We start from the raw sequence: 56811 nt of genomic DNA on the forward strand, positions 1-56811 counted from the left end.
TTTCTCTGTTCCAATAATATCTTTGGGGGCCGTTATATTTAATATCTCAAATGAGTGGAATGTTAAGTATAAATATTTTTCAGCTTTGAGTTTTAATAAGGCTTTTTATACTGTGACTAATGTAATTTTTAAACTTATCGTTGGATTGTTTTCAGCTATAAAATTTGGGGGGCTTATTCTTGGAGATCTTTTTGGAAAGCTTTTCATGATCTTTTATTGTTTTTTTATGCTAAGGAGCCTTGATGGAAATTCTTTTAAGTCAATTAATTTCAAAGATATAAGACAGTCACCTGAGTTAGTTTATGATTTTCCAAAATTTGTTATGCCGGATCAAATAATAAGCAACTTAGGCGGTTCTATACATATTTTTTTTATAAGTTCCTATTTTGGAAGCGCTCAAGTTGGATTAGTTTCTATTGTCTCTTCATTATTGTATGCACCCATAACAATTTTTAGTTCGGCTATTAAAGATGTATTTAGACAAAGAGCAATTGAGGAATTTGAAGTCTCTAAAAATTGCAGACCTTTATATTTTAAACTTTTAATTCCTATAGTTGCTATTGCTACTATAGGTTTCAGTTTTTTATACTTGATACTACCGAGTTTTTTTAGAATTTTTTTTGGACAGGAATGGGAAGATGCAGGAAAATATGGCCAAATTCTCATTCCTTTATTTTGTTTTAGTTTTATAAGCATGTCATTGAAAGATGTTTTTGTTGTGGTAAAAAAAATGCATATTGCTTTAATTTGGCAAGTTTTTTATATAGTCATATTGGTTTGCTCTTTGATTGTTGGAACTATGTATTTTTCAGATCTAAATGTAACTTTACATTTGATGACACTCGCAGGAAGTATTTCGCATATTCTTTATATGGTTCTTTCTTACTATTATGCGAAAGAGTAGATTCTAATGGCTTCTATTTTTAAAGATAAAAATTTGCCTTTCCTTTTTTCCTCAAAAAAAAAGGCAAATCTAAATCTTAAAATAAACATCGAAACTGCGTTACTAATTTTTGGAATAATCTTATTTAGATATCTATGCGATAAATCGTACTTAATAACAAAGATAGTTTTTAATTATGAAAATCCTTTTTTATTTGAACCCACTTTCTTTTCTAAAACTGTATCTTGGATTTTCTTAATTTCACTTTTACCACTTCTGACTAAGATATATTTCAATAAGAATCCTAGTAATAATATAATTTTTCTGCTGAGTTTAATATCTCTTGTTCCTTCGACTACATTAATTGCGGCATATGGAACTTATCCAATAAATTATATATTTTTGCTTTGGGTATATTGGTTTTTGCTTTTTCTTTTAATTATTCTTATCCCTTCTTTCAACTTAAATGTATTTAAAAAACTAAGGTCTAGATATTTCTACCTGGCTTTAATTTTTCTGATTTGTACAGCAGTTATTTACTTATCTTGGTTAAATACTGGATTTAGATTTGTTTTTAATATTTTTGATTCCGCAATGATTTATGGATTAAGAGTAGAAGCAAGAGACTATTCAAACTTCCCTCTGATAGGTTATTTACAACATGCTGGAGACAACCTTCTCCCCATATTAATGGTTTATATGTTTGCAAAAGGAAAGAAATTATTTTCTTTAATTCTAGCGTTCATAATTCTATTAAACTTTGGAATATCTGCTTCTAAACAAGTATTTCTACTCTTGTTTCTAGGAGTGTTTAGTTGTTTTTTTATAAGAAACATTTCTTTGCCTAGATTATTTTTAATCGGCACGATACTTGTAACTCTGATTACTTTAGCGGAGTTTTATCTGTTGAATACTGCGATCAGCTCAATGTTTTCGAGTTATCGAATATATTTCATACCTGCAAAATACCATCACATTTATTACGAATTTTTTTCTACTTATCAGCCAGATTATTTTAGACAATCTTTTTTAAGATATTTCTTCGAATCTCCTTATGAAAGAAGTTTGCATATGATTTTGGCTGATTATCATAATAGAGATTATTATGCCCGTGCAAACAATGGTTTGTTTTCCGATGCTGTAATGAATTTAGGATATCTTGGAATAATTATTTTTCCTCTTTTGCTAACTATAGTTTTGAAATTCTTGGATGGCGCCTCCCAGAATTTACCATCATCTGTAATCTTTATTGTCATCATAACTACAACCTTTATGTTGTTGAATTTAAATCTCTCAATTGCCTTAATGTCAGGAGGGTTACTTTTAATTATATTTACTCTTTATAGTCTTCCGAGAAAGGAGTAGAAACATTGAAAATTTGTCATGTAATAAGTGGTTACTTTAGAAACGATGCAAGGGTCTTTCACAGGCAATGTAAGTCGTTGCAGAAACAAAATAATGAAGTCGTTATCTTGTCAAATGATGGGGGAAGAAACGAAAAATTAGATGGAATAGAAATCTTTTCCTGTAATGTTTTTTTAAAAAAAAGAATTTTTGTACTTTTGTTTGCAACTTTTCAATTTTTTTTCAGTGCAAAAAAAATAAATGCTGATATTTATCAATTTCACTCACCTGAATTAATATTTTTAGGTTTATATTTTAAATTGATTGGGAAAAAGATTATTTACGACGCTCATGAAGATTTACCAAGGCATATATTAGAAAAAGAATGGCTACTTTGGATGCCTACTTTCTTAAGAAAATTTATATCATTAGCAACTGAACAATATCTTTTTTGGGCATTAAAAAAATATGATCGAGTAATTACGCCCCATCATCATGTATTGGAGTTATTTAAAAAAAATGGTATCGAATGTACATTAGTTGCAAATTTTCCAATTATTAAAAATAAAAAAAATTTTTTACTAGATGATTATCTAATCAGAAAAAAAGTAATTTGTTATACAGGAACTGTTTATTCTTATAGTAATCAAGAAGAAATATTAGAAGCAATCTCAGATTTAAAGGATGTAAGATACAAAATAGTAGGGTTTTTTGATGAAGCTCATTTAAATTCTCTTTCGTCTCATAAAGCCTTCAATCAGTTAGACTTTTCTGAAAGGATTCCTTGGGAGAGATTGAGTGAATTTTATGAAATGACTTCAGTTGGAATAGTAGTTTACGACTACAAACTTAATTTAGGAGGAAATTTGGGATCTTACGGCTCAAACAAATTGTTTGAATATATGGAAGCTGGACTTCCTCTTGTTTGTACTGACTATAAGCTTTGGAAGGAAATAATAGATGAATATAAATGCGGAATATATGTAAAACCTGGAAATGTGAGTGAAATAAAAAACGCAATTAGTTTTCTTTTAGAAAATAAAGAGTTAGCCTATAAATATGGACAAAATGGTAGAAGAGCTGTTGAAGAAAAATTTAACTGGTCATTACATCAAAAAGAATACTTAAAAATTTTTCAGAATATTTAAAAAATTACAATGGATCAAGAAAAAAAAATATCTTTCGTGGTGTCTTCTTGTGATAAATATTCTGATCTTTGGGATATTTTTTTTTCATGTTTTTTTAAATATTGGCCAGATTGTCCATATGAAATTTACCTAATTTCAAACTTTAAGACTTTTGAATCAAAAAGAGTAAAAACTATAAAATTAGGAGAAGATAGAGACTATGGTTCAAATTTAAAAAAGATATCACAAAACATTCCTACTGATTGGTTTGTTTTTTGGATTGATGATGCCATTTTGTCGGATAAGATCGACACCAATTTTATAAAAAAAATCTTAAATTTAGCTCAGAAAAAAGATGCTGGATCTTGTTTGCTGATTCCAACTTACCCAGTTGCATACAGTAAAGAAAAAGACGATCTCATTGGCCCGATACCAAAATTTGTCAAATATAGAGCTGCAATAGGGTGTTGTTTGTACCATAAAAAAACTTTTAATAAACTTATTTTAGAAGGCAAAGATATATGGGAGCATGATAAAAATAACGCTCCAAATAATTTCGAAGATAAATTTTATGCTTTAACAACTAATTTGAAAAAACCCCTTTTCCCTCATGCGCATGGAGTTGTCAAAGGTAAATGGTGTAGGCCATTCATTAAATTTTTAAAAAAGGAAGGATTTGAGAAATTAATACCTAAAAGAAAAAAGGAAACATTGACTTCTTATTTTTATGGAAAAATTTATTATCTGAGATTAAATCTATACAAGTTTTTTAAAATGCATTGGTATATCTAAAGTTTTGAGCAAAAATTATAAAATAGTAATAATTGATTATGGTATGGGAAATACTGGTTCAATTAAAAATATGCTTTCTTTTCTGGGATTCGACTCTCAAGTTTCTAATGAAGCAAAAATAATAAATGAAGCAGATTTTTTGATTCTTCCTGGAGTTGGAAAATTTGATAGAGCTATGCAGAATATAAATGATTTAAACCTAGCAGATACAATTAGTGAAGCCGTAGTTGAAAAAAGAATACCTACCCTAGGTATTTGCTTGGGCATGCAATTGATGTGTCTTTCAAGCGAGGAAGGAAATGAAAAAGGATTAGGGTTGGTAAATTATTATGTTAAACAATTTAAATTTAATAATAGATCGAATCTCAAAATTCCTCATATGGGTTGGAATTTTTTAAAAAAAACTAACAATGGCTTACTATTCAAATCTCAAGAAGAAAATCAAAGATTTTATTTTGTTCATTCATTTTATTTGGAAGATTCAGATTTACCTTATAAAACATCTATAACAAGATATGGGATAGATTTTATTTCTTCTTTTGAGAAAGATAATTTATTTGGTGTGCAGTTTCACCCAGAAAAAAGTCATAGCTACGGTAAAAATTTATTCAAAAATTTCTTGAATTATTATGACAGGGTTTTATAGGATCATTCCCACCTTGCTCTTAAAAGACAAAGGAGTAGTTAAGACAACAAAATTTAAAAACCCTAAGTATATTGGCGACCCTATAAATATTGTAAAAATTTTAAATGAAAAAGAAGCAGACGAGCTTTGTATTCTAAATATAGACAGATCAAGACATGATGACGAACCAGATTATCGTCATTTAGAAGAAATAGTCTCCGAGGCTTTTATGCCTGTTGCTTATGGTGGGGGAATTAAAAAAATAGGAGAAGTAGAGCAACTATTCAAAATAGGAATAGAAAAAGTAATCATAAACACACATCTATTTGGAAATTTTAAGTTTATAAAAGAACTTTCCGAAATTTTCGGTAGCCAATCTATTGTTGCATGTGTTGATACAAAAAAAAATTTATTTGGAAAATACTCGATTTATAGTAATTCAGGTACAAAAAAAACTAAGATAAACTTAGATCAGTACATAGATTCTATACAAAAAAATGGCGCTGGAGAACTTATTTTAAATAGTATTGATAATGATGGAATGATGAAAGGATATGATATTCAAATAGCAAATATGGTTAACTCTAAAATAAGTATCCCGTTTATATTGCTCGGAGGGGCAGGGAACAAAAAAGACTTAATCAGCGGAATAAATGCGGGAGCTTCTGGAGTTTCTGCAGGATCACTTTTTGTGTATCAAGGAAAACATAAAGCTGTTTTAGTAAGTTATATAAAAAACGAAGATTTATTTTTTTGATCTAATAGATTTTGACCATGAAAGTAACATTTAAAAATCCAAAAATTTGCTCAAAGTGTGTGATGGATTCTACCGCTTTAGAAATTAAGTTTGATAACAATGGAGTTTGTTCTTTTTGTAAAGAATACGATATTAGATCTTCCAAGGATTTGCATGAAAGCCCTGAAGATTCTAAAAAACTAGAAGATTTTTTAAAACAAATAAAACAGAAGAGAAAAAATTTTGAATATGATTGTATTATTGGAGTCAGTGGAGGGGTTGACAGTTCTTACGTTGCCTATCTTCTTAAAAAAGTACATGGACTAAACCCACTTGCCGTTCATTTAGATAATGGCTGGAATTCAGAGTTAGCCGTTTCAAATGTAGAAAATATTATGAAAATTTTAGAAATTGATTTAATTACACATGTTTTAGACTGGAATGAATTTAGAGACATACAAATTTCTTTTTTAAAGTCATCTATTTCAAATATTGAAATGCCTACTGACCATGCAATTTGGGCAATTCTTATAAAAACTGCGGCAAAAATGAAAATACCCTATATTATTGCTGGAAATAATGTTGTCACTGAATCTACAATGCCTTACTCTTGGTTGTATCAGTCAAAAGACTCAAGGATTATAAAATCAATCCACAAAAAATTTGGATCAAACATAAGAAAAACTTATCCGTCCTTATCAACTTTCGATTACATTTATTTTCTTCTAGTTAAAAGAATAAGATGGATTCCCATACTAAACTATATAAAGTACAACAAAATTGAAGCAAAGAATAAGTTGATTGAAGAGCTTGGATGGAAAGATTATGGAGGAAAACATTATGAGTCAATATTCACTAGATTTTTTCATTCAAATTATCTATTAAAAAAATTTGGATATGATTTAAGAAAGCCCTATCTATCTGCAGAAATATGCTCTGGGCAGCTATCTAGAAAGGACGCTTTAAAGGAGTTATCCTCTCCACCTTTGGATGAGAATCAAATGAGGCTAGACAAAGATTATATTTCAAAGAAATTAGCTTTAAGTGAAGTAGAATTTGAAATGATTATAAATAAACAAAATAAAAGTTTTAGAGATTATCCAAATTCCAATTTCTTATGGAGTAATTTCTCCTATTTTATCTCAAAGGCAAGAAATTTTATTACTAAAATTTGACCCACTTATATTAGAATTTAATTTTTTTCTAAAGAAATGAATATTCTTGTTTTAGTACAAATTTTTGACACTCCAATGGAAAGTGGTTCCGATAGAAATTATTTCTTTTATAAAAAATTCTGCGAATATGGTTTTGACGTAAACGTTATTACGTCAAATATTGATTACAAATCCGCTTCACCAAGATTTCCGAATAATAATTCAAATTTAAAGAAAAATATAAAAGGAATAAGTGTTGAATATTTGAATGTTTATACAAATATAAGGGGAAGTTTTTTTCGAAGAACTATCTTCTATCTTTCTTACTTTTTTAAAGCATTAAAATTAATAATCAAGAAAAAAGATGTTGATCTCATTTATGCAGTTTCTACTCCGTTAAGCACAGGTTTTCTAGGCGTCCTAGCTTCAAAAATTTTAAAAGCCCCATTAGTTTTTGAAGTAACTGATGTTTGGCCAGATGCGGCAATATATTCTGGAGTTTTAAAAAATAAATTTTTAATTTACTTTCTTAAGTTCTTTGAAAAAATTTGTTATAAAAATTCAAACAAAATAATAGCTCTAACTGAAGGGATAGCGAATAACATACAAGATAAAATTAGAGATAAAAAAAAAGTGTTGCTTATATCTAATGGTGTAGATGTCGAACTATTCGATCAAATTTCTGAAAACTCAAGAGAAAATATTCGGAAAAAATATGACATAAATTCAAAAATTGTTTGCACTTATTTAGGTGCTCATGGAAGATACAATTCTTTAAATACAGTTCTTAAAGCAGCAAATATTCTTAAATCAAATCATAAATTTAAATTTATTCTAATTGGAGACGGTGACGAGAAAATCAAGCTTAAAGAAAAATCAAAAAAATATAATTTAAAAAATATTATTTTTTTAGACCCAATTCCTCGATCCAAATCTTTAGAATTTTTAAACGGTTCTGACATTTTTCTTTTACCAAATTTAAAAGGTGATTTTTTCGACGGAAATCTTCCGAACAAGCTATTTGATTACATGGCTGCAGCTAGACCAATAATTGTCTCTGGTTCTAGAGAATCTTCAGAGTTAGTAAAAAAAGCTGACTGCGGTGTTTGTGTTGAAGCTGAAAATGAGGAAGCAATTGCACGTAACATTTTGAGCCTAGGGAAAATGTCATTTGAAGAAAGATTTGAAATAGGAAGAAAAGGTTCTGAGTATGTTAAGTTGCATTTTAATAGAGAAAAACATAGTAAATTATTAATTGACATAATCATGGGAATTAAAAAAAATTAACTTATAAGTTTTCTTTGATTTTCTAATTTTGAAAATTCTAACTTTCAAAGTATTAATTTTTTCTAACTTTTAAATTATAAAATATTTATGTAGTATCCATGAAACACATAAATAAGATGAATGTTGAACAAGCAAAAAAAATAGTTATTGAGGTAATAAACGAAAACTTAGAAAAAGGTGAGGCCAATGAAGATTCAAAATTACTTGAGGAAGACCTTTTAGATTCTATGACACTTGTTGAAGTTTGCCTTTCACTTGAAGATGTAGCTGATAACCATGGATTTGAATTTGATTGGACATCGGAAACAGCTTTGTCAAAGTCAAAAAGCATGTTTAGAAGTGTGACTTCTCTTGCAGAAGAATTTTCCTCACAATCAGAGAATTAACTTGATCGTTATTACTGGTGCAAATAGAGGGTTGGGAAAAGCCATCGCTCAACGTCTTGTTGACAAAGGAAACAATGTTTTGGCTTTAGTAAGATCTAAAGAAAACATTGAATTTGAGAGTATCGAATGTGATGTGAGAGATTACTCATCAGTTAAAAACGCAGCGAGACGTATTAAAAATATGAAAAAAAGTATTTCTTGTTTCATAAATGTAGCAGGAGTTGCTTCAATGAATATGGCTGTGACTACTGATGAGTCAACAGTTCAAAAACTTATTCAAACCAATCTCGTAGGTACAATATATTGCTGTCAATTATTTGGTCCTATTTTAATGAGACAGAAGCAAGGAAGCTTTATTAATTTTTCAACTATAGCTGTTCCATTAGCTCTTAAAGGAGAATCTATTTATGTTGCCTCAAAATCAGGGGTTGAGGCATTTTCAAGAACTTTTGCAAGAGAAATGTCAGATTTTAATATTAGAGTTAATTGTATTGCTCCTGGACCCATTAATACTGATTTATTGAAAGGAATATCAGAAGGACAGATAAAAAAAATAACAACGCAACAAGTTATTCAAAAACAATTTGAAAAATCTGACGTATGTGACTTAGTAGAGCTACTTATGGATGCAAAAGCTTCTTGTCTTAGTGGACAGATTTTAAATGTTGGGGGTGTTTAATAGATATTCTTTCTAAATTAAAAGAGAGATGGATTGATATTGAACATCCATTTCTCATTCATCCTGAGGGGAGCTTATATTTCAGTGAAATTACCAATCAGACTCCTCTTAATTTATCGTCTATTAAAGAGGGGGATGTTGTTGCTCTTATCGGCGATTTTGATCCAAAATCTATCTTAACTCTTTTAGAACTAATAGAAAAAAATGTTATTTTGGTTCCTTTGACTGTCGAAACTAGAGAACAACATGAGTATTTTTTTGATGCAGCTTTAGTAGATGTTGTAATTGATAAAAATAATGTCCAAAGAATTATTCATGAGAATAGACATGATTTAATAGATTTGTTGAGGCAAAAGAAACATTCTGGATTAATTTTATTCTCCACAGGAACTACAGGAAGGCCTAAAGCTATTTTGCATGATCTTACTTTATTCATGCGAAGATTTGAAACTCCTCGCCCAACCTTAAAAACTTTGAATTTTCTTCTCTTTGATCACATTGGTGGTTTAAATACTCTATTACACACCCTTTATAACAAGGGTACCGTTGTAGCCCCTCACTCCAGAAATGTAAAAGACATTTTAAAAATCTGCAGAGACTTTGATATTGAAGTTTTACCAACAACGCCAACTTTTCTGAGATTGATGTTGATGAGCGGTCTAATTCCAAAAAATGTTTCATCATCTTTAAAGGTAATAACTTACGGAACGGAAAGAATGGATCAATCAACTCTGAATAAACTCTGTGAGCTTTTACCTGATATTGACTTCAGACAGACTTTTGGAATGTCTGAGCTTGGAATTGTTAGAGCTAAAAGCAAAAGTAGAAAAAGTTTGTTTATGAAAATTGGCGGAGAAGGAGTTGAAACTAGAATTAACAATAACGTATTGGAGATAAAATCTGAAACCAGGATGCTAGGTTACCTGAATGCAGAAAGCCCTTTTGATAAGGATGGTTGGTATAACACAAATGACATTGTTGAAGAAAAAGACGGTTTTTATAAAGTTGTCGGGAGAACTAATGAAGTAATCAATGTAGGCGGTTTGAAGTTCATGGCTTCTGAAGTTGAAAGGGTTGCTTTGAAGTTTGATGGAATAGAATTAGTTAAAGTTGAAGGAAAAAAAAATCCTATAACTGGCGAGCATGTAGAGATCATCGTTAAGCCAGTTGAAGGAGAAAAAATACTTAAGAATGAGTTGAAGAATTTTTTGAATGAAAACCTACCTAAACATATGATGCCTAAAAGAATAAGCATTTCTGACGTTTCAATAGGACATAGATTTAAAAGATTATGAAAATTACAAAAAATATTTTATTACTTCCGAAGAATAAAATAGATATCTACGAAGAACTACATAATGCCGGAAAAGACAAGTTAGAGGTAAAGAAGACAATTAGAAATACTGGTATAAAATCAGTCCATAAAGTTGATTCTCAAACATTAAGTGATTTTGTGTTTGAAGGTTTATCAAACATTAAAAAAGACTATCATGATTTTTTTGAAAATGTAGATTCTGTTATTGTTGTATCTCAGAGTTTTGATCATCGGATTCCATCTTTGAGTACTAGAATCCAAGATAAATTTAACATTCCTGAAAAAGCTTTTTGCATAGATATTATGGATGGATGTTCCGGTTATATTAAATCTTTAGGTTTAACTAGAATGCTCCATCAAATTGGGTGCAAAAAATTTTTAGTAATTTCTGGAGATCTGAACTCTAAAATGACTACCAACTCAGAAATTGGGACAAAGATACTATTTGGAGATGGTATTTCAGTTTCCATAATTGAGCCCGATGAAACTGAATCTGAAATCAGATTGTTCAACAGAGGAGATAACGAAAATATCATTAATTGTTCAATGGACTCCAACAAAATGAATATGAATGGGTTTGAAGTATTTAGATTTACAAAAAACGAAATACCAAGGCTGATAAATAATTATTTATCAGAGTCCGGGAAATCTATAAACGATTTTGACCTCCTTGCTCTTCATCAAGCCAGTAAGCTAGTAGTGTCTACAATATGTAATTCAGTGGGTTTTAAAAATAACCTTTGCCAAGATTTTTCTTGTGATGAAATTGGTAATCTGGGTGCAGGCAGTATAGGCGCTTGGATTTCGCAAATTAATGATCTTACAAAAATGGATTCTTTAAAAATGCTTGCTGTTGGTTTTGGTTCTGGATTATCATGGGGATTGATATCTATTTCATTAGATGTGTGCGTGAATGAGGTAATCTATGTCTAATATAAGTTTTGAGCAATTTGCTACAGAATTTGCCAAGGACTTAGAAATTGAAGGTCAAGAATTCATTTCATTGCCCTTAAAAGAGATTCCCGAATACGATAGCATGGGTTTAATAACTGCAAGTCTTACTATAGAAAGGCTTTTCGACTTTGAAATATCTCTTGAAACCCTTGATGAAACTGATTCTCTAAATTCACTCTTTGAATATTGTGTAAATTATAAAAATTCAAACTAGGATTTTTGTGAGAGGAAAATAAATTCAATTTTTTTTAAAGTTTTTTCTTATTTGCCAAAATGAAAATTAGAGTTGCAGAAAAAAAAGACTATATATCCATTGCCAAAATACATTACTTTTCAAGAGAGCTTCTAGGAAGTGGATTTTTTTCTTTAACAAATAAATTTTTTTTAAGAAAATATTATAAGATTTTGTTACAAGACCAGGATTTCGTGGTGATGTGCGTTGAGGATAAAGAAAAAAGAATAATTGGTTTCGTAAGCGCCTCATTAGACGCTCAAAAACAGTTTAAAACTTTATCTAAACATAAATTCTCTCTCGGTCTGACTTTGATTCCTTCAATTTTATTAAGACCAACCTTTCTATTTGATATCCTGAGAAGGTATAGATCTAGCATTGGTAAAAATAAAGAAAGATTTGTGAATGTTAAAGGAGCCAGAGGCGAATTTTGGGTGTGGGATGTAAGATACAAAAATCCTCTTTGGGCTATAAAGCTTTATCAATCGCATTTAAGATTTCTTCAGAAACTAGGCTTAGAAAAAATGTTTTTCGAAGTTGATATTGAGAATAAAAAAATATTAAGTTTTCACCAAAAAAATGGTGCTAAAACGAATGAAAAATACCTTTTACCAGATGGAAGGGAAAGAATTCTAATGTATTATGATTTGAAAGATCTTCACTTATAATGAAAGTTATGAGTCATACAAATTATAAAATCCACGATTCCTCAGATGTTCAAACAACTAATATTGGAGATAATTCAGTGATTTGGCAATTTGTCGTAATTTTAAAAAACGCAATTATAGGTGAAAATGTTAATATCTGTTCTCATTGTTTCATTGAAAATGACGTAGAAATTGGGTCTAACGTAACTATTAAGTCAGGTGTCCAAATATGGGATGGAATAAAAATAGAAAACGGTGTTTTCATTGGTCCAAACGTATCGTTTACAAACGATACTTTCCCCAAAAGTAAAATTTATCCAGAAAAATTCTTAAAAACCTTGGTTTGTGAAGGAGCTTCTATTGGAGCAGGGTCTGTAATTTGTCCAGGCATTACAATTGGAAAAAATTCTATGATTGGAGCAGGAACTGTTGTTACAAAAGATGTGCCAGAGAACAGCTTGATTTTAGGAAATCCAGGAAAATATATAAGAAATCTTGATGGGAAGCTTTAAAAAACTCAAAACAAAAAATTGTAAGCTTATAAAGCTAAATAAAATTGTCGATCCCAGGGGTAACATTACTTTTCTTGAAGAAAAAAACCACGTGCCATTTGATATTTCAAGAGTTTACTACCTCTATGACACTCCAAGTGGAGCAGAAAGAGGAGGGCATGCTCATTATGATTTAGAACAACTTATCATTGCAGTTTCAGGAAGTTTCGATGTGATAATTGATGATGGTTTTAATTCTGAGAGAGTAACTTTATTAAGACCAGATGAAGGACTTTTGATTTCTTCAATGATCTGGAGGGAATTAAAAAATTTTTCTGGAGGAGCTGTTTGTCTAGTCTTAGCTTCAAACCTATATAGCGAATCAGACTATATAAGGAGTTACGATGAATTTTGTAATACGGTAAAGAAAAATTAAAGATGAAAGTAAGTTTTTTAGAATTGGTTTTCGATGAGAAGCTCCAATCTAGCATCAATGAATCAATTTTAAGAATTTCTAATTCCTCAAATTACATTGGAGGAAAAGAAATAGAATTTTTTGAAAAAGAATATGCAAAGTTTTTAAATTTAAAAGAAGCCATAGCTGTCGGAAATGGTTACGATGCTTTGGTTTTATCATTAAAAGTTCTTGGCATTTCTTCTGGCGATGAAGTTTTAGTTCCTTCAAATACTTTCATAGCAACTTGGCTTGCAATTGTGAGTATTGGCGCAAAGCCTATTCCTGTTGAGCCAATAGAAAGAACTTATAATATTGACTATACAAAAATTGAAAAACTAATATCAAAAAAGACCAAAGCAATTATTCCTGTTCATTTATATGGACAACCTTGCAATTTAGACCCAATTATTTCAATCGCGAAAAAACATAATATTAAAGTTATAGAAGATGCCGCTCAAGCACATGGCGCTAAATATAAAGGAGAGCATATCGGCGCTCATGGTGATTTAGTAGCATGGAGTTTTTATCCTGGAAAAAATTTGGGAGCTTATGGAGATGCTGGCGCCATAACCACAAACAATCTAAGAATTGCAAAAAAGCTAAGATTAATGCGAAATTATGGATCAGAGATTAAGTATAAAAATGACGTTATAGGAGTAAATTCAAGAATGGATTCACTTCAGGCGACTGTTTTGAGAAAAAAATTAAAAAAATTGAGATCTTGGAATAAGAAAAGAAATTTGATTGCTAATTTTTATAAAGATCATCTCAGTGGTTTAGATTTAATTCTTCCTTTCACAGAAAAATGGGCTGAACCAGTTTGGCACTTATTTTGTGTAAGACATCCGAAAAGAAATTTTCTGATAGAGAAACTTAAAAAAAGGGGGATTGAGACTTTAATTCATTACCCAATTGCACCGCATGAACAGAAAGCTTTTAAATATTTAAATTTGAGCAAAAAATATCCTCTTACAGAAAAGATTTCTAAAGAGTTATTGAGTTTGCCGATTGGTCCACATTTAAATGAAAAAAAATGTGAGTATGTCTGTAATAATTTAAAGAAAATTCTCAAAACTATTTAAAAGCTTTTCAAAGAAGTAAGAAACTACAATTTTTAATTAAATAGATTAAAAAAAGATTTTAAAGAGATTAAGCTTTAAAAAAAGCTATTTAAATATAAAATCAGAAGCATATATAGCTGAATATCGATTAAGACCCTACAAATATGACCTGGAAAGTACAATTATGTGAATTGAATTATACTCTTGAGGAATCAAGGGCTGTTGAAAGAGTTATTTCCTCTAAATGGCTGACAATGGGAGAAAACGTAAAGAAATTTGAAAATAAATTTTCACAATTTTTAGGCGAAAAATCGTTGTGCTCGGCAGTTTCTAGTTGTACCGCGGCATTACATATTTCAATTCTTGGCTTAAATCTCAAAGCAAAGGACGAAATTATTATGCCGGCCTTGACTTTTGTAGCTAATGCCAACGTCATAAAGCTTTCTGGCTGTAAGCCAGTTCTTGCTGACATAGAATCCTTACAAAATCCAAACCTTAGTCTTGAAACGATAAAAAAGGTTGCAACAAAAAAAACAAAAGCTATTTACATAGTTCATTTTGCTGGTTTTCCATGTGACGTTGAGCCTATAGCTGAATTTTGTAAAAGAAATAATATTTATCTAATCGAAGATGTGGCCCATGCTCCTGGTGCGTCGATAAATGGAAGAAATTGCGGAACCTTTGGAGATGTCTCTTGCTTCTCTTTTTATAGTAATAAAAACCTCTCTACCGGAGAGGGAGGCATGATTGTTACAAGAGATAAAAAGCTTCACGAGCGTTTTCAAAAAATAAGATCTCATGGAATGACTGCAGCTACCCTTGATAGACATGAAGGTAGAGCATTTACATATGATGTAATTTCTCCTGGGTTAAATTATAGATTCGATGAAATAAAAGGCGCTTTAGGGTTAGTTCAACTTTCAAAATTAAAAAGGGCGAATAATAAGAGAAAAAAACTATCAGAAAGATACTTAAAGAATCTTAAAAATTCTCCATTAATGTTGCCTTTTTCTCAAAAAAGAGAAAAGTTTGAATCCTCACATCATATAATGCCTGTGCTTCTTCCAAAAAATATCAATAAAGAGGAGGTAATTAATTTTTTAAAAAATTTAGGCATTCAAACTAGCATGCATTATCCTTCTTTTCACAACTTTTCTTTTTACAAGAAATTTTTCAGTAAGAATAAATCTCCGGTTTCTTCTGAGTTCATTAAAAGGGAACTCACTTTGCCTCTTTATCCTGATTTGAAATTTAAAGAAGTGGACTATGTATGCGACTCAATAAAGAAATATTTTGATGATAAGAATTTTTGATTTTTTATTAAGTTTGATTGCTTTATTTTTGCTAAGCCCAATCTTTTTAATAGTTATTTTAGTTTTGAGATTAACAGGTGAAGGTAAAGTATTTTATTTCCAAAAAAGGATTGGAAAAGGAAAAAAAATAATTACTTTGTATAAATTTACAACCATGGTGAGTGGCAGCGAAAAAACAGGAACAATTACAGTTAAAAATGATCCAAGAATACTTCCAGTTGGAGTTTTTTTGCGTGAAACCAAGATAAATGAATTAGTACAATTAGTAAATATCATAAAAGGAGATATGTCCTTGATTGGCCCCAGGCCTCAAACAAAAGAATCATTTGAGTTATTTGATCGAGATGCTCAAAATATAATTGGTTCTTTAAAACCTGGATTGTCAGGTTTAGGGTCAATTGTATTCAGCAATGAAGAGGCTATGTTGGAAAATGAGATAAATCCCAAAGATTTCTATAGAAAATTCATAGCCCCTTATAAAGGAAAATTAGAAATCTGGTATTCAAATAATATAAACACTAAAATATATTTTGCGCTCATTTTTTTAACTATCATCGCAGTTTTCTTTAAAAAAAATGGAATACCCTATCGATTTTTTAAATCTTTACCTGAAGTCCCTGAGAACTTGAGAAAATTTATAACTATTTAAATTTTTTTAATTAACTAATATTTTTAACAAAAGAATTATAATTATTTAAATTATGACAAAAAAAGAGGTTTTAATTGATTATGGGAAGAATATTGATGCTAGCTTGGATAATTTATTGGAAGTGGGCTATGCAAAATTACCAAATTTGATTGCAGCCTTGGGTTGCGTTCAAACAGAGCGACTAAAAGAATTTTTGAAAATAAAAGAGAATTTAACTAATGAGTGGGATCCTTTTTTTCAGGACAGAGATATTGGTTTTGTAAAAGCAATTAATGGGAACAATGCCAATCACTGGCTAAACGCAAAAATTTTAAATTTCAGAAAAGATCGTGATGAATTTCTAAAAGTTACGCATGATAATAACGTTATGACTCGTCCTATTTGGAATCTAATGTCTAAACTTCCAATGTTTCAAGATTGCCAAACCGATGGTCTTGAAAACTCTTTTTGGTTAGAGGATCGAGTGGTAAATATACCTTCCAGTGTCCCAGACGCAGCCTTAACAAAACTGAAAAAATAATTCTTATTATGGAAATGTTAAAACTGATTGGTCGAACGGAATCATTATTTGATGACGATATTACCAGCTGCAAAAAGGATTTGGAATCTTTGGTTTCAAATAACCGTTTTTTGGTGATCGGTGGCGCAGGCTCTATTGGCCAGGCAGTTACACGTGAAATTTTTAAGAGAAATCCTTATACACTTCATGTTGTCGACATCAGTGAAAATAATTTGGTCGAACTTGTAAGGGATATTAGGAGCACCCTTGGATACATCGATGGTGATTTTCGCACCTTTGCTCTTGATTGCGGCAGTAATGAATACCGTGCGCTTATGAATACTAGTGAAGGATATGACTATGTCCTAAATCTTTCAGCGCTTAAGCATGTTCGAAGTGAAAAAGATCCTTTTACACTAATGCGTCTTATTGAGGTAAATATCCTTAATACTATTAAGACAGTTCAAATGGCCAGAGCTGATGGGGCTAAGAAGTATTTTTGCGTTTCGACTGATAAAGCAGCGAATCCAGTAAGCATGATGGGTGCCAGTAAGCGCATTATGGAATTGTTTTTGATGCGCGAAAGCGAATCTATGGAAATTTCAACTGCACGGTTTGCTAATGTGGCTTTCTCTGATGGTTCTCTCCTACATGGGTTCAACCAACGTTTCGCTAAACGACAGCCTATTTCGGCACCTGATGACGTCAAACGTTATTTTGTTACTCCTCAGGAGTCTGGTGAGCTTTGCCTGATGTCGTGCTTACTTGGTGAAAACAGAGATATCTTTTTTCCAAAATTAAGTGAGCAACTTCATTTAACCACTTTCTCAGAGATTGCTAATCGATACTTAAAAAATCTCGGGTATGAGCCATATCATTGCTCAACGGAACAAGAAGCAAGAGACCGATCTGATGAATTGATAGCTTCTAAACGCTATCCATGTTATTACTTCAAAACAGATACTACGGGCGAAAAGGATTTTGAAGAATTTTTTACAGATAACGAAATTCTTGAAATGAATAAATTTAAGAATCTAGGAGTGATTAAAAATGAACTTAACTTCAGTTCGCCTATGCTGGATAATTTTTTAAAGGTGATTAATGAGCTCCGTTCTCAAAAAGTTTGGGAGAAGGAACCCATAGTTGATCTATTTAACAAAATGATTCCTGATTTTGATCACAAAGAGACGGATAAATATTTAGATGAGAGAATGTAAATATGCAGCGGTTTTTTGATATTGTTTTTTCGGGTATTGCGCTAGTTTTTCTTACACCTCTTATACTGCCTCTTAAGTTAATTTTACTAGTCACAGGTGAGGGAGAGATTTTCTTCCAACAGAATCGTGTCGGGCGAGAAGGTATGCATTTTAAGCTCTATAAATTTACTACCATGCTTAAAGAAAGTCCCTGCATGGGCACAGGCACTATTACTGTCAAAAATGACTCACGTGTTCTTCTTATAGGTAGATTTCTTCCTAAAACAAAAATAAAAAATTATTTAAAGACAAGATAATTTTGATAAACATTTTAAAGAAATTAGGATTTTACCTAAAAAATAAAAAAACAATATATTTGATAGAGTCTGAAGAAGACGAAGAGTTTGTAAAAGAGTCATTAAAAAAAGAAAAATATGTTGGTTTAGATACAGAGTTTAATTGGAGAAATACTTATTTCCCTGAATTGTCCTTATTACAGATATCAACGAGCTCAAAAATACTTCTAATAGATTGCTTAAAATTTAAAAAATTAGAATTTTTAAAGAAAATTTTAGAAGATAAAACTAAGACAATTGTTATGCATTCTTCAAGAAGCGATACGACGGTTTTAAACACTAATTTGAATATAAAATTGAATAGTTGCTTCGATATTCAAATTGCAGAAAAGTACATAAATGGTGGCGAAATTAAAAATTATGGGTTTATAGTATCCAAATATTGTGGTTATGAATTAGATAAATCAGAAACGAATTCGAATTGGTTAAAAAGACCTTTAACCGACGACCAGCTCAAATATGCTGCTGATGACGTAAATTTTTTAATATCCATATATAAGATACAGTTAAAAAAATTAAAAAAACTCAAAAAAGAGGAAATTATTAATTTAGAGTTTATGAAAGAAATACAACTAGGAAATCAAGAACTTCATATTTCTAGATTAAGAAAACTAAAAAAAGCTTCAATTGTAGAGAAAGATATTTTTCTTTGGAGAGAGAAATACGCAAGGCAAAAAAATATCCCACCTTCATACGTTTTTGGAAAAAAAGATTTAAAAAAAATATCAAATAAAATTAAGAATAAAGAAAAAGAATCTCATGAAATAAAAAAATTATTTAGAGATAACTCTGCTGCAAAAGATTTTTTAAAATATATTAAATTATGATTTTTTTTTGGTTTTTTTATTATTTGGTTTTAATTTGTATCTGTTTTTCTTTATCGAAAGTTATCCGAAATAAATTTATAAAATACTCTCTAATACCAATCATTTTTGGAATATTTGGCTCTTTTTGGTTTGTAGAACCTGGTAAAAATGAGATGGCTCCGATAATATCGATAATATTTTTAGAATTATCGATTTTAGAGTCTAATGGAATTAATAGGCTGTTAAGACCAACAATAAGTTTTATCGTCTTTTTAGAATTTATTAGTTTGATTTCTTATTTTATATATAAAAGGTTTTCTAAAATTTAATAATCCTTGATATTTTCTTTTTTGTATCGATTATTCCGACATGGTTTTTACCTTTCAAAATTCCAGCACATTCTCCTGGATTAAAAATTAAAGTATTTTGCACTAACTCTGATCTATATTTGTGGGTATGACCATGGAGAATGAAATCCGCATCTTGAATCATTTTTTCGTTAATCAATTCAGGATGATGAAGGATTATTATTTTTTTTTGATTTACCTTAATTCTGTATGGCTCCTCAAAAAAATCGCAGTTAAATTTTTTAGCAGCTAATAATAATCCTTCTTTTTCAAATTTATCATTATTACCAAAGACACCTATCAAAGGCATTTTCAAAGTTGAAAAAGCAGATAAAGATTTTGGTAGCGTAACATCTCCCGTGTGTACAACTAGCGAAGGGTTGGCCGTATTAAACAAGTCACATATCTTTGAGATATTTTTTAAATTGTTATGGGTATCCCCAGTTACACCTATTAACAAAATTAGCTAAGGCTTTTCAAGAATATGTATAGCGCATGCTGTCCCAAGCCCTATAACGTGAGTCATTCCAATCTTTGCCCCCTCAACTTGTCTTTTGCCAGCTTCACCTCTTAAATGAGAACAAATTTCATAGATATTGGCTATACCCGTAGCTCCAAGAGGATGACCCTTTGAGAGAAGACCTCCCGAAACATTAACGGGAATTTTACCCCCCAACTTTACATGCCCCTCATCTATCATATTTCCTGCTTCTCCGTCTTCGCATAGACCAAGATTTTCGTAGTGAAGCATTTCAGCTGTTGCAAAGCAATCATGTAATTCAACAAGGTTCACATCTTCAGCTCCAAGACCAGCTTGTTCATATGCATCTTTAACTGCAATTCTTGTGCAAGCATTCACGTCAGGCATAACTAAATCTCTATCAGTATAAGGATCACTTGCTAGAGCAGAAGCTCTCACCTTAATTGCACGTTGCATTCCTAGTTCTTTAGCCTTTTTCTCAGAAACCAAAACAGCCGCAGCAGAACCGTCAACATTTACAGAACACATCAACTTTGTATTTGGATAAGAAATCATTTCCGCATTCATAACTTCATCCAAAGGAGTTTCAATTTGGTACATTGCTTTTGGATTTAATGTCGAGTGATGATGATTTTTGACAGAAATTTTTGCAAATTGTTCAAAGGTTGTTCCGTATTTACTTGAGTGTTCCATTCCTGCTTCAGCAAAAACACAAGGCATGGTTCCAGAACCAAGAAGACCTTCTTTAGGGATTCCTTTATCTCCTCCAGCACCGCCTAAGAGTCCTTTACCCATTTGCTCAACTCCAACAGCTAAAACAACGTCATACATGCCAGCTTTTATTGACATCCAAGCCTCTCTAAATGCAGTAGCACCTGTAGCACAAGCATTAGCGCAATTAACAACTGGTATTCCAGTTTGGCCAATTTCTTGAAGAATTCTTTGTCCTACCATTGCATTCGCTTGACCAAGATTTCCACAATACATTGCTTGCATATCTTTTATAGTTAAACCAGCATCATCTAAGGCCATTAGAGCTGCCTCAGCACCAATATTTGGGACGGTACGATCAGGAAATCTTCCAAACTTGATCATATCAACTCCTAAAACATATACGTCACTCATAATTTTCTCCTATTAAAAAACCTATGCAGGTTCAAAAAAATAACTTAGATAAGAATTACCTTCTTTATCTTTTCTACCCAGAGCATCACCATAAGTCAGCTTAACTGGCATATCAAATTTTATTTTATCAGGATCTGGATCAATATTGATTAGATTTCCTTTAATTGTTCCACCACCTTCTAGATCAACAATCGCAGAAACGTATGGAACATCTATTCCAGGAAAGGACCTATAAACGATAGCAAAACTATGAAGTTTTCCATTATCCGATAATTTAATGACTTCCATTTCGTTTCTTGCAAAGCATTTAGAACAGACATTTCTTTCACCAAGAAATATTGCCCCACATTTTTTACATCTATAACCCTCTAAATAAGGCTCTCCTTTTTCTGGAATTTTCAGATAGTCAACGACTGGCAAAGGTCTAGATTCAGTCACATTTCTCCCCATAAAATTTAAACGTATAATAATTAAAGCACAGCAAGAATAAAAAATTAATAAAAAATAAAAAAATATGAGTCTTATCGGTGGTTTAGTTGGAGGCATGATTGGATTTACTTTCCTAGGTCCTCTAGGCGCTTTAATAGGAAGTGTTGTGGGCTCAAGGATGGGTAGAAATTCAGTTCGCAGAAAAAATCCTAATAATTTCGATCATCAAGTGGCTTTTTTCGCTGCTCTCTTTGCTTGTTTAGCGAAGATCGCCAAAGCAGACGGTCAAGTAACTAAAGAAGAAATTAACAAAATAGAAGATTTTATAACTCAAAAGTTTAATTTAGATGGAGAGCAAAGAAATCTCGCTATTAATATTTTTCAAAAGGCCAAAGACGATAACGTATCTTTTGATGCTTATGCAAAACAATTAGCCAGTTTACTCAAAAGAAGTCCTAACTCGTTGATGATTTTCTATGAACTTTTGTTTGAATTAGCAATGGCTGATGGAGAATTGCATCCCAATGAAGAAAAGTTGTTAAAAAAGGTTCCAAGGATTTTTGGTTTCAACGACGGCTTATATAATCAGCTATTTCAAAAATATGGGCTGAAAACTCAAAATTTCTATGAAGTACTTGGCGTTTCAAAACAAATGACCTTTGATGAAATAAGAAAGACTTATTTAAAAAAAAGGAGAGAATTTCATCCTGATAAATTAATCTCTAAGGGTTTGCCAGAAGAATTAATAGAAAAAGCTAAAGAGAAATTTATAGAAATTCAAGAGGCCTATGAAGAATTGGAAAAAATTCATAAAAAATGATAATTTGAATAATGAAATTTTTATCTTCTTTCAATCAAAAATTAATTAATTTGATTTATTTTGATTTCATTATTTTGCTTTTTTTCAGGCTATACCTAGCTTATGTATTTTGGTTTGCAGGCATAAGAAAGATAGCTTGGGACAATGGAATTCCTAACATTGATAGATTTGCGGGATTTTTAGCTTCTGGTGGGGAAGATAATTTAAATTTTATTTTTCCACATTTTTTTGGTTGGTTAGCAGTTCTTGCTGAAGCAGGAGGTGCTATTCTTTTAATATTAGGGCTCTTCTCAAGATGGGCGATAATTCCATTAATTTTTACAATGTTGGTAGCTTTTTATTATCACTTTCCAAATGGTTGGAATTCAGATTCTGGAGGAGTTGAAATGACGGTGACCTACATCCTTATGTTGCTCGTGATTTTAGTTTATGGACCAGGTAAATATTTTTCCTTAGATTTCTGGGTTCTGAGAAAGTAAATTGTTATTTCATTCAGATATAACTGTCGAACCAATCCTTAGAGTTGTTGAAATTCTGAATAAGGCCATGACTCTAAATTTAGTTGATTGGAATGCCATGAATATTGCCACGGTAAACGTTGATGGTTCTCCATCTTCAAGAATGGTGCTACTGAAAAAAGTAGACGATAGAGGGTTTGTTTTTTACTCAAACTTCAACAGCAGAAAAGGAAAAGAAATTGAAACAAATAATTCAGTTGCTCTTAATTTTTGGTGGAGAGAGCTTAAAGAGCAGATTAGAGTTGAAGGGAAAATTGAAAGACTCTCCGCAGAAGAATCAGATGAATATTTCAACTCAAGGGCATTGCAATCTAGAGTTGCTGCAATTGTTTCAAAGCAAAGTGAGAAAATAGACTCTTATGAAAAATTAAATCAAGAAATTGAAGAGATGACAAAAAGTTTTGAAGATAAAGGCGAAGAGCCTAAAAGACCTGAGCACTGCGGATTGTATTTGATAATTCCAAGTTCTATAGAGATCTGGAAAGAAGGAGATTACAGAACTCATTTAAGAGAAAAATTTACGTTAACTTCAAAAAATACCTGGGAAAGTTGCTTCTTATCTCCTTGATTTTTGAGTTATAATTATCACATAAGGCCGTTCGTAAAGGTCGTAGAAAATGATAGTAATCACTCTTCCGGATAATTCAAAAAAACAATTCGATAATTCTGTGTCAGTCATTGAAGTGGCTAGATCTATAGGCGCTGGTTTGGCCAAAGCTACAGTTGCGGCAAAAGTTAATGGAAAATTAATCGATGCAACCGACTTAATAGAAAATGATTGTTCTCTTGAAATAATAAGAGCTCAGGATCAAGAAGGTTTAGAAATAATCAGACATAGCTGTGCTCACTTATTTGGTCATGCTTTGAAGCAGTTATTTCCCAAAGCAAAGATGGCAATTGGTCCGATTATTAAAAATGGATTTTACTACGATGTTGATTTAGATAATTCGCTAACCCAAGACGATTTACAAAAAATTGAATTACGAATGAAAGAATTGGCTTCTTCCGAGTATCTCGTTAAAAAAGAAGTTGTTCCAAAAAAAGTTGCAGAGGAAGTTTTTAAAAAAAGAAAAGAAAGCTATAAGTTAGAAATCTTAAAAGACATTGACGATGAAGAAACGGTTGGACTGTATCATCACGAAGAATATGTTGACATGTGTAGAGGGCCACATGTTGATTCCATGAGACATGTTAAAGCTTTTAAACTGTCTCATGTTGCTGGAGCTTATTGGCGTGGAGACTCAAAAAATAAAATGCTACAAAGAGTTTACGGAACACTGTGGAATTCGGATAAAGAATTAAGAAAACACTTAAGTAATCTGGAAGAAGCTTCAAAGCGTGATCATAGAAAACTAGGACAAAAATTTGACCTGTTTCATTTTCAGGAAGAAGCGCCAGGAATGGTTTTTTGGCATCCTAAGGGCTGGACTATTTTTAGAATCTTGGAAGATTTTATAAGAGAAAAACAATTAAGGGCGGGATATGAAGAAATTAGAACGCCTCAAGTTATTGATCGAAAGCTGTGGGAAAAATCAGGTCACTGGGAAAAATATAGAGAGAATATGTACATTACCGAGATCGATGAAGAACAGGCTAATGAAAAAAGAGTGAATGCGCTTAAACCAATGAGTTGCCCAGGACATGTTCAAATTTACAATCAAGGCATAAAATCTTATAGGGATTTACCAGTGAGGTTGGCTGAATTTGGTTGTTGTCACAGACATGAAGCCTCTGGAACTTTACATGGCTTGATGCGAGTCAGACAATTGACTCAAGACGATGGACATATATTTTGCACTGATGAACAAATAGAATCTGAAACACAAGAGTTTATTAAAATTCTTTCTGAAGTTTATACCGAACTTGGATTTAAAGATTTTAAAATCAATTTATCTACTCGACCTGAAGTCAGAGTGGGGTCCGATTTAATTTGGGATAAAGCCGAGAAAGCCCTGGAAGATGCGATAGATAAATTGAATTTAGATTATGAAATTTCGACTGGAGACGGAGCATTTTATGGTCCCAAATTAGATTTTGTTTTAACCGATGCAATCGACAGGGAATGGCAATGCGGAACATTACAATTGGATTTTAATTTACCTGAAAGACTTGATGCAAAATATGTCGGGGAAGATGGAGAAAAACACCAACCGGTGATGATGCATAGAGCAATACTTGGCTCAGTTGAGAGATTCATTGGAATTTTAATTGAAGAATACGATGGAAATTTCCCAGTTTGGTTGGCCCCCATTCAAGCAGTGATAATGAATATTTCTCAAAAACATGAAGAAAAAGCTAGAGAATATGCTGATTTTCTTAATTCTAGGGGTTTTAGAGTCAAATTAGACTTGAGGAATGAGAAAATCACTTATAAAATCCGCGATCACTCTATACAAAGAGTGCCTTTTCAACTCGTTGTTGGAGATAAAGAACAAAATTCAAATTCTTTGTCAGTTAGAGCCAGAAAAGGAGAGGATTTAGGAAGTATGAAGTTGGATGAATTTTCTAACTTTCTTTCTAAAAAAATAAAATCAAAGGAGGTTTGATTGAATAAAATTTTTTTAGTTTTAGTCTAGTTAATGACTCAACCAAGAAGGGCATTTGAAAAGAAAAATAAGCAGCCCATAAACCAATTCATTAAAGCCGAAAAAGTTAGACTTATCTCACAAACTGGAGAGCAGTTAGGAGTTGTCGAACTTAAAGAAGCTTTAGCAAAGGCAAAAGATCAAGAACTAGATTTAGTCCAAATGAATAAAGACTCTGATACTCCGGTTTGCAAAATGATGGACTATGGTAAGCACCTATTCGATCAAAAAAAACAAAAGGCAGCTTCAAAAAAGAAAACAAAAAAAACTCAACTCAAGGAAATTAAATTCAGACCAGGAACGGATGAAAATGATTATCAAATTAAGATGAGAAATATTATTAAATTTTTAAATGATGGTGATAAAACCAAAATAACAATGAGATTTAGAGGAAGAGAATTAGCGCACAAAGAAATAGGTTTGAATCTATTGAAGAGAGTTGAATCAGATTTAGTTGATATTGCCAATGTTGAACAAGAACCAATTTCTGAAGGGAGACAGTTTGTAATGCTTTTGAGCCCAAATAGGAAATAAATATGCCAAAAATTAAAGTTCACAGTGGCGCCGCCAAACGATTTAAAAAAACTGGAAGTGGTTTAAAAAGAAAGCAAGCCAATAAAAGCCACATCCTCACAAAAATGACGACTAAGTCAAAAAGGCAATTACGCGGAACAACCGCTTTGGCAGCTGGTGACGAGAAGCTAGTTAAAAGAATGTTTAAGGAGAAATCTTAATGGCAAGGGTAAAAAGAGGCGTCGAAGCCAGAAGAAAGCATAAAAAAGTTCTTAAACTGGCAAAAGGGTATAGAGGAGCAAGAAGCAGAACCTTTAAAGTTGCCAAGCAAGCCGTAACTCGTGCGGGACAGTATGCTTACAGAGATAGAAAGGTTAAAAAAAGAACTTTTCGATCCTTATGGATTGTAAGAATTAATGCTGCCGTTCGAGGTCATGGTATGTCTTATAGTGTTTTCATGAATAGTTTAAAAAAAGCAAATATTAAGTTGGATCGCAGAGTTCTTGCAAATATTGCAGCAGAAGACGAACAATCATTTGCAGATTTAGTCGAAATTGCTAAACAAAATGCAGCATAATATGTTGTATGGATTTAGCAAAGCTTAAGCAAGAATTAAAAAAAGACTTTAATTTATCTAAATCATCCGAAGACTTACAAAAGTTAAAAGTCAAATATCTAGGGAAAAAAGGCAAGATAACAGATTTGTCTAAAACTTTAGGTAAGTTGGATCAAAAGGATCGTCCAATCGTTGGAAAAAAAATCAATCAAATAAAAACTTTATTCCAAGATTTAGTTAAGTCTAGTTCAAAACGAATAGAAGACTTTGAATTAGAAAATGAGATCTCGAAGGAGACGGTAGACGTATCTTTGCCAGTCGGAAAAATTTTTGCTGGCGGATTGCATCCCATTACTAAGACAATAGATAAAATTTGTTCATATTTTTCTGCTAAGGGGTATCTAATAGAAGAAGGCCCAGAAATTGAAAGTGAATACTATAATTTCGATGCGCTTAATATCCCTGAAAATCATCCAGCTAGAGATATGCACGATACTTTTTATGTTGATTCTGGAAAATTATTAAGAACTCATACATCTCCCGTTCAGATTCGGTCTATTGAAAAATATAACGTTCCTCTCAAAATAATTTGCCCTGGTAAAGTTTATAGGAGTGATTCAGACCCTACACATACGCCGATGTTCCATCAGATTGAAGGATTATTGATTGATGAAAATGTGAATTTTGGTAATTTGAAAAAAGAACTTATAGACTTTTTAAATTATTTTTTTGCCAAAAAACTAGACGTAAGATTTCGTCCATCGTATTTTCCTTTTACAGAACCCTCAGCTGAAGTGGATATTATGGATAAAAATGGTTGGCTTGAGATCATGGGCTGCGGCATGGTGCATCCCGATGTTTTAGAAATGGCCGGTATCGATTCAAAGAAATATTCAGGCTTTGCTTTTGGGTTAGGTATTGAAAGAATGGCTAAACTTGATTATTCAATAAAAGATATGCGGGTTTTGTTTGAAAATGATTTAAAAGAAATTTCGGGTTCATAAATGAAGATCTTAAAATCTCATCTTTTAGAAAAAGTTGACGCAAAATTAAATGTTAAACAGTTAGAAGCCGAGCTTACAAGATTAGGACTAGAAGTTGAATCGATCCAAAAATTTGGAAATTCAAAAAAATCCGATTTTGTTATTGATTTAGATCTTACTCCTAATAGGGGCGATTGTTTTAGTGTGCTTGGAGTCGCAAGAGAACTAGCTGCAATAAGTAACAAAGAGATTTTAAAAGAAAAAAATATTCTTAAAAAAGCTAGTTTAAGTCCCCTTACTAAAGTGAAACTCTCTGAAAAGCTTGCCTGTCCAAAATACTCTTTTATAGAAATTCATAAAATTGATAATACAAAAAAATTACCTGAATATATCTCGAATAGATTAGATGCGGCCGGAATAAATTTAATTAATCCAATTGTAGATATTTTAAATTACGTAATGATTGACTTAGGTCAACCGCTTCATGCATTTGATTTAGACAAAATAGGTAAATCAATAAATGTAAGATTTGCAAAACCTAAAGAGAAGATCTCTCTACTTGATGGCTCGAATAAAATTTTGAATAAAAACTGCTTAGTTATTTCAGATGAAAAAAAAGCCTTGGCATTAGCAGGAATTATGGGGGGGATAGATTCTTCTGTTCAACTTGATACTTGCTCTGTATTGATTGAGTCTGCCTTTTTTAACCCTTTAGTGATTCAAGGAAAAGCAAGAAGTTTTAATATTCAGACCGATTCTTCACAAAGGTTTGAAAGAGGGGTGGATTTTGATCTACAACAGAAAGCGCTTATCAAGGCAACTAATTTAATTGCCGATCATTTATCTGGTTCCCACAGTCAAGTGAAGACTATTGAAGCGAAAAAATTCATACCTAGAAAAAAAGTTTTAAACATTGAATTAAACAATTTAAATAAAAAATTAGGTACGAAGTTAAACGCTGTAGAAATAAAAAAAATTCTAAATTCTTTAGAAATAAATACCATCGTAAAAAAAGATTTGCTTTGTACGATGATTCCGTCGCATAGATTTGATTTGAATATCGAAGAGGACTTAATTGAGGAAGTGGCTCGCATGATCGGATACGATAATCTCCCTTCATTTGAACTGAAAACGTTTAATAAATTTTTCGTTCCTACCGATTATCAAGAAACTTTAAAAATAAAAAAATACATTGCTAACAAAGGGTTTCAAGAAGTCATAAATTATTCATTTGTGAGTAAAAAAATTCTCAATGATTACAATCTCTCTAAAAACTCAATATCGGTTAAAAACCCACTCAATGAGAACTTGGAAGTTATGAGAACAAGCTTACTACCTGGCTTGCTGAATAATTTAAAATTAAATTTTAATCGAGGTGAAAATTCTTTAAAAATATTTGAAGAAGGGAGAATATTTAGTAATAAAAATAATAGTAAGGAGCAAAAAATACTTGCGGGATTAATTTTTGATCACGATGGCAAGAAAAATTGGAACAATAAAACTAAATTTGACTTTTTTGAACTTAAAAAATTTATCATAACTTTGCTAGATAATCTTTTCTTGGTTGATTTTAACTTCAAAAAAAGTTTAAACAATTTTTTACATCCAAACATATCTTTGGACGTATATGTGAAAGGAAAAAAAATAGGCTCCTTTGGAAGAAGTCATCCAAAAATTAATAAAATTGTAGGCATTAGAAAAGATTTCTTTTACTTTGAGTTTGAGTTAGAAGAGTTATTTCAAAAGGAAATATTAAAAATTTCAGAATCTTCAAAGTACCCATCAATTCAAAGAGATTTATCCTTTTTAGTACCTGAAAATGTTGAATATGAGAAGTTGAAATCACTAGCAGAAAAAATGGCAGGAAACGAATTAGTAAATTTAAAATTATTTGATCTTTACAAAAATTCTGGAATTCAAGAAGCAAGTTCTAGTTATGCATTAAATTTCACTTGGCAATCAAAACATAAAACTCTTAGAGATGTTGACATAGATTTAGTTATTGAAAAAATTATTAAAGCATTCGAAAAAGAATTCAATGCTTCCTTAAGAAGTTAGAATGTCAATCACTAAAGCTGACCTTATAAACCATTTGAATCAGAAGATGGGAATTCCAAAAAAGGATTGCAACTTGATTCTGGAGTGTTTTTTTAATGAAATTTCAGAGGCACTTGCACGCGGAGAAGAAGTAAAATTGCCAGGACTAGGAAATTTTTCAACCTCTTATAAAAATAGCCGACCCGGCAGAAATCCCAAAACAGGAGAAAAGTTTCAAATCAAAGCAAGAAATGTTGTAAGTTTTAAGGCTGGGAAAAAATTAAAAGAACAACTTTAATTTATGGAGATAGATTTAAAAAAAATTCCTGATAAAAAATACTTTTCTACCATAGAAGTTTCAAAAATAGTCGGTATTGAAGCACATACTTTAAGATATTGGGAAAAAGAATTTGGGAGTTTATTCAATGTTAAAAAGACTTCAAATCAGAGAATATTTAAAAAAAATGACATAGTTAATTTTTTAAAAATAAAATCTTTGATTAAAAAAGAAGGAATGACTATCAAAGGTGCAAAGTCTAAAATTAAGAAATTCGAGATCGATACAAAGTCTTCGACAAATGTTTTACCGATCTTAAAAAGCATTTTGAAGGAGTTAAAAAAATAATTTGGGAGAGAAAAATGAGAAGAATAGTTACGGGACATAATAAAGAGGGCAAATCAATTATAAATATAGATGGTCCTCCCGCGAGATCCTTAGGTGAAGACGTTGGAGGATTGTTTGAGCTCTGGAATACTGATGGAAAGGATGTAAATTCTTTGGATACAACTGATAGAGCTGACTCAGAAGTAATTCTTTCTCCCCCTTCTGGTGGAACTAAATTTAGGTATTTTCAAATTAATCCATTACCCGAGGGAGTCTCGCCTGAATTCATCGAACAAGCAACGGCTGACGCTTTTGAAAAGATGGGGGCTGCTCACCATAGAGTAGATACTTCTAGACATCCTGCGATGCACAAAACTGAGACTGTCGATTACATAATTCTTCTTAAAGGCGAGGTTAATCTAATTTTAGATGAAGAAGAGGTTGCTTTAAAACCATTTGACGTAGTGGTGCAGCGCGGAACCAATCACGCTTGGGCAAATACAGGAAGTGAACCAGCTCTTTTAATAGCAGTTTTAATTGATAGCAATATCAGAGAATGACTAACGAAAAAAAAACTTCCTTAGAAAAGCTGAACAGTCGTATTGAGAAAACTCTTGATAAAAAAAGGGCTGTTGCCAAATCAAAAAGACAGTCTAAAGGATATAGAACCGCCAGGGAAAATCTTGAGGATTTAGTAGATCATGACTCTTTTATTGAGTATGGACAATTAGCCGTTGCAGCCCAAAGAAATAGACGTGACTATGAAGACTTGATGACTGAAACAGCAGCCGACGGGATTATTACGGGTATGTGTAAAATTAATTCAGAGCTTGTCGGTTCGGAAAACTCTAATGCTATAGCGATCATCAATGACTATTCAGTTTTAGCTGGAACTCAAGGATTCTTTCATCATAAAAAACTCGATCGAGCATGTGAACTTGCAATAGATTCAAAATTACCAGTAATAATGTATACCGAAGGAGGTGGAGGCAGGCCAGCAGATACAGATATTTCCACTCAGATTGCTGGACTTAATATTACTTCTTTTACAAATTGGGCGGCCCTAACAGGAGAATCTCTTAAAATTGCGTTAAATAATGGTTATTGTTTTGCTGGCAATGCAGCCTTATTTGGCTCAGCTGACTTTTGTATAGCGACTAAAAAATCTTGGATAGGGATGGCAGGACCAGCAATGATTGAAGGCGGTGGACTAGGAATATTTAAACCAGAAGACATTGGACCAGCAGATATGCATTTTAAAAACGGACATCTAGATTACTTAGCTGAAGATGAAGCAGATGGAACTGAGGTGGTAAAAAAATTACTTTCTTATTTTCAAGGAAAAATAACTGATTGGGAAGAAAATGAGCAATCTAAGTTACGAAACGTAATCCCTGAAGACCGAAGAATGGGATTTCCGGTGAGAGAAATTATTGAAACACTTGCCGATAAAGAATCTTTTTTAGAGTTAAAAAAGGTTTTTGGAAGAAGTGTGATCACTGGTTTTATTAGGCTTGAAGGGAGGCCTTTCGCTCTCATTGCTAGTGATTGCCAACAGTTAGGAGGGGCAATTGATTCTGAAGCATCTGATAAGGTCGCAAACTTTTTAGAAATTTGTAACTTGCATAATTTACCTATTATTTCTTTGGTCGATACTCCTGGTTTCATGGTGGGACCAGATAGTGAAACCCAAGGCGCTTTTAGGCGAATGGGCAATTTCTTCAAGCGAGGAGCTAAAGTTGATTCTCCTCTCGTTGCAATTGTTTTAAGAAGAGGTTATGGCCTTGGAGCCATGGCAATGACTGGAGGAAGTTTTGTTGATCCAATTTATACTGCTTCTTGGCCAAATGGCGAATTTGGAGGCATGGGATTAGAAGGATACGTTAAATTGGGTTTTAAAAAAGAATTAGCTGCAGAAGAGACTGAAGAAAAAAGGAATGCTTTGTATGAAAAACTATTAGCAAAAATGTATGAAGTTGGAAAAGCGACTGAGGCAGCTTCTTATCTAGAAATGGATGCAGTGATTGACCCAATTGAGACTAGGAAAGTTATAATTAAAGCCTTTGAAACATTCGGGGCGTAGCGCAGCCTGGTAGCGCACTTGACTGGGGGTCAAGTGGTCGCAGGTTCAAATCCTGCCGTCCCGACCAAACTAATTTAAGTATGATTAAAAAAAATTTTGTCTTTTTCTTATTTTTTTCAAATTTTATCTTCTCTTCGTCTTCTTTAGATACTTCGAGTGAAATTGATTCTTACAATGACTTCACTTTTAAATGCGGTTGCCGGGAAGGTTTATTCAAATCCTTTGAGATTGGGAGATCAGGAAACGTAAAATGCAAATCTGGATTATATAAAAGCTATCAAATAATAAAAAAAGGAAGTAACTATTTTTTGAATGGAGATAAATATCCTAACTTTGAAGAGAGTTTTAATGGTGCAAACATTAAAACATCGGAAACTAAAACTGCAGTTGAAAATAATGGAATTCTTAAACTTAGGCATGAAACCAAGTCACTGAATGATGAAGGCTACAAAGAAATAAAGTATTTTAATTTGAACGTTGACGAGAAAAGTTTTGAAAAAGGAATAGAGATTTATTCAGAAGAAAAAATAAGTTTGAATTGGTTAGGAAATTCTTCAGGTAAATGTAAAAAGAAAGCTTAGTAAAGATAGTTAAATTAATTTTAACTTATCGCGATGACTTTTTTTTCTATCAAACTTTTTATTATCGCCTCATCTACTCCCAGAGAAGATACGATCTCTTGGCTATGTTCACCAAGCATTGGTGCCGGTCGAGAAAGCTCACTAGGCGTTTTACTGAATCTAGCAGCTGGTCTTGCTTGTCTGACTTCTCCGAAGCCATCAATGTTTATTCGAGAGATAGATTCATTTGCCAAAATTTGTTCATTGTCTAATAGTTCCATTCGATCAAGCAGCGGGGCGCTTGGCACTCCTTCTTCTTGAAGCCTCCTAAGTATTTCTGATCCTTTCCATTTACTGATTTCTTCTCCAGTGATTTGTTTTCTAATCTGAGCATTTGTTACTCTTCCCGCAGGGCTAGAAAACCTTTCATCGTCTATTAAATCTTCTCTCTTTAAAGCTTTACACATTCCTTTCCATTCAGCATCAGAAACTGCTCCTGCAGTTATGTACCTATCTTGAGCTTTATAAATGAGATCTTGAGTGCCTTGGAGCTTCCTTACATCTATTTCATTTTCTGCGTATACGATGCCAGCCATTCCTTCTGGCCAGAAAAAAGAAATCATACAATCCAGCATTGATATTTCAATATGTTGTGCAGTTCCATGTTTTTCTCTTGCATACAGAGCAGACGATATGGCTTGGGCAGTTGTTAAAGCCGTAACTTTGTCGGCTATGATTATTCTAAACATTTTGGGTTGACCTGTTTCACGATCGGCTTGTATGTCTGTAGCCCCTGATAAGGCTTGAATTATTGGGTCATAAACCCTTGAATTTGCATAGGGCCCCCTGTTACCAAATCCACTAATTGATACATAAATTATCTTTTCGTTGATTGCTCTAATTTCTTTTTCTCCAAAGCCCATTCTTTCAATGGCTCCCGGCCTAAAATTTTGCATAAACACGTCAGCTTCGGCAGCTAATTTAAAGAGAATATCCTTTCCTTCTTTAGTCTTTAAGTCTACAGCAATGGATTTTTTTCCTCGGTTGCATGAAAAAAAAACTGGATTTATTCCGTTGTGTGGAGCCGCCATATGCCTAACGAGTTCACCGGATATAGGCTCAACTTTTATAACTTCTGCCCCTTGATCGGCAAGCATCATTGCGGCAACTGGTCCTGAAACCATGCCTGTTAAATCTAGAACTTTCAAGCCTGTTAGTGGCCCCATTTATTAACCTCCATAATTTACTTCCATAGCTTTTTTGTAAGCCTCTCTTTTCGAAATATTTTCTCTATAGATTGTAATATTTTTAGACAAATCAAACTCATAAAAAATAGCCCAATCTAAGCAAGACATCAACAAAATATCTGCTAAACCAAAGCCACCGGATAAAAGAGTTTCATTATTCTCTAGGTGTTTTTCAATTACTTTAAAATGCCGTTTAAGATATTCTCTACAGGAAAGCACAACATCAGGCGCCTCTCCATAAATTTCCTTTAAATCGTAATGACGGCGCATTACGTAAAGACTCGTTTCGTCAACTTCTCCATAAATATAGCTGCACCATTCATCTTCTTTTGCCAATTCAGAATTAGTGCCAGGTATAAATAAATTTTTTGAAGGGAAGGTGTTTTGTAAATACCTACAAATTGCAACACTTTCTGAGAGGCTTAAATCTCCATGTTGCATAAACGGAATTTTTTGTTTTGGATTAAGAGAGGAATATTCTTTGGTAAGAGTCTCTCCAGTTCTTGGTCCAATCGGTTTCAACTCATAATCAATTGTTAGTTCTTCGGCCATCCAAATTGGTCTAAGAGTTCTAGCTGTGCCCGCTCCCCAAAGAATTAGTTTATTTTTATCCACTAAAAACTATCTTATAAAAAAAGGGGCTTTTCAGCCCCCTTTTTTTTAACCTAAAAGTTTACTTTTTGTGGTGAAGTCAATTTTTCTAGGTTTTTGATCATCAGGAATTACCCTTTCAAGACCGATGTAGAGCATGCCATTATTTAAAGCTGCTCCTTTAATCACCATGTCATCTGAGAGCACAAACTTTTTCACAAAGTTTCTAGCTGCAAGACCTTGATGAACAATTCCTTCACTTGCATCTTTGTCTTTAGATCCAGTAATGGTTAAGTTTTCACCGACAGCCTCAATGTCAATTTCACTCTCTTCAAAACCGGCAACAGCAAGTTCGATAGTATATTGTTCTTCAGTTACCTTTCTAATGTTGTAAGGAGGGTAATTAGAAGTTTGTTTAGAGTTTGCCAACAAAGACAAAGTGTCAATTGTTCGGTCAAATCCCACCGAGAAAGGAGAGATGTCTCTCCATAAAAGTTCAAATGTATTATTAATCATTTTTTACTCCTTTTGTTTAAGCAAGTTAAAATTACATTGACCCTAAAAGGCATCAACATGGTTTAAATATGGTTTCTACCTAAAATTTCAAGACCTAGGTATAATTTATTTTGTAATGCTTTCTTTTAAAGAACAAAATTGCAATATTACTCTTAGGGAGGGAATTGAAGAATATAATAGCTACTTAGTGGCCAATGGAAAAGAGATTCTGACTGCACTGTCTGACTCAACAATTGTCATGGATCATGACGCAACACACGTTATTTTTGGTTTGGACACTTCTCTAGAAGAGGAAAGCCTACTCGACTCATGGGTGCTTTGGTGTTCTTCTTTCGAATTAAAATATTTAATGTCTTATTCAAAACAACCTGAGATAAAAGATTTATACAAAAAACTTCTTAGGGAAGTTGGTGTTTTAAAATTTATTAAACTTTTTTTTAGCGTTTTCCCAACCAAACTAAGGATAATTTTTAAACATAAAAAAGTAATGAAAAAAAAGTGGCCTTTTAAATTTCCAAAAGAATACTTAGATAAGAAAATTTGTGATCTAAGGGAAGAATATGGCATCGTGATTCTAGAAGAAGAGGATAAAAACTTTAAAAAATTAAATTGGTCTGGCTCAATTAGAAATTAAGTAAGGATTAATTTTAGGGAGAAATATAATGGATAGAACGCATTTGATAACGGTAGTGAGTGAAAAGGTGCTCTTGGCAATTATAGGAGTAGCTACTTGCATAGCAGCGGGACAGCACTTATACAGTATGTATTTGTCAATGCAAATTATGCTCGCAGATTTATTTTTGCTCTTTATATTTACCGAGATTCTTGCAATGGTTGCGGCTTTTTATAGCTCAAAAAGAATTCCTGTAACTTTGCCAATTATCATCGCGATTACCGCCCTTTGCAGATTGATAGTGATGCAAAATAAAGACATGGATGCATTAATAATCATTGCCGAAGCTTCTGCGGTAATTATTTTGGCTGGAGCTGCCTACATTATGAGTTTAAAGGACAAAATAAGCCTAGAAAAATTGAGAGATAGGGAGTAATAATTTAAGTAATTTTTTTTACTTTAAATTCAAGTAAACCATCTGAAATCTTTTTAGAAACTAATTCATGATTTAGATATTCACAGAATTTTTCAACATCTTTTTCAGCTGTAGGATCTGTAGCTATTAATTCAATGACATCTCCCGATGAAGCCTCGTGGATGGCTCTATGCAGCAACATTATAGGTTCGGGGCAAATTAATCCCTTAGCATTAATTTTCATTATCGTAAAACCTTAGTCTCTCTATGTCATCTTCATCGGTTTTTTCTCCATACTGGATTTCTATAATGTGACATGATTCATCGAAAGGGTTTGTGATTTGGTGCCACGCTTCTTTTTCAACATGAAATACTTGTTCTTTATTTAATTCAATTGATTGGAAGTTTTCGGCATCTACTTTGCTGAAATTAATTAGGCACTTGCCTTTTGAAACGAACCAAATTTCATTTCTATGAAAATGTCTTTGAAAGCTCATTCCTTTTTTTGAATCTATAATTAATTCTTTGAGTTTTAAGTTTTTATCAGTGAATAGATTATAAAACTTGCCCCATACTCTATCTTCTGAAGAATATTCGAAGTCTTTTAAGATCCAACTTGAAGAATTCTTTTTGTGGTCTCCTCCTACTCCAAAATGAAAGGTGACATCAGAAACTTCCATCTCTGGAATGTTTCCTTTATTTCTGTCTCCTCCATTACAAAACAATATTTCTTCATCAGGATATTTTAATTTTGTTTTATTGAGCGCATCTATGCAGCTGCCCAAATCATCGTCCTCAAAGGAAATAACATCATCGACAGGTTTTAAATTTTTTATAATTATTTCTCTTTCTGTAAACGGCATAAAAAATTTACCTTTTTTCTTTATCAACCAATCATCACTATTCAAAGCAACAATTAAGGTGTCTCCAAGTTTCTTTGCTTCTTCTAAGTATGCTATGTGTCCAGAATGGATTGGATCAAAACCACCACTAACAACTACAATTTTCATTTATTAATTTTAATTTATTTTATTTTTTTTAAACAACCTTAAAATCACTGTCTTCAATTGCTCTTTTTGAAGTCTTATCAAGTCTGAAAAAAACTAAAATTGATGCAAGTAAAACGCCTAGGCAAAGTCCAATCCACATACCAATAGCACCTTTTTCAGGAATAACTAAATCTGTCAGGCCTAAAATATATCCCACAGGTAGGCCAAAACACCAAAAAGCGACAATCATTATATATAGAGGAGCCAGAGTGTCTTTATAACCTCTTAGCGCACCTTGACCAGTAAAACTTATACCATCAGATAATTGCATGAAGGCAGCTATAAAAATTAATGAACCAGCTAGAGAGGTTACAATTGGATCAGTATTAAAAAAAGAAGCAAAGAAAGTTCCATAATTTAAAAGTAAAACGAAATTAAATGAAGCCAAGATGACTGCTACGATGATAGCAAAAAAGGATGAGTATCTTGCTCTAACGAATTCTCCTGCTCCTAAAAGGTTTCCAGATCTTACTGCAGCAGCCAAACCTATCGAGAGAGGCAACATAAATGTCACTGTTGTAACTTGCATAGCTATGGCGTGAGAAGCAATTGTATTCTGACCAAGATTGCTTAATAACAATCCGCTTCCACTAAAAAGTCCAAATTCAACAAAAATACAAGCTCCAATTGGAAAGCCTAGTTTGAAAATTTCACCCATTTTCCTAAGATCTGGAGGCGTATAACCTTTAAACAAGTTTGCTCCTTGATAAGGTTTGGAGAAGTAAATGTATATTATTAAAGCCAATAAAGCTGACCATGTGGAGATAGCAAATGATACACCGCAACCACTGCCCCCCATTTCAGGAAAACCAAATTTGCCAAAGATAAATAGATAGTTCAAAGCCGCGTTGAGCGTAACCATGCCTAAGTTGATAACAGTAATTGGTACAGGTCTTGTAATGCCTTCGCTAAATGACTTTAACGGCTGAAAAAGAAATAATGCAGGAGTTCCAACTAATAAACCTAGAAGGTAATTTTTGGTTATTTTCTGTACATTTTCTGGAGTTTTAAAAAAGTCTAGTAGATTTCCTGCGAAAATTAAATAAATAGAAACCAAAGCTATCAAAGGAATGCACAACCAAAAAGCCTGTTTTACATGGGGCCCAATTTCTTCAAATTTTTTTGCACCATAAAATTGAGCTACATAAGCAGTAACAATAAATAGGCTCCCTCCGACTCCAAAGAAGACAGGCCAAAAAAGCATATTTCCTGTTGCCACTGCAGCTTGATCTACAGTACTGTAGTTCCCTGTCATTAATGCAGCAATCACTCCGGTGGCATGAGAAGCCAATTGTGAAAAAAAGATCGGGATCGCTAAAGAAGCAAAAATTTTTAACTCAAATCTAATTTTATTGTCACTTCCAATAGGCTCGACAATATTTCTGTCTTCAGTTGCTTTCATAAAGGTAGGGTATGATACTACTTGAAATTTAATTTGGAGATAAAAAATTAGGCGAGACAATAGACCTTTTTGGTTGAAACGGATTCACTGGTGGTTCGATCAAAAATATATCCAATATAAAATTAGTCCTCAATTTGAGAAAATAGGATCAGGCCCACTAATTTTAGGTGTCAAATACTTGCATATTAATGGCAACGGAATTTCTGTAGGAGATTTCGCTACTTTTATTTCCGCTCCAGATTCTCATATTCATCTGACTACTTGGAACGCGGGCGATTATGACGGAAAAATTGAGATAGGTGATTTTTGTTTATTTAGCCCTGGCGTAAGAGTTTCTGCTGCTACCAAAATTAAAATAGGAAATTCTTGTATGTTCGCTAACAGCGCATATATCTCCGATTCCGATTGGCATGGAATTTATGATCGGGCTCTCCCGGTTGGACAATCAAAACAAGTTACGCTAGAAGATAATGTATGGATAGGAGATGGCGCAATTGTTAGCAAGGGAGTAACTATAGGCAAAAATTCAATTGTAGGCGCAAGAGCGGTCGTTGTGAAAGATATTCCAGAGAATGTCATTGTTGCGGGAAATCCAGCAGAAATAATAAAAGAGCTTGATCCAAAAGAAAAACAAGTATCTAGAGCCGAAATGTTTTCTTCGCCTAAAGCTCTAGATGAATTGTATTTAGAAATAGATAGAATTAGTTTAAAGAAAAACACTTTTTATGGATGGATAAAAAGTAAGTTTTTTCCTCAACAAGATCAATGATAAAAATTGTAGCCGACAAAGATCTTCCTTTCTTAGATAAGGCTTTTGATTATTCTGAAGAAATAGAGCTGTTAAAACTACCTTATGATCAAATAACTAATGGTAATTTAAAAAATGCAGATGCCTTGATAAGTAGATCGGTGACAAAAATCAATGAGGAATTAGTAAGTGGTACTAACTTAAAGTTAATTTTTTCTTTAACATCAGGAGAAGATCATGTTGATTTTGATTGTTTGGAAGAAATAAAGTTTCAATCTGCCAAGGGTTCTAATGCCCAAGCGGTTTTTGAGTACACTGTTTGCGCTTTACAATTTTCCTCAGAAAAAAAAATTGGAATTATTGGCGAAGGTAACATTGGGAAAAAAATTAAAGATAATCTTTCTTTTTTGGGTTACGAAGTAATTTCTTATGATCCTTATCTTTATAACCATGACGAAAGCATAAAAAATGCTGTCCTAAATTGTCCAATAGTTTCAGTTAATGCTTCTTATTCTAGAGATGGAAAGTATCCTTCGCATGAGTTAATAGAAAACGTATTCAGTGATTCTCTTTTAATAAACACTTCGAGAGGCGAAGTTGTCAATTATAAAAAAATTGCAAAAGAAAATGATTGCGTTCAGATAATTGATGTTTGGAATAATGAGCCAAAATTAAATAAAGATGATTTAGTCGATGCTTTTTTAAGTACTCCTCATATAGCAGGAAATTCTTTTGAAGCAAAATCTGATGCACTAAATTTAGCAATTGAAGAAATATCTAACTTTTTTGAATTAAAAAAAACAAGACAATTAGATCCTGATCTCCACTATATCGACGTAGACGAAATCAGTTTAGCTGAAGAAATAGAAAAAACTATGATTCCTTTTAATTTCTTGAAACAGTTTCTCGATATAAAAAAATATAGTGATGTTTTTAAAAAGAAAATAAAACAGGACGAAGCGATTTCAGATTTTTCAATGTATTTTCAGGAAATTAGAAAAAAGTTTGAGCGTTTAGGATTTGGAAATTACTCTTTGAACCTTTCAAACACCTCTAACGAAAATAAAGAAAAATTATCTTGCCTTGGCTTTAGGTTTCAAGAGAAATAAAATTTATAATAAACATATGAAAGACTTAAAAGAAAAACTTTCAAAAGAAGCTTTTGAAGTAACACAAAACCAGGGGACCGAAAGACCTTTTAGTGGAGATTTGCTTAACATCAAGGAAGAAGGTACTTATAAATGTATTTGTTGTGGCCAAAATTTATTCTCTTCTCAAGCGAAATTTGAATCAGGGACCGGGTGGCCAAGTTTTTTTATGCCAATCGATGAGACTGCAGTTAAAAATATTGAAGATCGTTCTCATGGAATGGTAAGGGTTGAAGTAAGGTGCAATGGGTGCGATGCTCATTTAGGCCATGTTTTTCCTGATGGCCCCGAACCAACTGGATTGAGGTACTGCATGAATTCTGTTGCGATGTCTTTTGAGCCTTATAACAGTGAATAATTTTTGGAAGTCAACTTTTGGATTTTCTTTTTTCACATTTATCTCAAGGGTTTTTGGGTATCTTCGTGATCTAACATTAGCGGCTTTTTTAGGAGCTGGACAAATTTATGACATATTCGTTGTAATATTCAGAATCCCTAATGTCTTCAGGAGTTTTTTTGGAGAAGGAGCAATGGCACAATCTCTTGTTCCAAGCATTATCGAAGCAAAAGAAAATATAAATAATTTTCTAAATCAAATTTTTTCTTTGTTACTTTTTTCTTTATTGATTTTTGTTGGATTAGCTGAGGTATTTCCTAAATTATTTGTTTCCCTTTTTGCACCTGGTTTTATTTATGATGAAGAAAAGTTTCTAGATGCCACGAATTTTTTGAGAATTGTATTCCCTTACATACTTTTGATTTCTCTTACTGCATTTTTTGGGGCAATACAAAATTCTAGGAAAATCTTTCAATTTGTAGCTGCGACTCCAATTTTTTTTAATCTTAGTTTAATTTGTTTCGCTTTTTCATTTGCTGAACTTTCTTTAAAAGTTTTAGGAATTTCAGTATTAACTGCTGGACTGATTCAATTAATTTTAAATTTCTCTGTTGTGGCTTATTTCGGAATTTTTCCAAAACTCACATTGACTTTTGATCGTGAAATTCTCAATTCCTTCTTCAACAAATTCATTCCCGCAATTTTCGCAGCTGGCGTTTATCAGTTAAATGTTTTAGTAGATACGATATTCGCTTCATTTCTGATAACTGGCAGCCCAACTTGGTTGTATTTATCTGAGAGACTAATTCAATTTCCTCTTGGTCTGTTCGGAGTGGCAGTTGCACTTGTTTCTTTACCAAACTTAACAGAACTTTTTATACAAAAAGATATGAAACAAATAAGTTCACATAGTTTTAAAATTTTGAGAGTTTTATTTTTAATGGGATTTGGATGTTTCTTAGGGGCTTACTTCCTTGGCGACTACATAATTGAAATCCTCTTTAAGAGAGGTGAATTTTCTTCTTTTGATGTAGGAATGACTTTTTTAGCTCTTCAGGGGTATGCTATTTCGCTCATCTTTTTATTACCTCAAAAATATTTTAATAGTCTTTTCTTTGCGATTTCAAAAACAAATATGGTTGTTTATACTGGATTGTTATCACTTTTAGCTAATTTGATCTTGAATTATTATTTTATTTTTATAATAGATTTAGGCCATTTTGGATTGGCTCTCGCAACTTCTATTAGCAGCATAATAGTCTTTTTTGTAAGCTTGTATTGGCTGTTGAGTAGAAAAATTTTATTGGCTTTTTAACAATGTATTTAATAAGAGGACTTAAAAACATAAATCTCTTTAAGGAAAGATTTTCTGATTTTAGAGTCATTGCAACCATAGGAAATTTTGATGGACTACATCTAGGGCATCAAAAAATTATTTCGGACATGAAAAATATTGCTAATGAAAAAAAACTAAAAACAATGGTAATTTTTACTGAACCACATGCAAAAGAATTTTTTGCTGAAAGCTCTAATTCCTCGTCTCAGCCAAGCAGAATATCGCCTTGGCGTGATAAATTTCAAAGATTAAAAGCACAAGGAGTAGATTTTGCTTTCTATTTAAACTTTAACAAAAAATTACAATCGATGACCCCCGAAAAATTCATAAATAACGTTCTAGGAAATTTAAACATTCATTATTTAACTATCGGGGATGACTTTAAGTTTGGAAATCGTAGAAAAGGTGATTATGAGATGCTTGAAAACTGGGGCAGTCTTAATGATGTTATTGTTCAACAAACTCCAACATATCTCAGGGGAGATAGAAGGTACAGTAGTTCCTGGATAAGGGAGGCACTTGATAAAGATGATTTTGAATTGGCAGCTGAATTGCTCGGAAGAAGATATACTTTTTCTGGCAAAGTAGTTAGTGGAAACAGTTTAGGCAGAACTATTGGAGTTCCAACAGCAAATTTGTGGCTGCCTAAAAGTAACCTGCCTATAAAGGGTGTGTATGCAGTAAAAGTTCACTATGAAAAAGAAATTCTTTTGGGCATTGCAAATATGGGAATAAGACCTACCATTGGTGGGGAAAATCCAGTCTTAGAAGTTCATATATTTGATTTCGATAAAAATTTATATGGGAAAAGAATTGAAGTTGAATTTTGTAATAAAATAAGAGAAGAAAAAAAGTTTTCAAACCTCGAAGAATTGAAATCGCAAATCCATAAAGATATTGAATTGTCTAAAAATCTATTAATTTCGTGAAACAACTTAAGGAAACATTAAATTTACCTACTACCAGGTTTTCCATGAAAGCGAATCTTTCACAAAAAGAACCAGGAATATTAGAGTATTGGAAAGAAATTAATCTATATCAACTGATTCAAAACAAGAATAAGGGCAAACCTTCGTTTAATCTTCATGATGGACCTCCATATGCAAATGGGCCTATTCATTTAGGCCACACTGTAAATAAAATTCTAAAAGACATAATCATTAAGACCAAAAATTTCTCTGGATATTCTGCGCCTTATGTTCCAGGATGGGATTGTCACGGACTTCCAATCGAGCTAAATGTTGAAAAAAAATATGGAAAAGCTAAGAAGGATTTATCTATTGATGAATTTAGACTTCGTTGCAGAGATTATGCCAATCAACAAGTTGCCATTCAAAAAAAAGATTTTATTAGACTTGGAGTGCTAGGGGATTGGGAAAATCCATACAAATCTATGGACTTTGAATTCGAAGCAAATATTGTTCGAGCGCTTGGAAAAGTTATAGAAGCAGGGCATTTATCAAGGGGATTTAAACCTGTTTATTGGTGTGAAAATTGTGCATCTGCTCTTGCAGAAGCGGAGGTTGAATACATTGAAAAAGAATCAAATGCTATTGATTTTTTATTCCCTGTTGATTCTAAGTTATTGGAGAAAGTATTTAACTTGAAAATAAATTTCGACTGTTATGTTGCTTCATGGACAACAACGCCCTGGACTATTCCTGCTAATAAAGCTATATCTGTTAATCCAGATCTAGAATATGAGCTAATTGAATTAGAGGTTAATAAAAGAAAATTAATTTTAGTTGTTGCATCAAGTCTTAAAGAAAAAACCTTAGAACGATATGAAGTTACCAACAATAATTCTTTAGGAAAAAGCTTAGGAAAAGAACTAGAAGGCATTGTTTGTAAGCATCCTTTGTTGGATCAAGAGTCTCCAATTATTTTAGGCTCCCATGTTACTGATGAAATGGGAACGGGACTTGTTCATACCGCTCCAGCTCATGGTTTAGAAGATTATGAAGCATGTAAAAATTATAACTTTGATTCTTCTAGCCTAGTTCAAGCTGATGGAAAATTTGCAAAAGATACTCCATTTGTAGGCGGAAAAAAATTAGATGAAGCAAACGAAATTGTTATAGACGAGTTAAACAAAATGAAGCTTTTGTTTTCAAAAAATAAGTTTAGACATAGTTTTCCGCATTGTTGGAGACATAAAACCCCACTTTTTTTTCGTGCTACTCCTCAATGGTTTATTTCTATGGATAAAAATAAACTTCTTGAAGAATGTCTATCAAAAATTGAGGAAATAAATTGGTTACCTGATTGGGGTAAATCAAGAATAAATTCTATGATGTCGGAACGACCTGATTGGTGTATCTCCAGACAGAGACATTGGGGAGCTCCAATTCCTTTATTTGTAAATAAATCTTCCGGAAAGATTCATAAAGATACAATAAAGATAATCGAAATGGTTGCAGATGAAATTGAAAAAAATGGTGCTGAAAGTTGGTTTACCTCTGATCCATCGAAATTTTTAGGAGATGATTCCGATGAATATGAAAAAATTACTGATACCTTGGACGTTTGGTTCGATTCTGGCGTGACTCATTATTGTTCAAATTACCAAGCAAAAGATTCAATAGTCCCTGCGGATTTGTATTTAGAAGGTTCTGATCAACACAGAGGTTGGTTTCAATCTTCACTACTTACTGGTCTAGCAATTAATAATGAATCGCCTTATCGGACAGCATTAACGCATGGATTTGTTGTTGATGCCGATGGTAGAAAAATGTCTAAATCTCTAGGCAATGTAATTTCACCTCAATCTATATGGAATAAAAAGGGGGCAGATATTTTAAGAGCATGGACAGCATCAACAGATTTCAGAAATGAAATGAATTTTTCAGAAGAATCTCTTGAAAGAACAAGCGATGCTTATAGAAGAATTAGAAATACGCTGAGATTTTTAATGGGCAACCTGAATGAATTTAATTTCCAAAGAGATAAGATAAATCCTGAGAATTATTCAGAACTTGATAAGTGGATTATCATGAAGGGAATAGAGCTCCAAGAAGAAGTAATCAAAGACTATGACAGTTACGAAATTCACTTAGCTTTCCAAAAAATTTTAAATTTTTGCACCAACGAACTTGGCGGTTTTTACTTAGATATTATTAAAGATCGACTTTACACTTCTAAGAGAGACGGGGTTGCAAGAAAGTCAGCACAATCAGCGATGTTTCAAATTTACTCTTCATTAGTAACTTTAATTGCTCCAATACTCTCTTTCACGGCCGAAGAAGCATTTGTTGAAATGAGTGGCGAAGGTTCCTCAATTTTTCTAGGTGAGTGGTTCAATGATTGGGAAACTTTTGATTCCAAGATTGATGAAGATTTGTGGGTCAAACTTATCTCTTTGAGAGACGAGGTAAATAAAGAAATTGAAGAAAAAAGAAACTTAAATGAAATTGGATCTTCCTTAGAAGCTAAGGTAGATCTGAGTTGTGATGATGGGCTTTTCATGAGGCTAAACGACCTTAAAGATGAGTTAAAATTTCTGTTCATTTCTTCTGACGTAGATTTAAAATTAGATGAACAAAATTCAAAAAATTTATCCGAAGAAGTAAAAATAAAAGTCTCAAAAAGTTCAAACAAAAAGTGCGACAGATGCTGGCATCACGTAGATAGACTAATAAAATATCAAGACGAAAATATTTGTTTGAGATGCCAAGAAAACATAGACGGTTCTGGAGAAATAAGATTATTTTTCTGATTGAATGAAATTTTTTTTAGTTGTTTTATTAGCTTCATTGATAAGTCTTGATCAATTATCTAAAGCTTGGATTTATAAAAATTTTGAAGTTTTTCAATCCTTAGAAGTCTTTTATTTCCTAAACTTCACGTTTGTTAAAAACTACGGCTTTGCTTTTAGCTTTTTGAACGATGAAAGCTTAAATTTAAATGCTCTAATAGGTGTTTTAATTTTTTTTATTTGTGTTTATTTAGCTTATTTTATTTTTTTAAAAGCACATAAAGAGATCCTATTAAAAAATCAGTTAATGAGTTTTAGTCTGATTTTAGCAGGCGGATTGGGGAATTTACTGGATAGATTGATGTATGGATATGTAATCGATTTTATTGATATAACATTCAATCCTTACGTGTTCAATTTAGCAGATTCTTATGTCACTATAGGATTGATAATGTATGTTATTTTTTCTCTGAAAAGTAAGCCTTATGAAAAGAATTAAGCTAGCGAATCCAAGGGGTTTTTGTGCTGGGGTAGATAGAGCAATTGACATAGTTTCGAAAGCATTAGAGATTTACGATGATCCAGTTTATGTCAGACATGAGGTTGTCCATAACAGAAAAGTAGTTGACGATCTCAAATCAAGAGGTGCTGTGTTTGTAGAAGAACTATCAGAAATTCCTGACGATGGCATTACCATTTTCTCAGCACACGGAATTTCAGCATCTGTAGAAAATGAAGCTGAAGATAGAAAATTAAAATTCTTTGATGCAACTTGCCCTTTGGTTTCAAAAGTACACAAAGAAGTTATTAGGTTTGCTAGCGCAGGTAAAGACATAATTATGATTGGTCATAAAAATCATCCAGAGGTTGAAGGAACTCTTGGAAGATTTCCGGAGCATTCTCGAGGAAAAATGTATTTGGTAGAAAATTTAGAACAGGCTAAAACTATAAAGGTTAATCAACCAGATAATTTATGTTTAGTAACACAAACAACTTTGTCTGTTTCAGATACGGAAGAAATTGTAGAAGAATTGAAGACTAGATTTCCTCTAATGCAAGAGCCAAAATCTGAAGACATATGCTATGCCACTCAAAATAGACAAGATGCCGTAAAGCAACTAGCTTTAGAATCGGATTTAATAATTGTGGTTGGATCTCAGAATAGCTCGAATTCAACCAGGCTAAAAGAGTTAGCAGAAAATTGTGGAGTTAAGTCTGTGCTTTTAGACGAACCAGAGAAAATAAATCTATTAGACTTGAAAAATATAGAAACGATTGGAATTACTGCAGGAGCATCAGCTCCAGAAGAATTGGTTCAAGAAATGGTCAAGAAATGCAATTTGCTTGGGTATCAAATTAACGAAGAGATGGAAGGTTTGAAAGAGAAAGTATTTTTTAAATTACCCATTGAGTTGCGATGAAAAAAAAAGTAGCAATTATTGGCGCTGGTATTGCAGGTACGACAACCGCTTATTCTCTTGCAAAAAACGGGATGGATGTAACTTTGATTGATTCAAGAAGGTATCCTGCAATGGCCACCAGCTATGCTAATGGAGGGCAATTGAGTGCTAGTAACTCAGAGGTATGGAATACTCCAAAAAATCTTCTAAATGGCATGAAGTGGATGTTTAAAAAGGATGCACCTTTATTATTCAATCCTTCTCCTAGTCTTGAGAAATATAAGTGGATTTTAGGATTTCTCGTAGCTACTTTTGACGGAAAGCATAAGTCGAAAACTCAGGAAACAATTGAGTTAGCAAAAAGGGCGAGAGAGATTTATTACAAAATTTCAGATGAGGAGGGAATTGAATTTGATCTATTAAAAAAAGGTATTCTGCATTTTTATGATACTCAAAAAGAGTTAGATTCAGCCGCCTCAAAAGCATCCTGGCTTGATCAAGAAGGAATGGAATGGGAGGTCCTAGATGCAGATCAAGTTGAAGATCTAGAACCGGCTTTCAAGTCTACCGCTAATAAAAAAAAATTAGTCGGCGGAATTTACACGAAATCCGATGCTAGCGGAGATATTCATAAGTTTTGTAAAAACATGCATAAACTTTTAGAAAAAAAATACGATGTCAAATCACTTTTTAATACAGAAATTGAAAGTATTTATAAAGATAGAGATAAGGTGATTTTATCCGCAGCGACGGAGACAGAAACTAAAGGATTTCATTTCGATAAAGTCGCGATTTGTGCCGGCATAGATACTCAAAAATTTGCTGACAGTCTTGGAGATAAAATGCGTGTATATCCAGTAAAGGGCTACAGTGTGACCATCCACTTAGATGACAGCGTTTCTCAAAATTCAGCCCCACACGTATCTCTTTTAGATGACCCAAAAAAGATTGTTTCTAGCCGTCTTGGGAACAGGCTAAGAGTTGCAGGAACCGCAGAGTTAGCAGGAAAAAATAAGGACATAAAACAGGATAGAATAAGACCTTTGTTGGCTTGGGTCCGTGAATATTTTCCAAATGTTAGCACAGAAAACTATACACCTTGGGCAGGTTTGAGACCTATGACTCCTGACATGATGCCGCTTGTGTTTGAAAGTAAAGCTAAAGGCATTTTTTATAACACTGGGCATGGCCATTTAGGATGGACTCTAGGCGCCGCTACTGGAGATTTATTGGCCTCAAAAATAATAGATGCAGATTAAATCAGGCTGGATTGCTGAAGCAAAAAAAGTAATTTCCCCAAATTTCGAGGACAGACCTTTAAATACTTCTATAGATCTTGTAGTTATCCATTGCATAAGTCTTCCTCCGGGTGAGTTTGGGGCAAAAAATATTGATGACTTTTTTCTAAATAAATTAGATATTTCTAAGCATCAATATTTTAAGAAAATATCTAATTTAAAAGTTTCCTCTCATTTTTTAATTGAAAGAACTGGAAATTTAAAACAATTTGTTTCAATTGATAAAAAGGCCTGGCATGCCGGAGTTTCTTCATTTGAAAATAGAGAAAATTGTAATGATTTCTCTATAGGTATCGAGCTTGAAGGAACTGATGATTCAAAGTATGAAAAAGATCAATACAATACTTTGATAAAGTTAGTGACTTCATTGATGCGAAAATATCCAAACATTACCAAGGAGAGAATAGTTGGGCATTCGGAGATAGCTCCAAAAAGAAAAACTGATCCAGGAATAAAATTTGACTGGGATTATATAAAATCTAAAATTTAGTTATGCCTTCCTTTGACATAGAATCTAAAGTAGACAACCATGAGCTAACAAACGCAATCGACCAATCAAATAGAGTCATTTCTAATCGTTTCGATTTTAAAAATGCAAATGCTTTGTTTGAAATAAAAGAAAATAAACTTTCACTTTCGGCAAATGAAGTTTTTCAAATTGACCAAATGATACCTATTTTAAAGGAAAGTCTTTCGAAGCGATCTATTGACTTAAAAGCTTTAGAGTTTGGAGAAAAAACTTCTAACAACAATAAGGCTCTATTAGATGCCAACATTATCCAAGGGGTAAGTCAGGAAATTTCTAAAAAAATTATCAAAATCATTAAAGATTCAAAAATAAAAGCTCAAGGATCTATTCAAGGAGACAGCGTAAGGGTGTCAGGAAAAAAGCGGGATGATCTTCAAGCAATTATAAATTCTTTAAAGAATGAAGAATTTGAAATCCCACTACAGTTTGTAAATTTCAGAGATTAATATGTCTTGGCTCAATTCTTTTAAGGGTTACTTGCAACCCAGAGTACTTTTAATTGCCGGACTTGGAGTTCTTTCGGGCTTACCACTGGGGCTTTTAGTTGATCCTTTAAGATATTGGTTATCGGAAATAGGTATTGAAAAATCTACTATTGGGTTGCTTTCTTTAGTAATGCTTTCCTACTCATTAAAAATGTTTTGGGCTCCTTTAGTCGATAGATTGAGAATTCCTTTTTTATCTGCGTTTGGGCAAAGAAAAAGTTGGTTGCTCCTGGCCCAAATTCTTACCTTTTTATGCATTCTCGTTGTTGGATCAATTGATCCTTCCAAAGAATTAAATTTATTTATTCTTTTCGTCTTGGGTATAAGTTTTTTTTCTGCAACTCAGGATATTTGTGTTGATGCAATGCGTATTGAATTGGTCGAAAAGAAAGCTATCGGTGAAGCCTCGGCGCTATACATTATCGGATATAGAATCGGGGTTATTCTTCTCTCGCAGGTGATAACTTTTTACATTGCAGACTCATATGGCTGGAGTGCAGCTTATTTTAGTATCGGAGGAATTTTTATCATTGCCTCTTTAATTCTGATACTTATAGTTCCAGAGCCAGCGAGAGATGAAAAAGATTATATTTCTTTGTTAAAAAACCCTAATTTGTGGTTTAAAGATTCATTTATTCTGCCATTTACCGATTTGATTTCAAGATACAAAACTCATCTGTTCTTATTAATAGCAATTACATTTACTTATAGATTAAGCGATATGTTTCTTGGCCCTATGGCTATGCCTTTTTATCAAGAAATTGGTTTTACAAAAATTCAGGTAGCTCAAATAACCAACTTCTATGGAATGTGGATGACAATATTAGGCGGACTCTTTGCAGGATTAACTCTTCATAGATTCGGATTAGTTAAGAATATGATTGCAGGTGCAATATTCGTTCCATTAGCAAATATTCCTTTTATATTTTTAAATTTAATTGGCAATGATGTAAATTTCTTAATTTTTACAATTACTGTAGACAATTTCTCACAGGGATTTATTTCTGTTGTTGGGATAACTTTTTTGTCAAATATGGTTTCTGCAACCTACACAGCAACTCAATATGCCTTGCTTTATGGTCTGGTAGTAATTCCACCAAATATAATTTCAAGTGGATCAGGATTTGTTGCGGAAGCTTACGGTTTTCAAAATTTTTTTATTCTTTGTGCTCTTTTAGGCATACCAGCTATCGTTCTAACTTTGATGGTTTGGCAGAAGAGGGAAGTTTTCGGCTTTGACTAAAAATAAATTCTCGTTGGTTTGGACGATAATTTTTTTATCTTTTTTTAGTTTAATTTCCTATGGCTTATTTTCTCATCCAAATGTAAATTCAGATTTTTTTCTTCCCGACGAAGTTTCCCATTTTATGGCTTTCTTAATTTTGTCTTACACAATTTATAAATCCATGGGGTCAATTAACTGGATATTTCTAATCTTAATTTACGGATTAATTTCTGAGATCATTCAATTTTATCTGCCGTATAGAGATTTTCAGCTAAATGATTTATTTTTTAATTTTTTTGGCATTTTAAGTGCAATATTTGTAATTTTCTTTTTAAAAAAACTTGAAAAACCTAATTAAGAACATAAATACATTTTAGTTGTGTATTTAGCTAGTCTTAACTAGAATGCGCATCTTAGACATTTATTAAGAATTTTTTAAAAGGAGAATTAAATGAAATTTAATCCACTTGGCGATAAGCTCCTAGTAAGAAGAGGAGAAGAAGAAGAAACCTCTGCCGGAGGTATTGTGCTGCCTGGTTCTGCAGCTGAGAAACCCTCTCAAGGAGAAGTTCTCGCAGTTGGACCTGGAAGGACTTTAGATAATGGAGAAGTCTCCGAAATTCCAGTGAAGGTAGGCGATATAATTGTTTTTGGTCAATACGCTGGAAGCAACACAATTAAAGTAGATGGTGAAGAGCTTTTAATTTTATCTGAGAGCGATTTACTAGGAACTGTTTCAAAATAATTAAACTTACAAAGAGGTAAACAATGGCAAAAGATGTGCAATTTGGTGATTCAGCAAGAGGTCAAATGCTTGATGGAGTCAATATTTTAGCTGATGCAGTTAAAGTTACTTTAGGCCCAAAAGGGAGAAACGTAGTTTTAGATAAATCCTTTGGCGCTCCTACAGTTACAAAAGATGGAGTGTCTGTCGCAAAAGAAGTAGAGCTAAAAGATAAATTCGAAAATATGGGCGCTCAGATGGTTAAAGAAGTATCTTCTCAAACTTCTGATGCCGCAGGAGACGGAACTACTACCGCGACAGTTTTAGCTCAATCAATAGTAAATGAAGGCTTAAAATCAGTAGCCGCTGGCTTCAATCCAATGGACCTGAAAAGGGGAATTGATAAAGCTGTAACTAAAGCAGTTGAATCAATACAAAAAATGTCTACTCCCTGTGAAGAAAACAAATCTATTGCGCAAGTTGGAACTATTTCTGCGAATAGTGACAGCGAGGTTGGAGACATAATTGCTGACGCTATGGATAAAGTAGGCAAAGAAGGAGTAATTACTGTAGAAGAGGCTTCAGGTATTGAAAATGAACTAGAAGTTGTCGAGGGAATGCAGTTTGATCGCGGTTATCTTTCACCTTATTTCATTAACAATCAAGATAAGATGATCACTGAATTAGAAGATCCAATGATTCTTCTCCACGATAAAAAAATTGCCAACATCAGAGACTTACTTCCTATTTTAGAAGGTGTAGCGAAAGCTGGAAAATCTTTATTAATTATTGCTGAGGATGTAGAAGGGGAAGCCCTCGCAACTCTGGTTGTGAATAATATGAGAGGTGTCGTTAAAGTAGCAGCCTGTAAAGCTCCAGGCTTTGGAGATAGAAGAAAGGCTATGCTCGAAGACATTGCAATCCTTACAGGAGGTACAGTGGTATCAGAAGAAGTTGGTTTGAGTTTAGAAACAACTACTTTAGAGTCTTTAGGTACTGCTAAAAAGATTGTTTTATCTAAAGAAAATACAACCGTTATAGATGGAGCTGGAAAACAAGACGATATCGTCGGAAGAGTTAATCAAATTAGAGCTCAAATTGAAGAAACAACTTCAGACTATGATAGAGAAAAACTTCAAGAACGTGTCGCTAAGCTTGCCGGTGGAGTGGCGGTTATAAAAGTTGGTGCTGGTTCTGAAATTGAAATGAAAGAAAAAAAAGCTAGAGTTGAAGATGCTCTTCATTCTACAAGGGCTGCCGTGGAAGAAGGCGTTGTTCCTGGCGGTGGGGTTGCTTTGATTAGAGCTTTGCAAGAAGTTGATGGATTGACTGGTGATAATGAGGATCAGAACATCGGTATTTCTATTGCACTTAAAGCAATGGAGGCTCCAATAAGACAAATCGTCATGAATGCCGGTGAAGAGTCATCAGTAGTAGTAGACAAAATTAAGTCTGATAAAGGTAATTATGGATTTAATGCTGCTACTTCAGAATATGGCGACATGATTTCTATGGGTATTCTAGATCCTGCAAAAGTTACTAGAACTGCATTGCAAGCTGCTGGTTCGGTAGCTGGATTAATGATTACCACAGAGGCCATGGTTTCTGAAATTCCTGAAGAGTCACCAGCCGGTGGCGGAATGCCAGGTGGAATGCCTCCTGGAATGGGCGGAATGGATGGTATGATGTAACAATTACATTTTTAAAAAAAAGGGCTTTATTGAGCCCTTTTTTTTGGCTGTTTATACAATATAATATAGCTTTGAGAGGGATAAATTATGGAAGCTTATTTATACAACGTTTTATTTAGATGGGGCCACATTGTAGTAGGGATCGCATGGATTGGATTGCTTTATTATTTTAATTTTGTTCAAACCGAATATGTAAAAAAAGCAGATCCTGAAGCTAAAAAAGACGTCATGCAGAAATTAGCTCCTAATGCGCTTTGGTGGTTCAGATGGGCAGCTTTTTTTACTTTTTTAACTGGTCTTTACCTTTTATATGTTCAAGAAAGAATGATCACTACCGCTATAGCTCTGGGAACTCTTATGGGCACCATAATGATGTTGAATGTGTGGGGCATAATATGGAGAAACCAAAAGGTTGTTATAGGTTTAAAAGAGGGCGATGCAGTAAAAGCAGGAGCAAAAGCAGCGCTTGCTTCAAGAACAAATACATTACTTTCTCTTCCAATGCTTTATTTCATGGTCTCCTCAGCACATGGTGGAACAGCAGCTTACCCAAAATCATATCTATTAATTGATGGATATTTAAGTACAGGGTTTTGGATAGTTTTTGTAGCAGTTTTGCTCATTGAATTAAATGCTATTTTTGGAAAAATGTATTCAATGATTACCTCAGTGAGAAGTGTAATCGCATCAAGTTTAGTTTTAACTTTTATTAGTTCGGGACTAGTATTTTATCTTTGAGGCGCTAATCTTCTTTAACTTCTGAAACAGAGAGTTTTAGAATCTTAGCAAACTTAATCATATTATCTTTGATTAAAACTGTTTCTATCAAATAGTTGTTTAGATTAATTGATACGTTAGATTCAGGAATAGTTTGAATTTTCTCTAAAATTAATCCATTCAATGTTACAGGTCCTTCTAGTGGAAGGTCCCAAGATAACTTCTTATTGATTTCTCTTATGGCAGCGCTTCCATCTATTAAATAGCTCCCGTCTTTTTGTTCTTGAATGTCAATTTTATCTCTAGCTTTATCTGTAGAAAGCTCTCCAACTATCTCTTCCAGAATATCATTAATGTCTATGAGACCCTTAACATCTCCGTATTCATCAACAACGACCGCTGAAGTCTTGTTATCCTTTTGAAAATTAAATAGTTGATTGCTTAAAGGAGTATTTTCTAAAGCCACGTAAACATCATCAGCAAAATCCATAAAATTCTTTATTGAGAGTTTATTACTTATCAAAAATTTTTTTATTCCATTCATATCAATTGTTCCTTTTAGGTTATCAAGACTTTGTTCATAGATTGGCATGATTTCCTTTTGGTTGATTGCTATTTTTTCCATTAAGATCTCAAAATTTTCTTCTATATCAATTCCTAAAATTTCATTTCTTGGTGTCATTATTTCGTCAATTAAAATCTCATCTAAATCCAAAATGCTAGTTAACATGTCTTGATATCTCTTAGGAATCATTTCTCCTGAATTTTCAAGAACACTTTTAAGTTCCTCTGTTGTAATGTCTTCATTTTTATTTTCATCTTTAACATTGAGAAGGTTCAAAAGTGAATTTGAAAAAAAATTTACAACCCAAATAAGAGGGTATAAAACTTTTTGTAAAACTTTAAGAATACCTGATGCCGGCAGAGCTATGCTTTCAGCATTTTTAGCTGCAAAAGTTTTAGGAGTCACTTCTGCAAAAATCAAAATTATTATAGTTAAAATAACAGAACCTATAAAAACTCCACTATTTCCAAATAATTCAAGACATAAAATAGTTGTTAAAGCTGCTGCCAATATATTTACAAAATTATTTCCTATCAAAATAACTCCTAGCAGCCTGTCTGGACGTTTTAATAATTTATCAGCCCTTTTAGCTGAGCGATTATTTTGTTTAATTAAGTGCTTCAACCTGTATTTATTGAGTGCCATCATGCCTGTCTCAGCACTAGAAAAAAATGCAGACAACACAAGTAAAATTGAAATGCTGGAAAGAAGTAACCAGACGGGAATTTCGTTCAAATCAGATAAATATTGTTCAAATCAATTAACAGTATAAATTATAGAATGTTTTACTTGAATACCAAATCAATTTAAATAGAATAGCCAATCTAATAAAAAATATATGGTAACAATAAGACTTTCAAGATCTGGTGCAAAGAAAAAGCCTTTTTTTCACATCACGGTCACTGATTCTAGAAAACCTAGAGATGGAAGGTTTATAGAAAGAATTGGCTACTTCAATCCTATTGCTAAAGGCAAAGAAGTAAGATTGAAGGTAGATCATGAAAGGATTGATTATTGGCTTGGAGTTGGAGCATCTTTGAGTGATAAAGTTGCTCTCTTGGTTAAACAATCTAAATTCACTCCAGAAGAACAAGAAAATTATTTCAAATTTAAAGAAGAAAAAAGATTAAAAATTCTTGATTAATTTAAGCCTCTTTTATGATGACCCAAAATGATGATTACATTTTGGTTGCCAATATAGGAAAGCCAATTGGTTTGAAGGGCTGGATTAAGATTAACTCTTTTACCAGACCAGAAGAAAATATAAGAAATTACAAAGAATTTTTTTTAGGAAAAAAGAAAGAATTTGTAACTTTTGGTCAAATTAAGAAATCAGGAAAAAATTTGATAACAAAACTCAATAATTACGATTCAATTGAAGAAGTAGAAAAATTTAAAAACTTTGATGTTTTTATAAAATCTAGTGAGCTTCCTGAACTTAAGGAGAATCAATTTTATTGGAAAGATTTAATTGATATGGAAGTAGAAAGCATAGGTGGAGAATTTTTTGGAAAGGTAATAGAAATTATTGAGGCTGGATCCACTGATGTAATAGTTGTCAAAGATAAAAAAAAGAAGTCTATCTTAATCCCTTTCATCTTTGGCACTTACATAAAAGAAGTGAAAGAAAATACAATTTACGTTAATTGGGAAAAAGATGACTAAAAAATCTTACTTCATTTCTATATTTCCTGAAATCTTTGAAACTGCACTAAGAATTGGAATCACAAAAAAAGCTTTAATCAACAAGATTGTAGATTTTGAAACAATAAATCCTATATCTTTCTTAAAAGATAAAGAAAGGCTAGATGACGTTCCATTTGGCGGCGGACCAGGGATGCTGATGAAGGCTAATCCCTTAGTAGATGCAATAGACTTTTGTAAGGCCAAAGCTGAAAAAAAAACAAAGGTGATTTATGTCAGCCCTCAAGGTAAGTTATTTGATCAATCTCTTTCTAAAGAACTTGCGAATGAAAAAGAATTAATTTTTTTATGTGGAAGGTATGAGGGCATTGATAATAGAGTTTTAGATTCCAGAGTAGATCTAGAAATCAGCCTAGGTAATTTTGTTCTATCTGGCGGCGAACTTGCAGCATTGGCTATTCATGATTCCATTTGTAGGCATTATGAAGGATTTCTTGGTGATCAGAAGTCGCTTGTAGAAGAAACTTTTGTGAATAATCTTCTAGAATATCCCCAATTTACCAAACCGCGGCAATCAGAACATGGCAAAGTTCCAGAAGTTTTGTTGAGTGGAGATCATAAAAAAATTTCAAATTGGAGAAAGAAACAAGCCTTAGGAAAAACTTTTCTGAATAGACGAGATTTACTTGAAAGATCAAAATTGAAATCAGAGGATATTGAAATACTAGAAGAATTTCTTAGTGAACTTGGCTATGATTCTGATAGAATCATCGACTTACTAAATGAAATAAGATGACTAGTTCAAGA

The 56811-nt window shown here is 32.7% G+C and carries 68 protein-coding genes, 1 tRNA gene and 1 pseudogene (2 of these 70 only partly in view); 60 read left to right on the forward strand and 10 right to left on the reverse strand.

What is annotated here, in order from left to right; translation table 11 throughout:
* The 23 genes and pseudogenes from M9C82_01090 to M9C82_01200 form a co-directional block, all read left to right on the forward strand.
* Positions 1-904 carry the 3' portion of an oligosaccharide flippase family protein gene (locus M9C82_01090; GenBank protein URQ73756.1) on the forward strand. The gene continues 380 nt to the left of window position 1, outside the view, so only the last 904 of its 1284 coding nucleotides appear in the window; the start codon falls outside the window, past its left edge; its stop codon occupies positions 902-904.
* Positions 905-910: 6 nt separating this feature from the next.
* Entirely contained in the window at positions 911-2248 is a 1338-nt protein-coding gene (locus M9C82_01095; GenBank protein ID URQ73757.1) for a hypothetical protein, read from the forward strand.
* Between the two features lie 5 nt (positions 2249-2253).
* Positions 2254-3375, forward strand: coding sequence for a glycosyltransferase (locus tag M9C82_01100; GenBank protein ID URQ73758.1), 1122 nt, complete (start codon positions 2254-2256; stop codon positions 3373-3375).
* Positions 3376-3384: 9 nt separating this feature from the next.
* On the forward strand, positions 3385-4146 hold the full coding sequence (locus M9C82_01105) for a hypothetical protein (GenBank protein ID URQ73759.1): 762 nt from the start codon (positions 3385-3387) through the stop codon (positions 4144-4146).
* Between the two features lie 4 nt (positions 4147-4150).
* Positions 4151-4792 (forward strand): imidazole glycerol phosphate synthase subunit HisH, encoded by a 642-nt coding sequence (gene hisH, locus M9C82_01110; GenBank protein URQ73760.1) that lies wholly within the window; start codon positions 4151-4153, stop codon positions 4790-4792.
* Positions 4776-5528 (forward strand): AglZ/HisF2 family acetamidino modification protein, encoded by a 753-nt coding sequence (locus tag M9C82_01115; protein URQ73761.1) that lies wholly within the window; start codon positions 4776-4778, stop codon positions 5526-5528. The genes hisH and M9C82_01115 overlap by 17 nt, the downstream gene beginning before the upstream one ends.
* A gap of 17 nt (positions 5529-5545) precedes the next feature.
* On the forward strand, positions 5546-6682 hold the full coding sequence (locus tag M9C82_01120) for an N-acetyl sugar amidotransferase (GenBank protein ID URQ73762.1): 1137 nt from the start codon (positions 5546-5548) through the stop codon (positions 6680-6682).
* A gap of 36 nt (positions 6683-6718) precedes the next feature.
* Positions 6719-7948, forward strand: coding sequence for a glycosyltransferase family 4 protein (locus M9C82_01125; GenBank protein URQ73763.1), 1230 nt, complete (start codon positions 6719-6721; stop codon positions 7946-7948).
* 98 nt (positions 7949-8046) lie between these two features.
* Positions 8047-8334 carry a hypothetical protein gene (locus tag M9C82_01130; protein ID URQ73764.1) on the forward strand — a complete coding sequence of 96 codons (288 nt, stop codon included), beginning with the start codon at positions 8047-8049 and terminating at the stop codon, positions 8332-8334.
* 1 nt (position 8335) lies between these two features.
* On the forward strand, positions 8336-9013 hold the full coding sequence (locus M9C82_01135) for an SDR family oxidoreductase (GenBank protein ID URQ73765.1): 678 nt from the start codon (positions 8336-8338) through the stop codon (positions 9011-9013).
* Between the two features lie 212 nt (positions 9014-9225).
* Complete coding sequence (locus tag M9C82_01140) at positions 9226-10308, forward strand: fatty acid--CoA ligase family protein (protein ID URQ73766.1); 1083 nt, start codon at positions 9226-9228, stop codon at positions 10306-10308.
* On the forward strand, positions 10305-11261 hold the full coding sequence (locus M9C82_01145; protein ID URQ73767.1) for a hypothetical protein: 957 nt from the start codon (positions 10305-10307) through the stop codon (positions 11259-11261). Before M9C82_01140 ends, M9C82_01145 begins: the two co-directional genes overlap by 4 nt.
* The gene (locus M9C82_01150; protein ID URQ73768.1) at positions 11254-11496 is read left to right on the forward strand and encodes a hypothetical protein; all 243 of its coding nucleotides are present in this window, start codon (positions 11254-11256) and stop codon (positions 11494-11496) included. Before M9C82_01145 ends, M9C82_01150 begins: the two co-directional genes overlap by 8 nt.
* 59 nt (positions 11497-11555) lie before the next feature.
* Positions 11556-12182 (forward strand): hypothetical protein, encoded by a 627-nt coding sequence (locus tag M9C82_01155; protein URQ73769.1) that lies wholly within the window; start codon positions 11556-11558, stop codon positions 12180-12182.
* Between the two features lie 8 nt (positions 12183-12190).
* Positions 12191-12673, forward strand: a complete 483-nt coding sequence (locus M9C82_01160; protein URQ73770.1) for an N-acetyltransferase — start codon at positions 12191-12193, stop codon at positions 12671-12673.
* Positions 12660-13088 carry an FdtA/QdtA family cupin domain-containing protein gene (locus tag M9C82_01165; protein URQ73771.1) on the forward strand — a complete coding sequence of 143 codons (429 nt, stop codon included), beginning with the start codon at positions 12660-12662 and terminating at the stop codon, positions 13086-13088. The genes M9C82_01160 and M9C82_01165 overlap by 14 nt, the downstream gene beginning before the upstream one ends.
* 2 nt (positions 13089-13090) lie before the next feature.
* Positions 13091-14191: a DegT/DnrJ/EryC1/StrS family aminotransferase gene (locus M9C82_01170; GenBank protein URQ73772.1), complete on the forward strand. Its 1101-nt coding sequence runs from the start codon at positions 13091-13093 to the stop codon at positions 14189-14191.
* A gap of 143 nt (positions 14192-14334) precedes the next feature.
* On the forward strand, positions 14335-15483 hold the full coding sequence (locus tag M9C82_01175; protein URQ73773.1) for a DegT/DnrJ/EryC1/StrS family aminotransferase: 1149 nt from the start codon (positions 14335-14337) through the stop codon (positions 15481-15483).
* The gene (locus M9C82_01180) at positions 15467-16132 is read left to right on the forward strand and encodes a sugar transferase (protein URQ73774.1); all 666 of its coding nucleotides are present in this window, start codon (positions 15467-15469) and stop codon (positions 16130-16132) included. The genes M9C82_01175 and M9C82_01180 overlap by 17 nt, the downstream gene beginning before the upstream one ends.
* 52 nt (positions 16133-16184) lie before the next feature.
* Positions 16185-16652, forward strand: a complete 468-nt coding sequence (locus M9C82_01185; GenBank protein URQ73775.1) for a DegT/DnrJ/EryC1/StrS family aminotransferase — start codon at positions 16185-16187, stop codon at positions 16650-16652.
* Positions 16653-16660: 8 nt separating this feature from the next.
* Complete coding sequence (locus M9C82_01190; GenBank protein URQ73776.1) at positions 16661-17848, forward strand: UDP-N-acetylglucosamine 4,6-dehydratase; 1188 nt, start codon at positions 16661-16663, stop codon at positions 17846-17848.
* Positions 17849-17850: 2 nt separating this feature from the next.
* Positions 17851-18120, forward strand: a pseudogene (locus M9C82_01195) (sugar transferase).
* A 26-nt stretch (positions 18121-18146) separates the two neighbouring features.
* Positions 18147-19010, forward strand: a complete 864-nt coding sequence (locus M9C82_01200; protein URQ73777.1) for a ribonuclease D — start codon at positions 18147-18149, stop codon at positions 19008-19010.
* 297 nt (positions 19011-19307) lie between these two features.
* Here the strand turns inward: M9C82_01200 and M9C82_01205 are convergent, their stop codons facing one another.
* Genes M9C82_01205 through M9C82_01215 form a run of 3 tightly spaced genes read right to left on the reverse strand, consistent with a single transcriptional unit; the run spans position 19308 to position 21380 of the window.
* A complete protein-coding gene (locus M9C82_01205; protein ID URQ73778.1) occupies positions 19308-19796 on the reverse strand; it encodes a YfcE family phosphodiesterase in 489 nt (162 codons plus the stop codon).
* Positions 19797-19802: 6 nt separating this feature from the next.
* A complete protein-coding gene (locus M9C82_01210) occupies positions 19803-20942 on the reverse strand; it encodes a thiolase family protein (GenBank protein ID URQ73779.1) in 1140 nt (379 codons plus the stop codon).
* Between the two features lie 21 nt (positions 20943-20963).
* The gene (locus M9C82_01215) at positions 20964-21380 is read right to left on the reverse strand and encodes a Zn-ribbon domain-containing OB-fold protein (GenBank protein ID URQ73780.1); all 417 of its coding nucleotides are present in this window, start codon (positions 21378-21380) and stop codon (positions 20964-20966) included.
* Between the two features lie 76 nt (positions 21381-21456).
* On the opposite strand from M9C82_01215, the gene M9C82_01220 reads away from it, so the two are divergent.
* The 15 genes from M9C82_01220 to M9C82_01290 all read left to right on the forward strand — a co-directional run bounded on the left by M9C82_01220 (position 21457) and on the right by M9C82_01290 (position 32651).
* Positions 21457-22191 carry a TerB family tellurite resistance protein gene (locus tag M9C82_01220; protein ID URQ73781.1) on the forward strand — a complete coding sequence of 245 codons (735 nt, stop codon included), beginning with the start codon at positions 21457-21459 and terminating at the stop codon, positions 22189-22191.
* Between the two features lie 11 nt (positions 22192-22202).
* Entirely contained in the window at positions 22203-22670 is a 468-nt protein-coding gene (locus M9C82_01225; GenBank protein URQ73782.1) for a DoxX family protein, read from the forward strand.
* A 1-nt stretch (position 22671) separates the two neighbouring features.
* Positions 22672-23277: a pyridoxamine 5'-phosphate oxidase gene (gene pdxH / locus M9C82_01230; protein ID URQ73783.1), complete on the forward strand. Its 606-nt coding sequence runs from the start codon at positions 22672-22674 to the stop codon at positions 23275-23277.
* A gap of 49 nt (positions 23278-23326) precedes the next feature.
* Positions 23327-25255: a threonine--tRNA ligase gene (gene thrS, locus M9C82_01235; protein ID URQ73784.1), complete on the forward strand. Its 1929-nt coding sequence runs from the start codon at positions 23327-23329 to the stop codon at positions 25253-25255.
* A 33-nt stretch (positions 25256-25288) separates the two neighbouring features.
* On the forward strand, positions 25289-25828 hold the full coding sequence (gene infC / locus M9C82_01240) for a translation initiation factor IF-3 (protein URQ73785.1): 540 nt from the start codon (positions 25289-25291) through the stop codon (positions 25826-25828).
* A gap of 2 nt (positions 25829-25830) precedes the next feature.
* Positions 25831-26028, forward strand: a complete 198-nt coding sequence (gene rpmI, locus M9C82_01245; protein ID URQ73786.1) for a 50S ribosomal protein L35 — start codon at positions 25831-25833, stop codon at positions 26026-26028.
* The gene (gene rplT / locus M9C82_01250; GenBank protein ID URQ73787.1) at positions 26028-26384 is read left to right on the forward strand and encodes a 50S ribosomal protein L20; all 357 of its coding nucleotides are present in this window, start codon (positions 26028-26030) and stop codon (positions 26382-26384) included. The genes rpmI and rplT overlap by 1 nt, the downstream gene beginning before the upstream one ends.
* A gap of 8 nt (positions 26385-26392) precedes the next feature.
* The gene (pheS, locus tag M9C82_01255) at positions 26393-27367 is read left to right on the forward strand and encodes a phenylalanine--tRNA ligase subunit alpha (protein URQ73788.1); all 975 of its coding nucleotides are present in this window, start codon (positions 26393-26395) and stop codon (positions 27365-27367) included.
* Entirely contained in the window at positions 27368-29404 is a 2037-nt protein-coding gene (gene pheT, locus M9C82_01260) for a phenylalanine--tRNA ligase subunit beta (GenBank protein ID URQ73789.1), read from the forward strand.
* Between the two features lies 1 nt (position 29405).
* Positions 29406-29681, forward strand: coding sequence for an integration host factor subunit alpha (locus M9C82_01265; protein URQ73790.1), 276 nt, complete (start codon positions 29406-29408; stop codon positions 29679-29681).
* A gap of 3 nt (positions 29682-29684) precedes the next feature.
* Positions 29685-30008 carry a MerR family transcriptional regulator gene (locus M9C82_01270; GenBank protein ID URQ73791.1) on the forward strand — a complete coding sequence of 108 codons (324 nt, stop codon included), beginning with the start codon at positions 29685-29687 and terminating at the stop codon, positions 30006-30008.
* 14 nt (positions 30009-30022) lie between these two features.
* A complete protein-coding gene (locus M9C82_01275) occupies positions 30023-30547 on the forward strand; it encodes a cupin domain-containing protein (protein URQ73792.1) in 525 nt (174 codons plus the stop codon).
* Positions 30544-32070 carry a biotin carboxylase gene (locus M9C82_01280; protein URQ73793.1) on the forward strand — a complete coding sequence of 509 codons (1527 nt, stop codon included), beginning with the start codon at positions 30544-30546 and terminating at the stop codon, positions 32068-32070. The genes M9C82_01275 and M9C82_01280 overlap by 4 nt, the downstream gene beginning before the upstream one ends.
* Positions 32061-32137 (forward strand) — tRNA-Pro (locus M9C82_01285). Before M9C82_01280 ends, M9C82_01285 begins: the two co-directional genes overlap by 10 nt.
* 13 nt (positions 32138-32150) lie before the next feature.
* Positions 32151-32651: a hypothetical protein gene (locus tag M9C82_01290; GenBank protein ID URQ73794.1), complete on the forward strand. Its 501-nt coding sequence runs from the start codon at positions 32151-32153 to the stop codon at positions 32649-32651.
* Positions 32652-32671: 20 nt separating this feature from the next.
* On the opposite strand, the gene M9C82_01295 is transcribed toward M9C82_01290, so the two are convergent.
* From M9C82_01295 to M9C82_01305, 3 genes are read right to left on the reverse strand one after another with little or no spacing between them, the layout of a single operon-like run.
* Positions 32672-33856: a CoA transferase gene (locus M9C82_01295; protein URQ73795.1), complete on the reverse strand. Its 1185-nt coding sequence runs from the start codon at positions 33854-33856 to the stop codon at positions 32672-32674.
* 3 nt (positions 33857-33859) lie between these two features.
* Positions 33860-34492, reverse strand: coding sequence for a glutathione S-transferase family protein (locus tag M9C82_01300; protein ID URQ73796.1), 633 nt, complete (start codon positions 34490-34492; stop codon positions 33860-33862).
* 45 nt (positions 34493-34537) lie between these two features.
* Complete coding sequence (locus M9C82_01305; protein URQ73797.1) at positions 34538-34984, reverse strand: Hsp20 family protein; 447 nt, start codon at positions 34982-34984, stop codon at positions 34538-34540.
* 115 nt (positions 34985-35099) lie between these two features.
* Between M9C82_01305 and M9C82_01310 the strand changes: the two genes are divergently transcribed.
* Both M9C82_01310 and M9C82_01315 read left to right on the forward strand, forming a co-directional pair.
* Entirely contained in the window at positions 35100-35618 is a 519-nt protein-coding gene (locus M9C82_01310; GenBank protein ID URQ73798.1) for a hypothetical protein, read from the forward strand.
* A gap of 28 nt (positions 35619-35646) precedes the next feature.
* Entirely contained in the window at positions 35647-36033 is a 387-nt protein-coding gene (locus M9C82_01315) for a phosphate-starvation-inducible PsiE family protein (protein ID URQ73799.1), read from the forward strand.
* A gap of 4 nt (positions 36034-36037) precedes the next feature.
* Here M9C82_01315 and M9C82_01320 read toward each other — a convergent pair whose 3' ends face one another.
* From M9C82_01320 to M9C82_01330, 3 genes are read right to left on the reverse strand one after another with little or no spacing between them, the layout of a single operon-like run.
* Entirely contained in the window at positions 36038-36256 is a 219-nt protein-coding gene (locus tag M9C82_01320; protein URQ73800.1) for a sulfurtransferase TusA family protein, read from the reverse strand.
* Positions 36246-37022: an adenylyltransferase/cytidyltransferase family protein gene (locus M9C82_01325; protein URQ73801.1), complete on the reverse strand. Its 777-nt coding sequence runs from the start codon at positions 37020-37022 to the stop codon at positions 36246-36248. Before M9C82_01325 ends, M9C82_01320 begins: the two co-directional genes overlap by 11 nt.
* A 28-nt stretch (positions 37023-37050) precedes the next feature.
* Positions 37051-38463: an MATE family efflux transporter gene (locus M9C82_01330; GenBank protein URQ73802.1), complete on the reverse strand. Its 1413-nt coding sequence runs from the start codon at positions 38461-38463 to the stop codon at positions 37051-37053.
* Positions 38464-38536: 73 nt separating this feature from the next.
* On the opposite strand from M9C82_01330, the gene M9C82_01335 reads away from it, so the two are divergent.
* From M9C82_01335 to M9C82_01410, 16 genes are all read left to right on the forward strand, one after another.
* Positions 38537-39232 carry an acyltransferase gene (locus M9C82_01335; protein ID URQ73803.1) on the forward strand — a complete coding sequence of 232 codons (696 nt, stop codon included), beginning with the start codon at positions 38537-38539 and terminating at the stop codon, positions 39230-39232.
* Positions 39229-40320, forward strand: coding sequence for a hypothetical protein (locus tag M9C82_01340; GenBank protein ID URQ73804.1), 1092 nt, complete (start codon positions 39229-39231; stop codon positions 40318-40320). The genes M9C82_01335 and M9C82_01340 overlap by 4 nt, the downstream gene beginning before the upstream one ends.
* Positions 40321-40336: 16 nt before the next feature.
* Positions 40337-40717 carry a peptide-methionine (R)-S-oxide reductase MsrB gene (gene msrB / locus M9C82_01345; GenBank protein URQ73805.1) on the forward strand — a complete coding sequence of 127 codons (381 nt, stop codon included), beginning with the start codon at positions 40337-40339 and terminating at the stop codon, positions 40715-40717.
* Complete coding sequence (gene murJ, locus M9C82_01350) at positions 40710-42011, forward strand: murein biosynthesis integral membrane protein MurJ (protein URQ73806.1); 1302 nt, start codon at positions 40710-40712, stop codon at positions 42009-42011. The genes msrB and murJ overlap by 8 nt, the downstream gene beginning before the upstream one ends.
* 2 nt (positions 42012-42013) lie before the next feature.
* Complete coding sequence (gene ribF / locus M9C82_01355; protein ID URQ73807.1) at positions 42014-42961, forward strand: bifunctional riboflavin kinase/FAD synthetase; 948 nt, start codon at positions 42014-42016, stop codon at positions 42959-42961.
* Positions 42958-45747, forward strand: a complete 2790-nt coding sequence (gene ileS, locus M9C82_01360; protein URQ73808.1) for an isoleucine--tRNA ligase — start codon at positions 42958-42960, stop codon at positions 45745-45747. The genes ribF and ileS overlap by 4 nt, the downstream gene beginning before the upstream one ends.
* Positions 45748-45751: 4 nt before the next feature.
* The gene (gene lspA, locus M9C82_01365) at positions 45752-46225 is read left to right on the forward strand and encodes a signal peptidase II (GenBank protein ID URQ73809.1); all 474 of its coding nucleotides are present in this window, start codon (positions 45752-45754) and stop codon (positions 46223-46225) included.
* Positions 46212-47147 (forward strand): 4-hydroxy-3-methylbut-2-enyl diphosphate reductase, encoded by a 936-nt coding sequence (gene ispH / locus M9C82_01370; protein ID URQ73810.1) that lies wholly within the window; start codon positions 46212-46214, stop codon positions 47145-47147. Before lspA ends, ispH begins: the two co-directional genes overlap by 14 nt.
* Positions 47144-48385 carry a D-amino acid dehydrogenase gene (locus M9C82_01375; GenBank protein URQ73811.1) on the forward strand — a complete coding sequence of 414 codons (1242 nt, stop codon included), beginning with the start codon at positions 47144-47146 and terminating at the stop codon, positions 48383-48385. Before ispH ends, M9C82_01375 begins: the two co-directional genes overlap by 4 nt.
* Entirely contained in the window at positions 48375-48914 is a 540-nt protein-coding gene (ampD, locus tag M9C82_01380; GenBank protein ID URQ73812.1) for a 1,6-anhydro-N-acetylmuramyl-L-alanine amidase AmpD, read from the forward strand. Before M9C82_01375 ends, ampD begins: the two co-directional genes overlap by 11 nt.
* Positions 48915-48916: 2 nt before the next feature.
* Entirely contained in the window at positions 48917-49399 is a 483-nt protein-coding gene (locus M9C82_01385) for a YajQ family cyclic di-GMP-binding protein (protein URQ73813.1), read from the forward strand.
* Between the two features lies 1 nt (position 49400).
* Positions 49401-50681 carry an MFS transporter gene (locus tag M9C82_01390; protein ID URQ73814.1) on the forward strand — a complete coding sequence of 427 codons (1281 nt, stop codon included), beginning with the start codon at positions 49401-49403 and terminating at the stop codon, positions 50679-50681.
* The gene (locus M9C82_01395) at positions 50674-51021 is read left to right on the forward strand and encodes a VanZ family protein (protein ID URQ73815.1); all 348 of its coding nucleotides are present in this window, start codon (positions 50674-50676) and stop codon (positions 51019-51021) included. The genes M9C82_01390 and M9C82_01395 overlap by 8 nt, the downstream gene beginning before the upstream one ends.
* A 93-nt stretch (positions 51022-51114) precedes the next feature.
* Positions 51115-51408, forward strand: a complete 294-nt coding sequence (locus M9C82_01400; protein URQ73816.1) for a co-chaperone GroES — start codon at positions 51115-51117, stop codon at positions 51406-51408.
* Positions 51409-51431: 23 nt separating this feature from the next.
* On the forward strand, positions 51432-53078 hold the full coding sequence (gene groL, locus M9C82_01405; GenBank protein URQ73817.1) for a chaperonin GroEL: 1647 nt from the start codon (positions 51432-51434) through the stop codon (positions 53076-53078).
* 87 nt (positions 53079-53165) lie between these two features.
* A complete protein-coding gene (locus M9C82_01410) occupies positions 53166-53816 on the forward strand; it encodes a urate hydroxylase PuuD (protein URQ73818.1) in 651 nt (216 codons plus the stop codon).
* Between the two features lie 4 nt (positions 53817-53820).
* Here the strand turns inward: M9C82_01410 and M9C82_01415 are convergent, their stop codons facing one another.
* Entirely contained in the window at positions 53821-55095 is a 1275-nt protein-coding gene (locus tag M9C82_01415; GenBank protein ID URQ73819.1) for a CNNM domain-containing protein, read from the reverse strand.
* 103 nt (positions 55096-55198) lie between these two features.
* On the opposite strand from M9C82_01415, the gene rpsP reads away from it, so the two are divergent.
* The 4 genes in view from rpsP to rplS are tightly spaced (at most 14 nt apart) and all read left to right on the forward strand, a layout consistent with a single transcriptional unit that may run on beyond the window.
* Positions 55199-55504 (forward strand): 30S ribosomal protein S16, encoded by a 306-nt coding sequence (rpsP, locus tag M9C82_01420; GenBank protein ID URQ73820.1) that lies wholly within the window; start codon positions 55199-55201, stop codon positions 55502-55504.
* Between the two features lie 14 nt (positions 55505-55518).
* Positions 55519-56025 (forward strand): ribosome maturation factor RimM, encoded by a 507-nt coding sequence (gene rimM, locus M9C82_01425; protein URQ73821.1) that lies wholly within the window; start codon positions 55519-55521, stop codon positions 56023-56025.
* Positions 56018-56800, forward strand: a complete 783-nt coding sequence (trmD, locus tag M9C82_01430; GenBank protein URQ73822.1) for a tRNA (guanosine(37)-N1)-methyltransferase TrmD — start codon at positions 56018-56020, stop codon at positions 56798-56800. The genes rimM and trmD overlap by 8 nt, the downstream gene beginning before the upstream one ends.
* Positions 56797-56811, forward strand: the start of a protein-coding gene (gene rplS, locus M9C82_01435; GenBank protein ID URQ73823.1) for a 50S ribosomal protein L19. Its footprint extends 339 nt past the window's final position; 15 of the gene's 354 nt are visible here — the first part of the coding sequence; its start codon is at positions 56797-56799; its stop codon lies off the right edge, out of view. Before trmD ends, rplS begins: the two co-directional genes overlap by 4 nt.

The sequence above is a fragment of the SAR86 cluster bacterium genome (assembly GCA_023703675.1).
Lineage (GTDB): Bacteria > Pseudomonadota > Gammaproteobacteria > Magnimaribacterales > AG-339-G14 > AG-339-G14.

What these genes read in the sequence shown, in the direction of transcription:
- M9C82_01095 (URQ73757.1), top strand. Translation starts at nt 911, where the DNA reads ATGGCTTCTATTTTTAAAGATAAAAATTTGCCTTTCCTTTTTTCCTCA.
- M9C82_01105 (URQ73759.1), top strand. Translation starts at nt 3,385, where the DNA reads ATGGATCAAGAAAAAAAAATATCTTTCGTGGTGTCTTCTTGTGATAAA.
- M9C82_01115 (URQ73761.1), top strand. Translation starts at nt 4,776, where the DNA reads ATGACAGGGTTTTATAGGATCATTCCCACCTTGCTCTTAAAAGACAAA.
- M9C82_01120 (URQ73762.1), top strand. Translation starts at nt 5,546, where the DNA reads ATGAAAGTAACATTTAAAAATCCAAAAATTTGCTCAAAGTGTGTGATG.
- M9C82_01125 (URQ73763.1), top strand. Translation starts at nt 6,719, where the DNA reads ATGAATATTCTTGTTTTAGTACAAATTTTTGACACTCCAATGGAAAGT.
- M9C82_01130 (URQ73764.1), top strand. Translation starts at nt 8,047, where the DNA reads ATGAAACACATAAATAAGATGAATGTTGAACAAGCAAAAAAAATAGTT.
- M9C82_01145 (URQ73767.1), top strand. Translation starts at nt 10,305, where the DNA reads ATGAAAATTACAAAAAATATTTTATTACTTCCGAAGAATAAAATAGAT.
- M9C82_01150 (URQ73768.1), top strand. Translation starts at nt 11,254, where the DNA reads ATGTCTAATATAAGTTTTGAGCAATTTGCTACAGAATTTGCCAAGGAC.
- M9C82_01155 (URQ73769.1), top strand. Translation starts at nt 11,556, where the DNA reads ATGAAAATTAGAGTTGCAGAAAAAAAAGACTATATATCCATTGCCAAA.
- M9C82_01160 (URQ73770.1), top strand. Translation starts at nt 12,191, where the DNA reads ATGAGTCATACAAATTATAAAATCCACGATTCCTCAGATGTTCAAACA.
- M9C82_01165 (URQ73771.1), top strand. Translation starts at nt 12,660, where the DNA reads ATGGGAAGCTTTAAAAAACTCAAAACAAAAAATTGTAAGCTTATAAAG.
- M9C82_01170 (URQ73772.1), top strand. Translation starts at nt 13,091, where the DNA reads ATGAAAGTAAGTTTTTTAGAATTGGTTTTCGATGAGAAGCTCCAATCT.
- M9C82_01175 (URQ73773.1), top strand. Translation starts at nt 14,335, where the DNA reads ATGACCTGGAAAGTACAATTATGTGAATTGAATTATACTCTTGAGGAA.
- M9C82_01180 (URQ73774.1), top strand. Translation starts at nt 15,467, where the DNA reads ATGATAAGAATTTTTGATTTTTTATTAAGTTTGATTGCTTTATTTTTG.
- M9C82_01185 (URQ73775.1), top strand. Translation starts at nt 16,185, where the DNA reads ATGACAAAAAAAGAGGTTTTAATTGATTATGGGAAGAATATTGATGCT.
- M9C82_01190 (URQ73776.1), top strand. Translation starts at nt 16,661, where the DNA reads ATGGAAATGTTAAAACTGATTGGTCGAACGGAATCATTATTTGATGAC.
- M9C82_01210 (URQ73779.1), bottom strand. Translation starts at nt 20,942, where the DNA reads ATGAGTGACGTATATGTTTTAGGAGTTGATATGATCAAGTTTGGAAGA.
- M9C82_01220 (URQ73781.1), top strand. Translation starts at nt 21,457, where the DNA reads ATGAGTCTTATCGGTGGTTTAGTTGGAGGCATGATTGGATTTACTTTC.
- M9C82_01225 (URQ73782.1), top strand. Translation starts at nt 22,203, where the DNA reads ATGAAATTTTTATCTTCTTTCAATCAAAAATTAATTAATTTGATTTAT.
- thrS (URQ73784.1), top strand. Translation starts at nt 23,327, where the DNA reads ATGATAGTAATCACTCTTCCGGATAATTCAAAAAAACAATTCGATAAT.
- infC (URQ73785.1), top strand. Translation starts at nt 25,289, where the DNA reads ATGACTCAACCAAGAAGGGCATTTGAAAAGAAAAATAAGCAGCCCATA.
- rpmI (URQ73786.1), top strand. Translation starts at nt 25,831, where the DNA reads ATGCCAAAAATTAAAGTTCACAGTGGCGCCGCCAAACGATTTAAAAAA.
- rplT (URQ73787.1), top strand. Translation starts at nt 26,028, where the DNA reads ATGGCAAGGGTAAAAAGAGGCGTCGAAGCCAGAAGAAAGCATAAAAAA.
- pheS (URQ73788.1), top strand. Translation starts at nt 26,393, where the DNA reads ATGGATTTAGCAAAGCTTAAGCAAGAATTAAAAAAAGACTTTAATTTA.
- pheT (URQ73789.1), top strand. Translation starts at nt 27,368, where the DNA reads ATGAAGATCTTAAAATCTCATCTTTTAGAAAAAGTTGACGCAAAATTA.
- M9C82_01265 (URQ73790.1), top strand. Translation starts at nt 29,406, where the DNA reads ATGTCAATCACTAAAGCTGACCTTATAAACCATTTGAATCAGAAGATG.
- M9C82_01270 (URQ73791.1), top strand. Translation starts at nt 29,685, where the DNA reads ATGGAGATAGATTTAAAAAAAATTCCTGATAAAAAATACTTTTCTACC.
- M9C82_01275 (URQ73792.1), top strand. Translation starts at nt 30,023, where the DNA reads ATGAGAAGAATAGTTACGGGACATAATAAAGAGGGCAAATCAATTATA.
- M9C82_01280 (URQ73793.1), top strand. Translation starts at nt 30,544, where the DNA reads ATGACTAACGAAAAAAAAACTTCCTTAGAAAAGCTGAACAGTCGTATT.
- M9C82_01290 (URQ73794.1), top strand. Translation starts at nt 32,151, where the DNA reads ATGATTAAAAAAAATTTTGTCTTTTTCTTATTTTTTTCAAATTTTATC.
- M9C82_01295 (URQ73795.1), bottom strand. Translation starts at nt 33,856, where the DNA reads ATGGGGCCACTAACAGGCTTGAAAGTTCTAGATTTAACAGGCATGGTT.
- M9C82_01305 (URQ73797.1), bottom strand. Translation starts at nt 34,984, where the DNA reads ATGATTAATAATACATTTGAACTTTTATGGAGAGACATCTCTCCTTTC.
- M9C82_01310 (URQ73798.1), top strand. Translation starts at nt 35,100, where the DNA reads ATGCTTTCTTTTAAAGAACAAAATTGCAATATTACTCTTAGGGAGGGA.
- M9C82_01315 (URQ73799.1), top strand. Translation starts at nt 35,647, where the DNA reads ATGGATAGAACGCATTTGATAACGGTAGTGAGTGAAAAGGTGCTCTTG.
- M9C82_01320 (URQ73800.1), bottom strand. Translation starts at nt 36,256, where the DNA reads ATGAAAATTAATGCTAAGGGATTAATTTGCCCCGAACCTATAATGTTG.
- M9C82_01325 (URQ73801.1), bottom strand. Translation starts at nt 37,022, where the DNA reads ATGAAAATTGTAGTTGTTAGTGGTGGTTTTGATCCAATCCATTCTGGA.
- M9C82_01330 (URQ73802.1), bottom strand. Translation starts at nt 38,463, where the DNA reads ATGAAAGCAACTGAAGACAGAAATATTGTCGAGCCTATTGGAAGTGAC.
- M9C82_01340 (URQ73804.1), top strand. Translation starts at nt 39,229, where the DNA reads ATGATAAAAATTGTAGCCGACAAAGATCTTCCTTTCTTAGATAAGGCT.
- msrB (URQ73805.1), top strand. Translation starts at nt 40,337, where the DNA reads ATGAAAGACTTAAAAGAAAAACTTTCAAAAGAAGCTTTTGAAGTAACA.
- ribF (URQ73807.1), top strand. Translation starts at nt 42,014, where the DNA reads ATGTATTTAATAAGAGGACTTAAAAACATAAATCTCTTTAAGGAAAGA.
- lspA (URQ73809.1), top strand. Translation starts at nt 45,752, where the DNA reads ATGAAATTTTTTTTAGTTGTTTTATTAGCTTCATTGATAAGTCTTGAT.
- ispH (URQ73810.1), top strand. Translation starts at nt 46,212, where the DNA reads ATGAAAAGAATTAAGCTAGCGAATCCAAGGGGTTTTTGTGCTGGGGTA.
- M9C82_01375 (URQ73811.1), top strand. Translation starts at nt 47,144, where the DNA reads ATGAAAAAAAAAGTAGCAATTATTGGCGCTGGTATTGCAGGTACGACA.
- ampD (URQ73812.1), top strand. Translation starts at nt 48,375, where the DNA reads ATGCAGATTAAATCAGGCTGGATTGCTGAAGCAAAAAAAGTAATTTCC.
- M9C82_01385 (URQ73813.1), top strand. Translation starts at nt 48,917, where the DNA reads ATGCCTTCCTTTGACATAGAATCTAAAGTAGACAACCATGAGCTAACA.
- M9C82_01390 (URQ73814.1), top strand. Translation starts at nt 49,401, where the DNA reads ATGTCTTGGCTCAATTCTTTTAAGGGTTACTTGCAACCCAGAGTACTT.
- M9C82_01400 (URQ73816.1), top strand. Translation starts at nt 51,115, where the DNA reads ATGAAATTTAATCCACTTGGCGATAAGCTCCTAGTAAGAAGAGGAGAA.
- groL (URQ73817.1), top strand. Translation starts at nt 51,432, where the DNA reads ATGGCAAAAGATGTGCAATTTGGTGATTCAGCAAGAGGTCAAATGCTT.
- M9C82_01410 (URQ73818.1), top strand. Translation starts at nt 53,166, where the DNA reads ATGGAAGCTTATTTATACAACGTTTTATTTAGATGGGGCCACATTGTA.
- rpsP (URQ73820.1), top strand. Translation starts at nt 55,199, where the DNA reads ATGGTAACAATAAGACTTTCAAGATCTGGTGCAAAGAAAAAGCCTTTT.
- rimM (URQ73821.1), top strand. Translation starts at nt 55,519, where the DNA reads ATGATGACCCAAAATGATGATTACATTTTGGTTGCCAATATAGGAAAG.
- trmD (URQ73822.1), top strand. Translation starts at nt 56,018, where the DNA reads ATGACTAAAAAATCTTACTTCATTTCTATATTTCCTGAAATCTTTGAA.